The sequence below is a fragment of the Actinoalloteichus sp. AHMU CJ021 genome (genome assembly GCF_002895405.1).
Classification (GTDB): Bacteria; Actinomycetota; Actinomycetes; order Mycobacteriales; family Pseudonocardiaceae; genus Actinoalloteichus_B; species Actinoalloteichus_B caeruleus.
On record NZ_CP025990.1, the window covers coordinates 3222862 to 3278995 of the forward strand.

Below are 56134 nucleotides of genomic sequence, written 5' to 3' on the forward strand. Positions count from 1 at the left end.
GACCGGGCCCCGCGACGAGATCAGGGAACTGGCCGACACCTTCGACGACATGCTGGAGCGGCTCGACCGCGCCTTCGACGGTCAGCGCCGGTTCGTCGCGAACGCCTCCCACGAGCTGCGGACCCCGCTCGCGGTCAACCGCGCCCTGATCGAGTACGCCGTGAGCGACGCGGACGCCGACGAGCGGATGAGCGACCTGGGAGGACAGCTCCTGGAGGTGAACGCCCGCCAGGAACGGCTGATCGAGGGGCTGCTGATGCTCGCCCGCAGCGACCGGACGGTGGAGGACCCGCGTCCCGTGGATCTCGGCGAGGTGCTGTCCAGGGTGGCCGGCAGGGTCGAGGGCACGGCCGAACTCGCCGGGGTGCGGTTCACGGTGTCCCCCGCCGCCGCCCCGGTGCTCGGGGACCCGGTGCTGCTCGAACAGCTGGTGACCAACCTGGTCCACAACGGCATCCGCCACAACCACTCCGGCGGGTGGCTCGACGTCCGCACCGCCACCGTGGGCGCGGACGTCGAGCTGGTGGCCGGCAACAGCGGTCCCGTCGTGCGTGCCGAGGACCTGCCCCGGTTGTTCGAACCCTTCCGCCGGGGCCAGCCCGAACGCACCGACTCCCACCGGGGCGCGGGGATCGGGTTGTCCATCGTCCGCTCGGTCGCCCGCGCCCACCGGGGAACGGTCGACGCCTCTCCACGAAGGGGCGGCGGGCTGACGGTGCGGCTCAGGCTGCCGGCGGCCGGCGAGGGCCGAGGCCGTGGCTAGCTCGTGATGTCCTCGCCCTCCACCTCGCAGACCACGCCGTCGGCACTGGCCTCGACGGTGACCGAGCCGACCACCTCGGTCCCCTCCTCCGCCCCGTCGCCGCAGATCACCGCGTCCTCGGGTGCCTCGGGGAACTCGCAGTCGTCGCCGGTGACGACCTCGGGAGCGTCGTCGCCGGTCTGGGTGGCGCTGAAGCAGCCTGAGTCCGCCAGGTCGTCGACGTGTTCGATGTGGAACTCCTCCCCCGGCCGCTCCGTCCCGGTCGGCTCCGGCACTCCGTCGTCCGAGGCGCCGGCGAACGGGGCGATCAGGGCGGCCGCGCCCACGGCTGCCGCGCAGAGCGCCGCCGCGAGGCCGATCCGGTTCTGACGAGGAACCCGCATGGTGTTGTCCTTTCCGGTGGTGTCCGCACCGTGTCGCGGGAGCGACCGGTGGACCCATTCCACCGAGGTGGCGGTTTCACCACCGTTACCGTCGTCCGTGCCTTCCCGGCCCGGCTCCCGGCTGGCGGAGCGGTGGCCGGCGGAGCGCCCGGATCACCCAGGGCCGGGCCGCCCCTGCCCAGGGACGAGCTCCTGACCGCCTGGTCAGGAGCTCGCGATCCGTTCCGGCACCATCGGCAACGCGTTCGGCCGCAGCACCATCGTGGCCACCGGGCGCACCGGGTCCGGAGTGGGCCGCAGTCGCCACGCCGCGACGACGGTGGCGACCACCACCACCATCTCCGTCATCACGAAGTGCGCGCCGAGGCACTTGTGGGGCCCGGTGGCGAAGGGCGTGAAAGCGTGCTTCGGCGGGGCGGTCTCCCACCGGTCCGGGTCGAAACGCAGCGGGTCGGGGAACAGGGTGGGGTCGCGGTGTTGGGCGGTGATGCTGTAGAGGACCTCCGCGTCCGCCGGCAGCCAGTACCGCCCGAGCCGGACACCGTGCAGCGTGCGCCGGGTCAGGATCCAGTTCACGTGGTGGCGGCGGAGCGTTTCCTCCACCACCCTGCGGGTGTAGACGAGCCGGGGCAGATCCGCCGCCGTCACCGGTCGGCCGGCCAGCACCTCGTCCAGCTCCGCCCTGAGGCGGCGCTCCACCGTCGGGTGCCGCCCCAGCTCGTGGAAGAGCCACGACATGGTGCCGGCGGCCGTCTCACTGCCGGCCAACAACAGCGTCAGGACCTCGTCGTGCAGCTGCTCGGCCGTCATCCCGCGGTCGGTGCCCTCCTCCCGCGCGGACAGCAACGCGGCCATCAGATCGCCATCGTCCCCCGGCGTCCGCATCCGGTCGGCGACCAGGTCGCGAATGATCTCCTGGAGGAGCGCGCGCTCCGCGAGGAAGCGCCGGTTCGCCGGCGTCGGCAGTCGTTCGAGGGCGTCGGGCGCCAGGACGCGCCAGGCGACACCTCGCACGAAGGCGTCGGTGGCGAGGACGATCCTGGTCGCGGTCCGGTCGGTCAGGCTCGTCGAGAACAGCGCCCTGGCGACGACCACGGTCGTCAGGTGGTGCAACTGGTGGTCCAGTCGGATCGGGTGGTCGGGGCGCCACCGGGAGGTCATCCGCTCGGCCTCGCGGCGCATCAGCGCCACGTACGACTCCAGGCGGACGCGGTGGAACGCGGGGGCCATCAGCCGGCGCTGCCGGTGGTGGAAGTCCCCTTCGGAGGTCGCCACCCCGTTCCCCATGTACGGGCGCATGTTCTCGAAGAAGCGGCCCTTGCCGAAGCTGTCCGCCCGCACGGTGAACATCCGGTGCAGCAGCTCCGGGGAGTTCACCACGTAGGTGGGGTGCCGGCCGAGGCGGATCCGCACGATCTCCCCGCGCCCGCGCAACTCCTGGAGGAACGAGACCCGGCCCCGGACGAGCGCCGGCAGGTGCCCGACGAGTGGCAGTCCGCCCGGTGCGGTGGGCACGGTCCTGGGACGGTCGGTCTCCCTGTCCATCGTCCTTCCTCGTCCTCCTGGTGGTCGGGCTCCCGGGCCGGCCCTCGGCGCCGCTGGCCGTCGCCCGGTACGCCGGCGTGCCGGGCGGGGCGCGAGCCCGGAACGGCTGACGCCGCTGCCCGCCCATCGGCACGCTGTCCGCCCTGGCTGAAGCGGTTGAGGCGCCCGTACACCGCACCAGTCAGCCACGCCACCCGATCGTTCAACACCGCCGAGTGGCATCCGGCCATCCCTCCGATGTGGTCAACGGGGCCCGCGCGCCATTCCGCCACCCGTGCGCTGGCCCCGAGAAGTGGCCCCCGGCTGACGGGAGCGCGGACCGCGCGGTGCCATCGGGACGGGGAGTCGGAAGCGCCCGGCCACAATGGACTTCCCGTCCCCGCACGGCCTGCCGCCGATCGGGTGAGGGGCGGGCGAAGTCCGGGAGAAGCCCGGTGAGGGCGGGGGGAACGAGCCTAGACTGGGCACCTCCCCGAGGTGGTGATCGCATGTCGAACGCAGCCGAGCGCCGTGCCGAACCGGAGGGCCGGATGTCGACGCTCCGGGAACGGGCCACCGCCCGGGGCGCGGCCACCGGCGCGGCCGGCGGTCTCGCTCGGGGGGCCACCGAGTTCGCGCTCCAGGGCAGTGCGCACGAGCTCTCGGGCGGCGCGGTCGGGGGCGGCTGGGACTACCGGAACCTGACCAGCGGCACCGTCACCGGGTCCGTGAGCGGTGCCCAGGGCGGGATGGCCGACCGCACCAACGCGCTCGCGGAATCCACCGTCGCCCACCAGGAGCCGGAGCACTCGACGCCCAGGAACAACGTGAGCCACGGCCGCGAGGTGCTGGAGAACGGCCACCAGTGGCCGGTCGGCGCCCGGCCCCCCGAGGGCTGGCGGGACCCGTACACCAGCGGAGCGCGGGAACAGTTCGGCATCAGCGCCGGTACCGCGATCGGCCAGGCTGGGCGGTCCCGCCCCCAGGACCAGGACGACGAACCACCACTGCCCACCCCGGACCGCTGAGAGGAGTGACGTCCCGGCGGTCGGGCGCCCCGCGCTGCCCGAACCGCGGCGGGACGGGCGTGACGATGGACGGACTGATCCCGCGTTCGCTACCGGTCGGCTGCGCGAACGACGTGCGCGCCGAGCTCCGCGCCCGGTGGGCACGGCTGCGCCCGGCCCTGCGCTGGGCGCTGGTCCTGCTGCCGATGTCGGCGGTCGCGCTCCCGGTGGCCGGGTTGCTCGTGCTGGGCGGTTCCCCCGGGGGCCTCGTGCTCCCCGGGCTCGGCCTGCTCCCGGTGGTCCTGGTGCTGGCCAGGCTGCGGCGCCGTGGTCTGGCGACGCAGCCGCACGAGTGGGTACCGGCCGCGCTCCTGGCCGCCGGCGTCCCGGCGTCGATCGGCGCGCTCGCCCTGCTGGTGTTCGGGTGGTACCAGCCGAGGGCGGAGGTGGCGTTGGTCCTGGGCGTGGCCCTGTTCGGGTTGGCGGCGTTGGCCTGGGGAGTCGGCGACCACGCGTGCCGCCTGCTCTGGTCGGGCACCCCGAGGATCGTCGCCAGGAGCGGCTTCGAGCTCGGCTACCGGTTGCGGGTCCGGCGACGGCTCATCGCCCGGATCACCGTGTCGGAGGACCGGATTCGCTGGTTGGTCCAGATCACCAGCCGGCACACGACCCGCACGGTCCTCGACCGGGCGGTGCCGCTCGCGGACCTGCGTGACGTCCGGGTCGTCACCGTCGACCCGCCGCCGCGCGGCGGCGCGGGACAGGAGGTGGAGCCCGTCCCCGGACCCGGCGTGGAGTTGGTCACCGACCGGGCACGTCACGTCCTCCCGGTGCGCCGCGCGGAGGAACTCGCCCTGGTGCTCCGGGAACGCGCGGAGTGGTGCCGGTCCCTGCCCGTACCGGGAGGGCTCGCCGATCCGCCTACCCCGGCGTGGTGACGTGACGGCCTCGCCGCCCGGCGCGGACGCTACGGGGAACCCCGGATGCGAGACTGCGGGGCGGGCCATCACGCCGTCCGCCCAGCACGGCGACGAGCCTCCGCCGGGCGACCACCAACGGCCGATCACCCCCGGCCAGGAGGGACCGCGTGGTGGACGCACGAGGCCCGCCCGTGCCGAGGGACCAGCGACGTGAGGAGACGACAGGTGGGAGCCACGGACGAGGATCACCGCTGGCTCCGGCACGCCGTCGCCCTCGCCGGGAGGTGCCCGCCCTCGACGACGGCCTTCTCGGTCGGCGCCGTCGTGGTCGACTCCGCCGGCACACCACTCGCCGAGGGCTTCTCCCGGGAGGGGAACGATCCGCACGTGCACGCGGAGGAGGCGGCGCTGGCCAAGATCGGGCCCGACGACCCGCGACTGCCGGGTGCGACGGTGTACAGCTCCCTGGAGCCCTGCGCCGCCCGGCGCTCCCGACCCAGGACGTGCACCCAGCTGATCCTGTCCGCCGGGGTGCGGCGGGTGGTCTTCGCCTGGCGCGAACCGACGATCTTCGTCGACTGCGACGGTGCCGAGCGGTTGCGGGCGGCCGGGGTCTCGGTGGTGGAGGTCCCGGAGCTGGCCGAGTCGGCTCGCGCGGTCAACGGGCACCTGCTCGGCCCCCGCTGACCGGATCGCGCCGCCCCGGGGCCGCCCGAGGGAACCCGCGTCGACCGCCTGGCGGCTCCCCCTCCGCCGGGCGGGGGGTCGTGGCCCGGCGCGCGGCGCGAGGACCCCACGACGTCGCCGGTACCGGGTAGCGTCACGCGGGTGAGCGAGTCCTTCGACCCCGCAGGGGACTGGCCCGCCGACCCGGCGGATCGCGCCGCCGTGTGGCGCTACCTGTGCCGCTACCTCGGTGGCCTCGGCAGCAGCATCGCGCCGGAGGACGGCTGCCCGGCGGACGAGCTGGACGCCGCCGAGCGACGGCTGGGCCTGCCCCTGCCGGCGGCGCTCCGCGAGTTCTACGGGCTGCTCGGCCGCCGGACGGACGTGACGAGCGCGCAGGACACGCTGCTGCCGCCCGACAGGCTCCACGTGGACGAGCACGGGGGGCTGCTGGTCTTCCGCGAGGAGAACCAGGACACCGCCCGGTGGGGGGTCGCGGTCGACCAGCTGGCGGCGGCCGACCCGCCCGTCCTGCTCCAACACGAGTTGTCCGCCGGGAACGAGGACTTCCTGCCCTCGGTGTCCCTGGCGGCGGTGGAGCTGGTGCTCTCGGAGTCGCTGTTCGGCCCGGCGGGTGTCGTGGACAACCGGTACCTGGATGCCGACGACATCGAGCTCGTCGAGCGGTACTGCCGCCGACTCCCGATGCCGGAGTACCCGGTGTGGGCGGTCCCCGGCTCCGCCGTGCGGTGGTTCACCGCTCCTGACCTCGTGGTGCGGGACGACGGCCGGTCCTGGTTGTGGGTTCGCGCGCGCACCCCGGCGGCGTTGGCGGCGTTGCGCGAGGCCGTCCCCGGGGAGTGGATGGGAGCGGACTAGGCGGTCGGGGTGGTGTGGCCGGAGCGGGTCCCCGCGCGCGCGGCGGGTCGACGACGGGACGCCTCGCTCGCGGCACGGCCGGTGCCCGCGCCGCCGGGGACCCGTCCGACCGCTGCCCTACGGTGACGGGGTGACCCACCGTCCCTTCCTCCCGCCCGCCCGCCCCGCCGACCACCCGGAACCCGCGCGCTCCTCGGACAGACCGGCCGAACCCCCGGCCGCCGTCGAGCCACCGGAGGTGGGGGCCGACTACTCCTTCGCCCGGCTGCCCCGGGCGCGGTGGGAGCGGCGTGCCTTCGAGGACTGCGACTTCACGGAGGCCGACCTGCGGGAGCTGGTGACGGTCGGGTGCACGTTCACCCGGTGCGACTTCGGCGGCGCGGACCTCGGCGAGTCCCACCACACGGCCAGTGCCTTCCGGTCCTGCGTGTTCCGGCGCACCGTGCTGACCGGCGGCACCTTCGAGGGCTGCTCCCTGCTCGGGTCGAGCTTCGAGGGCGCGCGGCTGCGACCCCTGCGGCTCCGGGAGACGGACCTGACCCTGGCGGCCCTGCCGGGCGCGGACCTGCGGCGGGTCGTGCTGTCCGGCGTCCGCCTCCGGGAGGCGGACCTCTTCCAGGCGAACCTGAGCCACGCCGACCTCCGGGAGGCGGACCTCGGAGGAGCACGTCTCACCGAGGCGAACCTGTCCGAGGCCGACCTGCGTGGCGCGCTGATCGACCCGGCCGCGTTCCGGCAGGCGACGGTGGCAGGTGCCAGGGTGGACGCCGCGCAGGCCATCACCTTCGCGGCAGCCCACGGCCTGGTGGTCGACTAGGGGCCGGGCCCCGTCGCCACCGGGTCCGTCACGCCGGCGGAGCCGCCTCGGGCACCTCCGCCAGCGCGCCGTCATCCACCAGGTCGGTGATCGACCGGGGGAGGATGTACACCAGGCCGCCTCCGGGCTGTTCGAACCACGGCACGGCCACGCCGGTCAGCACCTGGAGCGGACGCAGCAGCCGGTAGGCGCGGTAGGAGCGGTTGACCCACTGCGGCGGCAACGAGCGCTGCTCGTACGGGGTCCCCGCGCTGTAGCTGACGTTGCCGTCCGGTTCGCCGAACCTGTCGATCTCCGTGCCCGCCTGGAGCATGAGGAGACGACGTTCCCGGAACAGGGTGAGCGGTGGCTCCCCCTTCAGGGGCCGGATGATGCTCTGCTGTTCCGAGCCCTGCCCACGAACGGCCTGCTGCCGCGCGGCCGACGGCTGGGCGTCGGCGGCCTGCCGCCGGGGTGGCTGACCGGCCGCCTCGTGGCCGCCGCCCACCGTGTCGTGCTGCGGGGCGCTCGGCTCGCGCTGGCCCGGGTCGTGCGCCCCGTCTGGGTGTTCCACGGGCGGCGTCGGACGCTGCGGCGCCGGCGGCGGTACCGACAGGGCGCTGGTGACCTGCCGGGCGGGGTCGGAATCCTCCGGGTCGTCCTGCCAGTGCCCGGCCGGCACCTCCTCCCGCTGCTCGGGACCCGGTTCCGGGTCCGGGGGAAGATCGCGCGACGGCGCCTCCTCGCCGCGCTGCGACTGGTTCAGCGGCAACCGGATCTGCCGGGGGCCGCCGCCGATGCCCAGGTCCAGCATGGGCGGACCGTCCTGCGGGTCGTAGTCGAAACGGTGTGGCCCCTCCTCGAAGGGGTCGCCGCCACTCGCCGGCGGAATCGCGACGCCACCGCCCGCGAACGGGTCGGGGAGGTTGCGGGGCGGTTCCTCGGCCTCCTCGTGCTGGTCGCGGCGGAAGTCCTCGTCCCCGTGGTGCGCCCGCCGGTCGTCCGGTTCGCCGACGGTGTCCTGGACGACCGGTCGGGGAGGCTCCTCGTGGTCGTGCGGGTGCGCCATCAGCAGCGCCCCCAGCAGGTACGCGCAGGCCTGGTTCACCTGACCGAAGTGGACCTCGTCGTACCGCTCACCGTGCTCCGACCAGAAGACCGACCAGGTCTCCTCCTCGCCGGCGACGTCCTCGCGGAGCAGGCACCAGACGTCCTCCTCGACGACGCCGACCCGGAAACCCTCCGGGTCGACCCCGAGGTCGCTCAGCCGCTGCCGCAGCTGCTCGATGCTCGCCTCGTCCTCGATCGCCGCCGCCTCGGCCTCGTCGTCCAGACCGTCCGCGTCGTAGTGCCGGTCGTCCCGGAACGGCTCAGAACCGTGGTCGCGCTCGTAGTCGTGCTGGTGTTCGTAACCCCCCGGGTCCTGGTAGGGCTGGCCGCCGTCGAAGCCGGGCTGCTCCTGGAACGCGCCGGCACCGCTCCCGTCCTGGTAGCCCGCCTGGTCGTCGGGGCGCGGCGAGGGGTCGTGGTCCTCGGCCGGCTGGTGGTGGACCGGGTCCTGGTAGGACTGCTCCGGGAAGGGCTGCTGGTCCTGGTAGGACTGTTCCGGGAATCCCGGGGTCTCCTCGTAGCGCTGGCCGTACCGCTCGTCCGGGTAGCCGGGGTCCCGGTACGCGGGTTCCTCGTCGAATTCCGAGTAGTACCCGCCCGACTCGGCGGGCGCCTCGACCGGCTGGTCCTCGATCCGCTCGTGCTGCTGACGCGCGCCCTCCGGGGTGGAGGGTCGCTGTCCTGGTCCGTCGTGGCCTTCCGGACCGGACGGGTCCGTCGCCGCCGGCAGGATGCCCGTGGCCGCGTCCTGGAGGTCGTCGCGGAACCCCCCGCCGTGGCCGAGGGGGAAGTCCGGGACGGGCTGCTGCTCGCGCTGGGCCGCCGCCCGCGTCTCCGGCATCCGCTGGTGCAGCAGCGCCGCGGCGGCCGCCAGCACGTCCTCACCGACCGGGGGGAGCTCGAACCGCTGGGAGCGCACGTGGTCCACCAACTCGGGCACCGGCGGGACACCGTGGCGGCGGAGGTGGTAGCCGACCGCCGCCGACCAGATCCACCGACCGTCGGTGTGCCAGCTCGCCGGTACGGTCGCCCGCCCGTCCGCCCCGAAGGGATCCGGGGTGGGGTTCCGGGTGTCCAGGACCACGGGGGCGTGGTCGAGGTAGGCGAGGAGGACCTCGCGGTCCGCCGGGTCCACGGCCGCCCTGTTGATCATCGGGCGGCCGTCCTCCCTGGTGCCGTCGAAGACACGGGCGACGGAGAAGCCCCCGTCCCCGGCCGCGTCGCCGGGCCGGTCGGGCTCCTGCGCTGACTCCGCGCGGCGGCCGTGCTGGTAGCCGTTGTTCTCGTGTTGGTACCCGTTGTTCGGTGGGCCACCGAAGCCGTTGTTCTGGTGCTGCTCCTCGGCCCTCGGCGCCGCCTGCCCACCGTCCATGGTGTACGAACGCAGTTCCTCGACCACCGAACCGGGCAGCAGGTCGGTCGCGTCCTCCCGGACGAGCTCCGCGGCCTGGGTGGGATCGCCGAGCTGGGGGACGCCACGCCGGGGAGCGTCCTCACCGGACGGACGTGACGAGGTGCCCAAGCGCTGCCGCAGCCAGTCCGGGATGTGTTCCTCGGCGCGGGGGAAGCGTTGGAGCTCCTCGCGGTACACCGCGTCGGGCAGCGGCGGGTCCCAGCCCGGCTCCTGGTTCAGGTTGACGTCGATCCGGTAGTTGGACGGCCGCTCCACCACGTAGAAGGCGGAGAGCCAGGTGCCGACACCTGGCCGGTACATGCCGTGCCGCAGCTGGTCGAACAGGGGAGCGCACTCGGCGGGCGGTTCCCAGCCCTGTGACTCGCCGTCGGGTCCGACGACCTCTCCGACCGTCTCGGCTCGTTGGCCGGCAGCGCGGTATTCCACCCGGATGCGCTGCCACCCGGGCGGAGCGGCGCCCAACACCGCGACGCCGATCTTTCGCGCGAGCGCTGCCTGATCTTCCGGACTGTTCGCCGTCGGACGGGACATAGCTACATCCTCTCTGACGGAGCCGGAGTCGTGGTCCGGGGTGGGCGGAAACAACGGCTGAGACTACGCCCACCTGGCGGGCCGAAAACACCGCTGTCGCTGGTAACCACGCGTGCTGTTCCGCATACAACGCTGCCGGTGACGAGGCTCGTCGGATCGGGCGAGGCCACCGCTCGATCGGGGTCGCCCGAACGGTGTGCGGTCGTGCAACAACATGAACCGTAACGAGCATGACCGGTGCTTTCGGACGGTTCGGGGCGCCGCCGAGGAATGGGGACGACCGCCCTCCCCACCGCGCGGCCAGCGATGTTCGCCGGTCGGCTCCTGCGGGCGGGCTCACCTGTGCGGGCGACTGACGACCCGGGTGCCCACCCTCCCGGCGGGCGGGACGGCCCGAAGGTGTTCGCGCAGAGCGCAGCGCGCGGAGCGGAGCGCGGGGCAGGAGCGGTGTTCCGAAGTCGGAGACCTGCCGCGTCCGTCCCGTGGTCCCCGGGCTCCCCGGTCGCCTTGACTCGGCTCGCGCGGACGAGGACCTGACCGGTGGCCGGAGACCACCTCGTAGCCCGGCCGCGCCCGCCCGCCGGAAAAGCCGATGTGCCGCGGTGGCGTCTGGTGCACGCTGGCCTGGTGCTCGCTCCCTACCGGCGACTCGCCGACGTGCCAGGTGTCCTCAGTCTGCTGCTCTGGTCGCTGCTGGGGCGGTTGTACCAACCGGGAGTCCCCATCGCGCTCACGTTCCTCGTCGCGGACTGGGCCGGTTCCTACCTGGTCGCCGGTCTCGTGACAGGAGCCCTCACGGCCGGCCAGGTGGTGGCGGGACCGCTGCGCGGTCGGGCCGCCGACCACGGTTCGGTTCCTCGACTGCTGCTGGTGACCGGGCTGGTGTACGCGGGCGGGCTGGCGGCGCTCTCGTGGTGGCCGGCGGACTGGTGGTACGCCGCCCCGCTCGTGGCGTTCGTCACCGGGTGCTTCATGCCGCCCGTGACCCAGGTGAGCAGGGCGGTGTGGGCCAGCATCCCCGAGCGGACCGCGCGGGAGGCCGCCTACGCCGTGGAGGCGACGCTCCAGGAACTGCTCTTCGTGGTCGCCCCGGTGCTGGCGGCGATGGTCGTCGCGGTCGTCAGCCCGATGGCGGCGGTGCTGCTCTGCGCCGCCCTCGCCCTGGTCGGGGTGGCGGGGTTCGCGTTCGCCGCGAGCCGGACGGAGCTCCTCTCGGCGCGCGCCTCGTTGACCCACCGGTCGGCGAGGGCGAGTGGTTCGGTGTTCCGGGTGCCCAGGCTCCGGGGTTCGCTCGTGATGGGGTTCGCCTTCGTCGCCTCCGTGATCGCGATCGACCTGCTCATCGTCGCATGGGCCCGGGATCGGGGCACGCCGGCCCTGGCGGGGTTGCTGGCCGCCGCGTGGGGGGCGGGTTCACTGGTGGGCGGGTTCGTGGCCGGGGGGCTCCGCGGCGAGCCCCGGCTGTGGCTGCGGATCGGCGCGGTCCTGGGTGGGCTGGCGGCGATCAGCCTGGTGCTGCCCCCCGTCCACCCCGATCCCTCCCCGTGGCTGCTGGCCGGGGTGCTGGTGGTCAGCGGGCTGGCGATCGCGCCAGCCCTGGCCGCGATGAACGGTCTGGTGGGGCGGATCGCCCCTGCCGGGAGGCAGGCCGAGGTGTTCGGCTGGTTCGCGGCCGCGACCACGGCGGGCGGAGCCCTGGCCAGTGTGGTCACCGGGTGGTTGCTCGACGCCGCCAACCCGTCGGTGACGGCGGCGGTCGCGGCGTCCTGGTGCCTCGTCGCGGTGTTACTCGCGCGACATCTGACCCGGCCGTCGCGGGAGGCCGGTCCGGACATGGCGCAGTATGAGCGGACGTGACGACTGAACCCCCCACCGCCGGGAACGGCCAGCCCTCTCGTCTCCTCGCGCTGGGCATCGCCGGCGCGGTGGTCGCCGGACTGGGCATGGCGGCCCAGTCGCGGGTCAACGGGGAACTGGCGGGCCGGCTGGGGAGCGGGGTCGCGGCGGCCGTGGTGTCCTTCGGGACCGGTCTCCTGCTCGTCGCCCTCTTCGCCCTGGCGTCTCCCACCGCGCGCCGGGGCCTGGGACGTGTGCTCGCGGCGCTGCGCTCCGGCGGCGGTTCGCCCGGTTCCTCGTCGTCCCGGCCTCGCGACACCACCGGTTCCGGTGCTCGGGCACCGTCACCAGCGGCCCCCGGCGAACCGAGGTTGCGGTGGTGGCACTGCCTCGGCGGGCTGTGCGGGGCCTTCCTGGTGCTCAGCCAGGGGCTGACCGTCGGGAGCGTGGGAGTTGCGGTGTTCACGGTCGCGGTGGTCGCCGGACAGGTCACCTCGGGGATGGTCGTGGACCGGCTGGGTGTCGGGCCGGGCGGGAAACGCCCGGTGACGTGGTTGCGGATGGTGGGCGCGGTGATCGCGCTGTGCGCCGTCGTGATCGCGATGTCCGGGGAGTTGAGCGACCCCTCCCGGCTCGGGCTGGCCGTGCTGCCCGCGCTGGCCGGCGTGGCCATCGCCTGGCAGCAGGCGGTGAACGGCCAGGTCGGCGTGGTGGCCCGGTCTCCGCTGCCGCCGACGCTGGTGAACTTCGTGGTCGGTCTGACTGGTCTGCTGGTCGCGTTGGCCGTTCTGCTCGTCCTCGGTGACCGGCCGGCCCCGTTGCCGGCCGAGCCCGTGCTCTACGTCGGCGGGCCGCTCGGCGTGCTCTTCATCGCGATCGGCGCGGTGGCGGTCCGCCACACCGGCGTGCTGGTGTTCGCGATGAGCGCGGTCGCCGGCCAGCTTTCCGGGGCCGTCCTGCTGGACCTGGTGTTGCCGGCCACGGACGGGCCGATGTCGGTGGCGACCCTGGCTGGCAGCGCGCTGACACTGCTCGGCGCGGTCCTGGCGGTGGTGCCCGGCCGAACCCGGCGGGGTCGGGGTCTGGAACGATAGGCCCGTGAGCGCCACGATCCTCGACGGCAAGGCCACCAGGAACACGATCTTCGCGGAGTTGCGGCAGCGGGTCGACGCGCTGCGCGCTCGCGGGGTGACACCGGGGCTCGCGACGGTCCTCGTCGGCGATGACCCCGGGTCGCACGCGTACGTCCGGGGCAAGCACCGGGACTGCGCGAAGGTGGGGATCGAGTCGATCCGCGTCGACCTCCCGGCCACGGCGAGCCAGGGCGAGGTCGAGGCGGCCGTCGACGAGCTGAACGCCGACCCGGCCTGCACGGGGTACCTCGTGCAGCTGCCGTTGCCGGGGCGGCTGGATGCCGGGACGGTGTTGGAGCGCATCGACCCCGCCAAGGACGCCGACGGCCTGCAGCCGGTCAACCTCGGCCGGTTGGTGCTCGGCGAGCCGGGGCCGCTGCCGTGCACCCCCCGGGGCATCGTCGAGTTGTTGCGCCGCTACGACGTGCCGCTCGCCGGGGCGAACGTGGCCGTGGTCGGCCGAGGGGTCACGGTCGGGCGCCCGCTGGGGCTGCTGTTGACCCGCCGCTCGGAGAACGCCACGGTCACCCTCTGCCACACCGGAACCCGGGACCTGGACGCGGAGCTGCGGCGCGCCGACGTGGTCGTGGCCGCCGCCGGCGTTCCCGGGCTGGTCCGGCCGGACAGCATCAAGCCGGGGGCGGCGGTCCTCGACGTCGGCATCACCCGCACGGCCGAGGGCCTGGTGGGTGACGTCGCGCCGGAGACGCGGGAGACCGCCGGGTACCTGGCGCCGATGCCGGGCGGGGTCGGTCCGATGACCAGGGCCATGCTGTTGCTGAACGTGGTGGAGGCCGCCGAGCGGGCGGCGGACCGCGCGTGAGCGGTCGCCCCAAGGGGCGGGCGACGGCGCCCCAGTTCTCCTTCCTGCTGGTGATCGCCGTGGTGGTGCTCGGCTTCGTCCGGGTGTTCATGGGGCACTGGCGGGAGGGGTCCGTGCTCTTGGGCGGCGCGCTCCTGCTGGCCGCCGGGCTGCGGGTCCTGTTGGCCGACGAGCAGGCCGGCCTGTTGAAGATCCGGGGTCGCGGGGTGGACGTGCTGCTCTACGGCCTGTTGGGCGGCATGGTGGTGCTGGTCGCCCTGACCATCGAGGGTGGCCCGCTGGGCTGACGCGGGAGCGCGGACCTCGACCCGCCCCGCCCCGCCGCGCCCCGCCCAGCCCCGCCCCGCCGCGCCGCGCCCCGCGGACCCTTCCACCGGGAGACGCCGAGCCCGGCATGGCCGGCCTCGCAGCCCATCCTCAGGTGCCCCGCTCCTGGTCGGCCACCAACACGATCTTCCCGTGCACGCCGCCCCGGCTCAGGATCCGCAACGCGTCGGCCGCCCGCGACATCGGGTGCCGGGAGTGGACCACCGGCGTGAGGGTGCCCGCCGCGAGCAGACCGAGCACGGTGCCCAGGTCCTCGCGGAACCTCCGCCCGGGACGCACGTAGTAGAGGGAGACCCGGCGCCGCCGGGTGAGCCGTGGTTCGCCGAGCGTGTTCCACCACAGCAACCCGCCGAGCATCCGCAGGTAGGGGCGCAGGGGCCCGCCCTCGTCGCGCAGCGTCGCCGCCGACCCGTAGCTGACGACCCGTCCGCCCGGCGCGAGCAGGGCGCGTGACCGGGCGACGCTCCGGGGCCCGAGGTGGTCGAACACGGCGTGGTAGCCGTGCGGTGCGTGGCGGCGGAGCCGTTCGGTGAGGTCGGGGGAGCGGTAGTCGACGGGAACGACGCCCTCGGCTCGGAGCGCTTCCTGGTTCGCCTCCGACGCGGTGCCCACGACCGTCGCGCCCGCCTGCCGGCACAGTTGGGCGAGCAGACCGCCCACGCCGCCGGTCGCCCCGTGCACGAGCACCGTCTGGCCCGGACCCACCGGTGCGCTCCGATGCGCCAGCTGCCAGGCGGTCACGCCGTTGGTCACCAGGGCGACGGCGTCTCCCGAGTCCACCCCGGCGGGAACCGGGACGACCTCGGAGGCCGGGAGCACCACCTCGTCCGCCCAGGCCCCGGTGCGGGGCATGGCCGCGACCCTGTCGCCCGGCGCGAGGCCGGCGACCTCCGGCCCCACGGCGGTGATCCGGCCGACCAGGTCGTAACCGGGCACGAAGGGGAAGCGGGGTTGCATCGGGTAGCGGCCGCGCAGCATCTGCACTTCGGCGAAGGCGACTCCGCTCGCCTCCACCCGGATGCGCACCTCGCCCGTGCCGGGCCCGGGCACCTCCCGCTCGCGGGCGACCAGACGTTCCGGGCCGCCGAGCCCGCTCAGTTCCATCTGCCTGACCATGCTGCCTCACATTAGCTATTGCTTGTTACGTTCGTTAGAACCTGTAACCAAAGAATGCGCCAGTTACCCTGGGGCTGTCAAGCGCGGGTCGCCGCGCCCGTCATCGGCAGTAGTGAGGAGACCCGTCGTGCCCGAGGCCGCGAGCCCGTCGTCCCGACGCCCGCCCCGTGCCCGCTACCGGGAACTGACCCTGCGGGAGATCAAGGACCTGGCGTGGGAGCAGGTCGCGGAGGGCGGCGGAGCGGCGCTCTCGCTGAACTCGATCGCCCGCCGGATGGGCCTGACAGGCCCCGCCCTGTACCGGTACTTCGCCAACCGCGACGCCCTGCTGACCGAGCTGGTGCGCGAGGGCTACCGGGGGCTGGCCGAGGCCGTCGACGCGGCCGTGCCCGGGGCGGGCGAGGCCGACCCCGAACTCCGCCTGCGCGCCTTCGTCCACGCGCTCTGGACGTGGAGCGCGGAGATGCCGCACCGGTACCTGCTCCTGTTCGGGACGCCGGTGCCCGGGTACGCGGCCCCCGAGGACACCTTCGAGCAGGCGTTCCGCCCGATGGCCGTGCTGTTCGACGTCCTGGCGGAGCTCCCGCCCGGCCCGGCCGAGACGAGGGCGGTCAGCGGCGGACCGCTCCGGGACCAGCTCGCCGGCTGGGTGGACGCCCGCGGGGGCGAGCCCCTCCCGCCGGAGGTGGCCCTGCGGGCGGTCCGGTGCTGGGCACGACTCCACGGCCTCATCAGCCTCGCGCTGGTCGGGCAGTTCACCGCCACCGGAGTGGACCCCGAGGAGGTGCTGCGGGTGGAACTCGACGCCCTGCTCGCCGGCCACTGAGGACTCGGTGGCACCCTCGTGCGCCAGCGGCACTCCGGCGGCGCGGAGGTCGGACGAGGCGTTCCCCCGTGCGGCGGTGGACCCCCACTCCCGGTGGAGACCCTGCTCACCACCGGGGGTTCCGCCGCCCGCCGGCTTGGTAATCTCCCAGCGCGCCGGCCCCTGCCGGCGCGCGGTCCCGGTGCCGTGGCCGTCGCCGAACAGGTGATTCCGGGTTGGCTCACGACGAACGTGACGTCGCCGTGCCCGCCCAGCGTCGCGCCCGGGGAACCCACCCAAGACGCGGATCGGGAGGACCCCCCAAGTGGCACGTTCCGGTAAGGTCGCCGTCGTCGGCGCCGGCTTCTACGGCTCCACCACGGCCCAGCGGTTGGCCGAGTACGACATCTTCGAGACCGTGGTGCTCACCGACATCCTGGAAGGCAAGCCCGAGGGGCTCGCCCTGGACATGAACCAGTCCCGGGCCGTCGAGGGTTTCGAGACCAGGGTCGTCGGGCAGACCACCGGCCCCAAGGGCGAGGGCTACGAGGCCATCGCCGGCGCCGAGATCGTGATCATCACGGCCGGTCTTCCCCGCAAGCCGGGCATGAACCGGATGGACCTCATCGAGACCAACGCCAAGATCGTCCGGCAGGTCTCGGAGAACGTCGCCAAGCACGCGCCCGAGGCCGTCGTCATCGTCGTCTCCAACCCGTTGGACGAGATGACCGCCCTCGCCCAGATCGCCACCGAGTTCCCGAAGAACCGGGTGCTCGGCCAGGCCGGCATCCTCGACACCGCGCGGTTCACGAACTTCGTGGCCGAGGAGCTGGACGTGCCGGTGGGTTCCGTGACCACCCTGACGCTGGGCTCGCACGGCGACACCATGGTGCCGGTGCCCTCCGCGTCCTCGGTCGACGGGACGCCCCTGACCGAGGCGCTGCCGGCCGAGAAGGTGGAGGAACTGGTCACCCGCACCCGCAACGGTGGCGCGGAGGTGGTCGCGCTGCTCAAGACCGGGTCCGCCTACTACGCTCCCTCGGCCGCCGCCGCCCGGATGGCCAAGGCGGTGCACGAGGACTCCGGTGAGGTCCTGCCGGTGTGCGCGTGGGTCGACGGTGAGTACGGGATCTCCGGCGTCTACCTGGGCGTGACCGCCGAGCTGGGCAGGGAGGGCGTGCGCAAGGTGGTCGAGCGCGACCTCACCGACACCGAGCTCGCCGCGCTGAAGGAGGCCGCCGAGGCCGTCCGCGCGAAGCAGGCCGACGTCCAGAGCCTCTGAACACGCTCTCGGGGTCGCTCGATCGGCCCCGAGCGGGGAAGGTCGGCGTCGTCCTCCTGGGGGCGACGCCGACGTGCTCGGTGCCGCCGTGGCCACGGCCCGCCAGCCGGCGAAGACCGCGGCCCGGGTCAGCCGTGCTCGGGCATGGGGGGCTCGACGAGGCAGTCCGCCCCCGGGAACATCAGGGCCTCGCTCCCGTCGGGGAACCGGACCAGGTAGGGCGGTTCGCCCTCCGGGCCGCGCACCTCGACGATCTCGCCGGTGCGGTCCTGCTGGCCCACGGTCCTGCTGTGCATGTGCAGCCGGTCGCCTACATCCGCTCGCATCGCTGGTCACCTCCGCCATCCAGGCTACGGAAGTGACCGGCGCGACGCAGGCCGGTGGCGAGGGGATCGGGACGACCACCCCTCGCCAGGCCGCGAACCACCGACCGAACCACGGTGGGCACGGGTCAGAGACAGGCGTCCCGCAGCACCTGGACCTGGTTCTCGACGGTCTCGACGGTGTCCGACCCCACGCCGTTCTCCGCCAGGTTGGCCGCCGAGTCGCTCATCTCCCGCAGCGCGTTGGCCACGTCCTCGTCGGTGGTCTCGGCCGCCAGGGTCGCCAGCTCCTCGGCGCGCTCCCGTGCCTGCTGAGCGGTCTCCTCCGGATTCGAGACCGCGTTGCCGACCGACTCGAAGAAACCGACGATGCCCAGCGCCTCGGCGCAGGTGGTCGCCTTGTTGATCTGCTGTTGGCCCTGCTCCAGTTGTTCACGCCCCTGGTCGATGGCGTTGCTCAGCTCCTGTTGGGCTTCCTGGACCTCTCCGCAGCCCACCAGCAGCGCGCCGAGCGCCAGGGCGCTCACGCCCACGCCCACCGCGCGCCGGGCCCTGCCGGCCGACGACCTCACGCTCAACCTCATGTGCGTTTCCTCCGCCCTCGGTTCGGGCCGGACTCGCGGCCCGTAGCGCACGTTACCGAGGGTGACGCGAAGTTGTCGTGGGCTCCGGCCGGCAGGACCGCCCTGGGCAGCGGGTTCGGCTGTCAGCTGAACCGGACGTCCGAGCAGGCGTAGAAGGCGTTCCCGGTGTCAGCGATGTCCCACACCGCCAGGATGACGTGGTGACCGCTCTTGTTCGGCAGGGTTCCGCTGTGCGCGAAGACCGACGGCGGCCGCTGGCCGCCGTAGTCGAGGCTGAGGAACGGCGCCGGCTCCAGCTGGGCCCGGCTCAGCGGCTGGTTCGGGTTCCAGCCGTCGCGCGTCACGAAGTACCGCCACGAGCTGGTGGCGTGCGAGACGCTGATCTGCCACCGGAACTCGTGGTTCGCTCCGCTGGTGAGCGGGGTCGTCGGCCACCCCGCCCCTCGTGGGTCGTCGAGCTGGGAGAACCGGCCGTTGCCGCCGGCGCAGATGGTGCCGTCCGCCGGGCCCGAGGCGGGGAACCCCTTCGGACCCTCAACGCTTTGGGGCTCCCACTGGATCTCGCCGCAGCCGGTGACGGCGCCGGACGCACAGTGGTCCTGGCGGCTGGCGGGGTTCTGGGTCCAGCCATGGCCCTGCGCGGTTCCGGCGAACGCGGTGACGCCGAGGAGGGGGAGAAGACCAAGCAGTGCCGCTCCGGCCGCACGCCGGATTCGTTGAGTGAACATGTGGTGAGCACTCCCTTCGACAGGTGCTGGCATTCCGCACGCTACGGAGGAAAATTCCCCACCAACAGATCCGATCCGAGGAAAGATTGCGCTGTTCGGGTGGTCGTCGCTGGTGTCTCCCCGTATTGGGAAAAAGGGTGGCGGAACACTTCCGGTCGCGCTCGGCCGGTTGTTCGTCGCGGCCTCAAACGAAGGGTTCGTCGAACGGATCGACGAACTGGTGGGACGGAAATGTGCCCGCCACCAGCACCGATGGTCGAGCGGTGCCGCTAGCGGTTCAGGATCCCCAACTCGGCGAGCCACGGGGCCGCCCCCGTTCGGTAGAGGACGATGGCCGAGAGAATGGTCGCGGCGACCGTGAGCAGTGGCAGTACGACGACCATTTCCACCTTGCTCCCGGTGCTCATTCGGAAGGCCTTGGGTAACCGGACCGGATACCAGGTCTTCCATTTGATGGGCACCGGCCAGAACATCGAACAGCCCTGCTGGGTGATCGCGTCCCCCAGGTAGTGCGCCGTGCAGCCCAGGATCACCGCGACGCCGAACACCGCCGGGTTGTGCGGTTCGGTGCCGGCCCAGGCCCAGCAGAGCACGGTCAGCACCAACGAGGCCACCGTGATCAGGGTGGCGTCCCGGCGGGGGCACCACTGGTGCATGATCCCCCGGATCGCCAACCCGGCGAAGACGAACATCAGGACGGCGAGGGCCCCGCCGTCGCTGGCCTGGACGACGGCCGTCGTCACGACCCCCATCAGCAGGGCGAACACGAGGGTGTGGGTCAGCCCCCGGTGGCCGCCGTCCCGGTTGGAGTCCTTCTTCGTCTTGGTGACCTTGTAGACCCAGCCGCTGATGGTGTTCACGGCGGCCGAGACGCCCCTGCTGGCCGAGCCGAAGGTGCGGGCCACCGTCGAGTTGGGGTGGTCGATGTCGGGGAGGAGCGCGGCTCCCGAGGCCAGGGTGGCCCCGACCACCCAGGTCTTCGGGGACAGCTGGCCTATGCTGTGCGTGTTGGCCAGGGCCGTCACCGCTGCCCAGGTGGCCAGCCCGCTGATGGCGTGTGTCGGCCCCGTCGCCATGTGCCCTCCCGAAGATCACCCGATCTTGGGAGGTTAGAGGGTCCGCGAGACACGCCCGGCACGGGTCGTCGGCACCGGGTGTCGTCGACGTGGAGCGGGCGGCGAGCCGTCAGACCGAACCGTGATTCGTGGACGACGCCCTGTCCAGCACCGCACGTATACCAGTACGCTTGTACCGCTTGGACGGTACGCGGTGACACGGGAGAGGAGCGCTCCGGCGCCATGAGCAGCAAGATCAAGGTAGAGGGCAAGGTCGTCGAGCTCGACGGCGACGAGATGACCAGGATCATCTGGCAGTTCATCAAGGACAAGCTCGTCCACCCCTACCTGGACGTCGACCTTGAGTACTACGACCTGGGCATCGAGAGCCGGGACGCCACCGACGACCAGATCACGGTCGACGCGGCCAACGCGATCAACAAGCACGGGGTGGGCGTCAAGTGCGCCACCATCACGCCGGACGAGGCGCGGGTCGAGGAGTTCGGCCTGAAGAAGATGTGGCGGAGCCCGAACGGCACCATCCGCAACATCCTCGGTGGCGTCGTCTTCCGCGAGCCGATCATCATCTCGAACATCCCCCGGCTGGTGCCGGGCTGGACGCAGCCGATCATCATCGGCCGGCACGCCCACGGCGACCAGTACAAGGCCAGTGACTTCAAGGTCCCCGGCCCGGGCACCGTCACCATCACCTACACCCCGGAGGGTGAGGGCGAGCCGATCGAGCTGGAGGTCGCGAACTTCCCGGAGGGCGGCGGCGTCGCCCTCGGCATGTACAACTACCGGAAGTCGATCGAGGACTTCGCTCGCGCGTCCTTCTCCTACGGCCTGCAGCGCGGCTACCCGGTCTACATGTCGACCAAGAACACCATCCTCAAGGCCTACGACGGCATGTTCAAGGACGTGTTCGCCGAGATCTTCGAGAAGGAGTTCAAGGCCGAGTTCGACGCCAAGGGCCTCACCTACGAGCACCGCCTCATCGACGACATGGTGGCCGCCGCCATGAAGTGGGAGGGCGGCTACGTGTGGGCCTGCAAGAACTACGACGGTGACGTGCAGTCCGACACGGTGGCGCAGGGCTTCGGCTCCCTCGGTCTGATGACCTCCGTGCTGATGAGCCCCGACGGGCGCACCGTCGAGGCCGAGGCCGCCCACGGCACGGTGACCCGGCACTACCGGCAGCACCAGCAGGGCAAGCCCACCTCCACGAACCCGATCGCCTCGATCTTCGCCTGGACCCGGGGCCTGGCCCACCGGGGCAAGCTGGACAACACCCCCGAGGTCGTCGGCTTCGCGCAGACGCTGGAGAAGGTCGTCATCGAGACCGTCGAGAGCGGCAAGATGACCAAGGACCTCGCCCTCCTGGTCGGCGGCGACACGCCGTTCCAGACCACCGAGGAGTTCCTGGCGACCCTGGACGAGAACCTGGCCAGGAAGGTCGCCGCCTGACCGAGGGCACGACGCCCCCTCCGGCACGGCACCCGAGTCGGCCCCCGAACCCCCACGGGTTCGGGGGCCGACGGCGTTCCCGCTCCTCCAGGACGGCCACGCACGCCGCGCCCGCCCCCGCGCACCCGCCCGGCGTCCGAGCCGTGGACCCCCGAACGAGTGGATTCGGCGGGAGTGGGTCGGTAGTGGCCGCCGAGGTGACCCAACCTGGAACCGCGGTTCTCTGACGGGCGACCTGGTGGATCGGGGGATGGTCGAGGTGGTGTCGAAGCGGGTGTGGGCTCTGGTGGGAGCGACGGTCCTCGGGGTCGGTGTCATCGTCATGGACCAGAGCGGGGACGGGGCGGCCCACCAGGAACGCCGGCTGCGGCCCCTGTTCGGCAGCCCCTGCGAGTACGAGGTGGTGGCCGGTCACTCCCCGGTCCGAGCGGGGCCGGCGCACGACGAGCCCACCATCGGTGGCCTCGACCGGGGAGTGGTGACCGGCACCCAGGAGACGGTGGAGAACGGCTTCCGCAAGCTGGGCAACGGCCGGTGGATCGACGACGGAGACCTGCGGCACGTCTCCGGGGAGCTGTGCCGCTGACCCCCGCGCCGGTCACCCCACTGGTGCCGGCCGCGCGCCCGGGTGTGACATACCCCCTGGTCGGGGGCCCTCCGCCCGGCGACCTACCGTGGCGTCCGATCGGTGTTCAGCGACGTCCTCGACTCGCGACCGGACGCGCGCACAGCGCTACGGCACGGCCCGGCCGCCGAACCGCACGGACGAGCGCCACCAGTTCGCGGCCGCGCCGCGTGCGCCGCCGGTCCCCGCTCGACGACGGCAGCCGCGGGTGACGGTCACGGGTTGACGCGCTGGTTCGGCTCGACGCACGGTCGAGGCGGATGCTGGCCGGTGAGCGAGCGGATCGCTCGGGCCCAGCACGCGGACAGAGGGCCGGGCGCACCGGCGGGCGACGGAGCCACCTCCGCGTCCTGGAGGGTTCGTCGCGACCTCGGGCTCCGGCCGATCAGAGGCCGAGTGACCACCGGAGCTGGCTGTCCGGCGCGTCGAGCCACACGTCGTGCGTGCCATCCTGTTGAACCGTGAGCCCGTACCGGTCCGAGGTCGGCTTGCCAGCGTCGAGCCACCAGGAGTACGCCGCGTCCACTTCGTCCCACAGTCGGCGGGGGCCACGCTGCCGGACCTCGAACGCGTCGGCACCACGCACCATCGCTACCCGTGCCCACGACCGAGAACCCGCGTCGTGGAACTCGATCATCCGGTGGTCGTCGTCCAGGTCTTCCACGGTGAGATAGCAACTCGGCACCCGGAGCCCGATCGTGAGGGCCGCACGAGGGAACGCGGTCACCTCGAACAGTTCACGTCCGCCGAGTGTGGTCACGCTCCTGTCCGCCTCGCGTGCCTCGTCATCGGTGGGGTCGAGGTAGACCCGTCGCTGGTGGCGAACACGCATGAACGCCAGGCTCACACCCAACCGGCCGGCCGCCGAGCCGTCCTCGTGGACTTCCAGCCGGGTCAGCGCGTCATCCCCGTAGTCGGTACCCCACGGGCTCACGATCACGCCGCCTGGCCGTGTCTGGTCGATCCACGATCGAGGGATCCTCCGGACCGAAGCCGTGCAGATCACGCGGTCGTACGGGGCACCGGGTGGGTACCCCTCGGTGCCGTCCGCCGTCGCCACGACGGGGCGATGGCCAGCACGAGTCAGCGCACGGCGTGCGGTGTCGGCGAGGACAGGGTCCACCTCGACCGACACCACGTGCCCGCCCTTCCCGACGCGCTCGGACAGCAGAGCGGCGTTCCAGCCGGTACCGGTCCCGATCTCCAGGACCCGGTGGCCCTCGCGCACGTCGAGATGGTCGAGCATGGCGGCGACCAGCGACGGTTGACTGCACGAGCTGGACGGCTGGAGACCGACCTCGCCGGGCCGCGTCTGACCGTCATCTACCTGAGTGACAACCGGTTCGTCCTGCTCGACCAGAGCACGCCAGCGGGTTTCGTCGTCCTCGCGGGTCACCGAGGTGAAGCCGTCCGAGGTGGGGTCCTCGACCCACACCACGGCCGGGATGAACCGCTCACGTGGCACGGGCAACCGTTCGCGCCATTCGGTCACGGTCACCTACTCCTTGTCGTCGCCGTCGTGCTTGTTGCCGTCATCCTTCTCCCCCCAGTTCTCCCACTTGTCCGGCTGCGGTTCGCCCTGTCCATCTCGGTCCGCGTCGCGTTTGCCCATCTCGGCTCCTCCTGTCGCTGAATGATCGCCGCTTCAGACTGCCGGAACGCGGTATCGCCGTGGAAGACATCAGGCCGGAGCGAGTTATGCGACAACGCGACTACGCGAGAACGCGACTATGCGAGAACACGACTATGCGAGAACACGACTGGAACCTTGCCCAGATCGACGCCGTGAGCGGCCTCGACGCGCCGAACACCAGCCGGCTGGAGGCAGGGCACCGACGGAGACCTGCGGCACGTCTCCGGGGAGCTGTGCCGCTGACCCCCGCGCCGGTCACCCCACTGGTGCCGGCCGCGCGCCCGGGTGTGACATACCCCCTGGTTGGGGGCCCTCCGCCCGCCTCGGGTGGCTTGTAGTCTCGCGGAGTGCTGACGGTATCCACGGTCAACGTCAACGGTCTCCGCGCCGCCGCCAAGAAGGGCTACCAGGAGTGGCTGGCCACGACCTCGGCGGACGTGATCTGCCTCCAGGAGGTGCGGGCGAACCCGGAGGACCTGCCGGCGGCGATCCGCACACCCGAGGGCTGGCACACCGTGCACGCCGAGTCCGACCAGAAGGGGCGGGCCGGTGTGTCACTGCTCAGCCGCCAGGCACCGGAGGCGGTGCGCGTCGGCTTCGGTGACAGCGAGTTCGACCGGTCGGGCCGTTACGTGGAGATCGAGTTCCCCGGTCTCGTCGTCGCCAGTCTCTACCTGCCCAGCGGTGAGGTGGGCACCCCTCGGCAGGACGAGAAGGAACGGTTCATGGAGTCCTTCTACGCCTACCTGGTGGAGCGGCGGGAGAAGAGTGAGGCCAGTGGTCAGGAGGTGCTGGTGTGCGGTGACTGGAACATCGCGCACCAGGAGATCGACCTGAAGAACTGGAAGGCCAACCGGAAGGCGGCGGGGTTCCTCCCCGAGGAGCGGGCCTGGCTCGGCCGGGTGTTCGACGAGGCCGGGTACGTGGACGTCCACCGGCGGTCGCACCCGGAGGGGCCCGGCCCGTACACCTGGTGGTCCTACCGGGGGCGGGCCTTCGACAACGACTCCGGGTGGCGCATCGACTACCAGGTGGCCACCCCGGGCCTCGCGGAGCGGGCCACCTCCGCCGTCGTGGAGCGGGCGGCCAGCCACGTCGAACGCTGGAGCGACCACGCCCCCGTCACCATCACCTACGACTGGTCGGTCGACTGACGGGCATCCCGCGCGGGTACGGCCTGGCCGTACCCGCCGTTGGTCGGGACGGGCCGCCGTCGACCTCCCCCACACCGGTCCCGCCGGCTCGACGAGCCCTCGGTCACCGCAGGAGCAGGACCACGAGCGAGGCCACCGCGAAGCCGAGGAACAGGGCGGGGAAGGCGATGTTGTGGAGGACACGGGCGCGGACGTGGGCCACGATCGCGCCCAGGTAGAACAGCACCAGCCCGGTGGCAGCCGCCACCCCGAGCCACCCCAGGCCGAGGAGGCCGAGGACCAGGCCGAGCGCGCCTGCGGCCTTCAGGGTCGCCAGGGCCGGCAGCCACCGCTCCGGGACCCCGACCTCCGCCGAGTTCGCGAGGACGAACCGGGCACGAGCGAAGTCGGCGACGGCGATCCCCAGGTTGAGCGCGACCGTGATCGCGACGACCAGCACGCCCAGCGCCGCCGTCACCTCCCCACCTCGGTCCGCCCCGCGACCCGGTAGAGGCCCGGCGTGGCGGTGGCGATCCTCGACACCTGACGCGCGTACGCGGCGGCGTCCGGGTCGTTCTGGGTCGCGGCGGCGTCCTCGGCGGCTCGCCAGCTCGTGTGGTTGATCACCCGTCGGCCGTCGACGCTGGCGTAGAGCACCGTCGAGAGGAACCCGGGACGATGCCGGATCACCTGCTCCACGGCCTCGGTGAGCAGCGCCACCAGTTCCTCCTGCCGCTCGGGTTCGACCTCCAGGACGTTGACGAACGTCACGGTGTCCTCGGACATGTCCCTGCCCCTTCCCGGGTCCCGGCCGGTCCGGTACCCACCACCCCGGGATGACGAGGCGGGGGCGCCGATCGTCAGGGCCGGGCACGGTTCGCCTGGAGGGCCTGACACTGGTGGCCCCCGTCTCGTCAGGGGAGAGTGGGGAAGGCGCTGTGGCGGGAACGGGAGGTGAGCGGTGTGCCGGGCGACGAACGAGGGCCGCTGATGGCCGCCGCGTACCGCATGCTCGGGTCGGTCTCCGACGCGGAGGACGCGGTCCAGGAGGCCTACGCGCGTTGGTACGCCCTCGACGACGACCGCCGCCGCGAGGTCCGGGTCCCGGCCGCGTGGCTGATGACCACCGTGAGCCGGATCTGCCTGGACACGTTGCGGTCGGCCAGGGTGCGGCGGGAGCGGGCGGTCGGTGAGTGGCTTCCCGAGCCGGTGCCGGGGAGCCCGGCCTGGACCAGCTGCGGCGCGAACGGTGTCCCGGACGACCCGGCCGAGAAGGCGGCGCTCGTGGGGTCGCTCGACCTGGCCGTGCTCGTGGTCATGGAGACGATGAGCCCGGCCGAGCGGGTGGCCTTCGTCCTCCACGACGTCTTCTCCTACCGGTACGAGGAGATCTCCCCGGTGTTGGGCCGCACGCCCCACGCCTGCCGCCAGTTGGCCTTCGAGGCCCGTCGCAAGGCACGGGCGGCCCGCCCGGGGCACGCCGACCTCGGCGGGCGGGTGCCGGTGGAGGCGCGCACCGCCTTCCGCCGCGCCTGGGAGGCGGGTGATCTCACCGCCCTCGTCCGCCAGCTCGCCCCCGAGGTGCGGGCGGTCGTCGACGGTGGCGGTCTCGTCAGCGCACCGGCCGAGCCGGTGCGCGGGGCGTGGGAGGTCGCCGGCACCTTGCTCGCGGTTCGCGGTCGTCAACCCGACCTGGTGATCGACGAGGGGGAGGTCAACGGGAGCCCCGGTCTGGTCACGCGGGACGCCGACGGCACGGTGCTCGCGGTCGTCGCACTCGGAGTGGCGGCCGGAGTCGTCCACCGGGTGTGGGTGGTGCGCGACCCGAGGAAACTGCTCCGTTGGAATGGCGTCGGTGCGGGGAGCGGTGCCTGAACCGGCCCCGGGGAAGGGCCGACCCCGGGGCGGGTCGGCCGGCCGTCCTCACCGCCGGATGGCCGTCCGCCGTCGGGCCGGTCGGGGCGCGGCGCCGCTCACCCGCGGTCGCCCTCCCGGGTAGGTCGAGGGCTCACAGCAGGCCGCTGGCCAGCAGGAAGATCGCCGTGCCGTGCGCGAGCACGGCGGGGGTGAGCCCCCGGCGGAGCCGCAGGTACGCGCAGATCAGCCCCTCCAGGAGGGTGAAGACCAGCAGCGGCCACCCGACGTCGGTGACGGTCGAGGCGAGGAAGGCGTGGCAGGTGGCGAAGAGGACGCCGGAGAGCACCGCCGACCGCGTGGGGCTGAAGGTCCGCTCGAGTCGCCCCTGGAGGAAGCCCCGGAACAGCACCTCCTCGGCGAGGTTGCCGGCGAGGGCCAGGAAGAGCAGCGCGGGGAGGAGCGTGGCGGCTACCTGGCCGCCGCGCTCCTCCAGGGGCCACGCGAGGGAGAGCAGCAGGACGGGCGCGGCGGCCAGCACCCCACCACCGAGTCCCAGGGCCACGGTGCTGGGGCGGAGGTCGCCCCAGCGGACCAGCGAGCGGAGGTCGGGTGCCCAGCGCAGGACGGACCCGGTGATGAGCAGCGTCGACGCGCCGAACACCAGCAGGACCGCGGCGTCGTCGGTGAACCGGAGCCAGGGGACGGTGCCACCGACGACGCCGAAGGTCCAGAAACCGGCCGGGGTCATGGCGTCCCGGATGAGTACGAAGCCGAGGATGAGCAGCACGATCCGCAGCAGCGGGTCACGGTCGCCCCGGGTCAGCCAGAAGCACAGGACCACCAGCAGCAGGCCGGGACCGATCCGCGCGCCGTAACCCAGGAATTCGAGCAGCACGACGAAGTTCTCCTCAGAAATGGTGTGAAAGCGCCGGTCAGGGCGCTGGAAGCCAAGAATATGAGCTATGCTCAGGTTTTGGTACTCGCATTGGAGGAGCCGTGTACGCAGCCCGGAAACGGCCTCGCCAGCAGCGGTCGCGGCACACGGTCGAGGTGATCCTCGAAGCCGCCGCTCAGCTTTTCCAACGGAACGGGTTCAACGCGACCAGCACGAACCACGTCGCGGACCGGGCGGGTGTCTCGATCGGCTCCGTCTACCAGTACTTCCCCAACAAGGACGCCCTGCTGGTCGCCCTGGCCGAGAGACACCTCGACGCCGCGCTACGCGGGTTGGGGAGCGTCTTCGACGAGATCAGGAGGGCGGACCTGGGCCTGGAGGCCGCCCTTCGCGTGTTGGTCGGCGCGGTGGCCTCGGCGCACCGGGACCGCCCCGAGCTGCACCAGTTGCTCTTCGACCAGGCTCCGCGCGTTCCCGAGCTGGTGGCACGGCTCCGGGACGGCGAGCGCCACCTCGCGGCGCTGCTCGCCGCCGAGCTGCGGCGGATGGGACGCGGTGGCCCCGACGCCGAGGTCAACGCCCTCCTCGCGGTCCAGGGGATCGAGGCGCAGCTGCACGGCGCCTACCTCCACCCACCCGCCGGCGTCGACAGGGAGGCCGTCGTCGAGGCGGTCACGGTCCTGTGGTGCCGGGCACTGGGTGAACCGCTGGTGCCCGATCACGCCGCCGGAGGGCACGAACACCTCGAACGCCGCCACGCCCCGGGCGCGGATCACCAGGTGTGATCAACTCGGTGGTGCGCGTGACGCCCCGCTCGCCTAGGCTTCGGGGCTCACCCGGCGGTGGGAGGTTCAGCGCATGTCCGAGATCGACGTGGATCGACCCAACCCCGCTCGGATCTACGACTACCTGCTCGGTGGATCGCACAGCTTCGCCGTCGACCGGCGGTTCGCCGAGGAGATGGTGCGGGTCGACCCGATCGTCCGCCCGGCGGCCCGGGCCAACCGCGAGTTCCTCCGCCGCGCGGTGCGCGCGGTCCAGGGGTTGGGGATCAGGCAGTTCCTCGACCTGGGGGCGGGGCTCCCGACGATGGGCAACGTGCACGAGATCGCGCAACGGGAGGACCCGGGCGCCCGGGTGTTGTACGTCGACAACGACCCGGTGGCCGTGGCGCACTCCCGCAACATCATCGAACGCGAGCACATCTCCCACGTCAGCGCCGAACAGGCCGACGCGCGCGACGTCGACGCCGTGCTCGACCTCGCCAGGCGGGACCTCGACCTGAGCCAGCCCGTGGCGGTCCTCATGGTGGCCCTGCTGCACTTCGTGCCGGACGATGACCACCCGGTCGACCTGGTGGAGCGCTACCGCGACGCGGTGGTCCCCGGTTCGGCCCTGGCGCTCACCCACGTCACCAGGGACGGTCAGGGCGAGCACGTCACGGAGGTCTACGAGGCGTACCGGTCCCGCGCCACCTCCCGGCTGGTCGACCGGTCCCGTGACCAGGTGGCGGAGTTGCTGGCGGGCTGGGAACCGCTCGACCCGGGCATCAGCTGGGCGCCGTCGTGGCGGCCTGACGGACCCGCCGGTCCGTTCGCGGGTGAGCCCTCCGCCAGCGGCATCTACGCGGCCGTCGGAGTGCGCCCCGCGTAGCGCTCGGCGGGCCGGGCCTGGTGTCGCGACGACGAGGACGTGACCGAAGGTCATCGGAGATTGCCGTCGAGGGTCACCCGTTCACGCCGAATGCCGTCCCTTCCGGGGAAGTGCGTCAGGTGACGGATACTCGCACGGATCCTTCAACAGAGTGAATTAGTCCCTCGGGTTGGTGAAATCAACCGCCGAACGGGTGGCGTATGGTCGCTGCTCCGAATCGCACTGTGCGTCGGAACAGGTCCACTTCTGGAGGAAGACCGTGCGACAGCCATCCCGAATCGTGGGTGTCTCCCTCGCCGCCGCGCTGGTCGTGGCGGGCTGCGGCGGAGCGGAGGAGGACACCGAGTCCGCCACCGGGAACCCGGAGCCCCAGGTGAGCGCGGAGCAGCGGCCCGGGGAGCCCGAGGTCGCGGAGACCAGCGAGGAGCGGGACGCGGACGACGCCCCGGCCGCCGACGGCGAGTGGGAGTCCATCGTCGAGGACAACGTGGTGGCGACCCTGGTGGTGGACGGTGACACCGTGAACACCACCGGCCCGCTGTCCTGCCCCGGAACCCTGGACGACTCGGAGGAGGGCCTCCGGATCGTGCTCGAGTGCGAGACGCCCGACCGCCACCGTGACGCCGGCACGATCGAGATGCACCCCGACGGCGACCGACTCGTCATCCAGTGGGACGGGGAGGCCTGGGGAGGGATGATCGACAGCTTCGTGCGGATCGGCTGAGCCCGCTCGTCGGGGTCCCGCCGGTCGCGCTCGACGCGAGGGACCGGGCCTTGGCCGCCAGCGATTCGGCCTCACCCGATGCGCGGCGGCATCCCCGCGCGTCCCGGTCAGCGTGGCGGATCCCGCCGGCGCCTCCCCGCCACATCCGCGCCCTTGACCTCCACATTGGTCGAGGTCCTAGTGTCGCGATCATGCCTGGAACGAGGGAGACCGTGACGGCGACCGACAACGCCACCGACCCCGAGGGGGACACGGCGGCCATCCGCCGCATCATCGAGGAGAGCGAGACCGCCTACAACACCAACGACGCCGAACTGATGGTCGCGCACTTCGCCGAGAACGCGACCATCACCACGGCCACCGGAACCCGTGTCACGGGCCGCCAGGCGATCCTGGACCACACCCGGGCCGCGCTCACCGGGTTCCTGCGCGACCAGTACGTGCGCTACGAGGTCACCGACGTCACCTTCCCAGGGCCTGGCCTCGCCCTGGCGCACAAGTCGGCTCGCGCCGCCACCGCCGGCGGGGAACTGATCGACCGGGAACCCTCCATGGTCGCGACCTACGTCCTCGTCCGCGAGGGAGGTCGGTGGTGGGTGACGGCCCGGCTGAACACCCTCGTCGCCACCTGGGGGTAGCCGACCCCGGGCGCCGCGCACGACGAGCGCGGTGCCCGGCGCCCCTCCGCCCGAGCCCTCCCGAGGTGCGGCGTCTCGGAGAAAGGCGCGAGAGCGCTCGACATCCGCTCGCCGCGTGGCAGGATGGGCCGCGTTGACGGGAAGGGGTGCCTTCCGGTTGACGGGACCCAGCCACTAGCCTGTGTGGAGTCTTGAGCCCACCGAATGTTCGATACGGCTCTGCTTTCCGCGAACGTTCGGTAGTTCTCCGCACACTCGTCTGCCTCTCGTCCACCCTTATGGACCAGAGGGCCAGCAGGGAGGCGCAATTGTGAGCACGGCGCGTGTGGTGTCGCGGACGGCGACCGCCCTGGTCGCTGCCCTGTTATGGATGCTGGCGGGCATCACGCTGTCCGCCCAGGCGACCACGGCGGAACCGCGTGACGCGGCACCGGTCGACGCGGACGTGAACCTCGGGATGGCGTTCGGGGGCCCCGTCGGGACCATCGCGATCGGGATCGGAATCCTGGGCTTCGTGCTCGGGCTGGTCCGCCACCGGCGCAAGTCCGCCGTCGCCGGCAACCAGCCCTGACGGCCTGGGCCGTCACCTCGGCCCGCCCATCGCCGCACGTCGGATAGCCTCCCCCCGGACAGCGGGGAGGACGGCGGACGGTGGGGCGAAGAGCGAACCGGCCCGGTCGAGAGGGCGGACCGGGCGACGACGCACCAGGTGGCCGGCGGGGGCCGGGGGACCGCGACGAGCGGGAGGAACCGGCCGCCAGCGGTCGACGAGGAAGCGGTGACCAGGAGTTCGACCCGCTGGACCGGGTGTTCCGGCTCGTCGGCAGGTTCCACCGACTCCGGCGGCGGCACTACTGGCTCGATCACCTCGTGGTGGCGGCCGAACGCTACCGGGACAGCAACGGCAACCACTACGCCGCGGCGATCACCTACTACAGCGTGCTCGCCATCGTTCCTCTCCTGCTCCTCTCCTTCACCGTCGCCGGCTGGGTGCTGGCGCCGTTCCCCGCCGCGCTCAACCAGTTCGAGCGCATCCTGCTCGACGCGGTGCCAGCCGACCTGATCGGCGGTGCGTTGGAGGTCGCGGTGAACGCCGCCTCCAACCGCAGCTCAACGGTGGGTGTGCTCAGCCTCCTCGCCGCCGTCTACTCGGGTCTCGGGTGGATGAGCAACCTGCGCGACGCGTTGACCGCCCAGTGGGGGCCACTGCGCGGTGCCCGGAGGTCGTTCTGGCGTACCAAGCTGCTGGACCTGGCGGTGCTCGCGAGCCTGGGCGCCGCCGTCGTGCTCTCCTTCGCGATGGTGCTCGTCGGGCGCGACGTCGCGGTCACCGTGTTGCGGGCCTTCAACCTCCACGAGTTCGGTGCGCTGTGGCCGGTCGCGTTGGCGGTGCTGTCGGTGGCCCTGTCGATGTCCGCCACCTTCCTCGTCTTCCTGTGGGTGATCTCCCGGCTCCCCCGGAAGACGGTCGCGCTGCGGACCGCCGTGCTCGGAGCCCTGGCCGGGTCGGTCGGCATGGAGCTGCTCCGCCACGCCGTGGCGCTGTACCTGAAGGTCGTGTCCAACTCCCCGAACGCGGCGGTGTTCGGCTCGCTGTTCGGACTGCTGATCTTCTGCTACCTGATGTCGCGGTACCTGCTGTTGATCACTGCCTGGACGGCGACGGCCAGGGAGAACGCAGAGCCCGTTGCGCTGCCACCCCCAGGGCCAGCGGTGATCCGCCCCGTGGTGCGGGTCTCGCATGGTCTCGGTACCGCCGTGCTCACCGGAGTCGTCGGGGTGGCGGTGGCGGTCGCGCTGAACTGGCGACGCCGGACCGACCGCCGGTAGCGGGAGGGCGAGCGGGCACCTGCCTGGGAGCGGCGAGGCCGAGGCCCGCGCGGTCTGGTTCCGGGGCGTGTGTTCGGACGCCACCCGGTGGCCGTTGCCCTCGGGGCCACCGGGACGGTGCTGGTCGTCCGCCTGGCCTGGGTCGGTTCGGCCGCTCAGTACCACATCCCGGGTTGCCACTGGACGCACTCCGGCCGGCGGCCCGTCTGGAAGTACTCGGTGACGGCCCGGCGCACCTTCTCGATCGGTAGTGATGCCGACGGTGGGAAGAACAGCGGAACGGACGGGTCGAAGTCGACGGGTTCACCGTCGAACGGCGTGGGGTTCAGGCTGTCCCACGGGCCTGGATCGTTGGTCGGCACCGGGCCGACCCAATTGAGGGCGCCCACTCCTCGGGCGGGATCGGTAAACACCCGCAACTGCCAGTCGGGTCCACGCCCGTCGTCGCTGACTCGGTGGCTCCACACGTAGAGAAGGCTGGCCCAGGCGGGATGGGGCTCATCCACGACCAGCCGTACGAGCGCGTCCCGTTCGGCAGGAGTTGTCGCATACCGCCAGTCATTGTCGACGACGGCGCTCACGATGTTCACTTCGCTTTCCCTTCGATGACAGTTGGCCGCGTCCTGCCCGGTTCCCACACGGTCATGGAAAAACCGACCGGCGAGATCGCTGCGACAGCCTGTATACAGCCCCAATCACCGTCACGGACCTGTGGTTAATCACTACAACCGAGTGAGTGACGCCTGATTCCGCCTGACGTATCGCAAGCTTGACCTCGACGTGGGTCTCGGCGTCGGCGGTCGCGCGATCGCGCGGCGGATGTTCGGGGAGCGGGTCGGGTGGCGAGGATGAGGCCTGCCAGGTCTGACTCCAGCCCGCACCCGGACGCCGTTTGTTCGCCACTTCCCTCGGGGCCGCCAGGACGTCGCCGGTCGTCGGTTTCTGGCGCCCAGTGACTTCGGTCGGACTCAGAACCGATCCCCCGGCTGCCACCGCACGCACTCCGGCCGGAGACCTGTGCACAAGTGTTCCGCAACCGCCCGGCGCACATCCTCAATCGGCAACGCCGCCGACGGCGGGAAGTAGGACGGGACGGAACCGTCGAAGAGGATTGGCTGCGCCTGCGGGTCGGCGAACGGGTTGAAGGTGTCCCACGGCCCCAGCTCGTCGCTCGGGACTGGTCCGATCCAGTTCATGGCACCTATTCCCCGGGCCGGATCGGTGGACACCCGGAGCTGCCAGTCGGGCCCCCGCACGTCGTCAGCGACTCGGTGGTCGCAGACGTAGAGGAGGCTGGCCCAGTCGGGATGGGGTTCGTCCACGACCAGCCGTGCGAGAGTGGCACGCTCCGCAGAAGTCGTTGCGTATTGCCAGTCGTTGTCCACGACGGCGCTCACCACGTTCACTGTGCTTTCCCTTCGATGACGGTTGGCTTCGTCCTGCCCGGTTCCCACAATGTCATGGAGAATCCGACAGGCAGGATCGCTGCTACAGCCTGTATACAACCCCAATTACCCCGGCAGACCCTGTGATTGATCACTACGACCGTGTGGGTGACCCCTGACTCCGCTTGGCGCACAGCGAGCTTCGTCTCGACGTGGCGCGCCACGTCGACGATGGCCAGGTCGCGTAGCCGGTGCTTCGGGAATATGTCGCTGGTGGCGAGGATGAGGCCCGCCAGGTCCGATTCCGGCCCACGCCCGGACACCATCCGGTCGTCCCCGCCTTCGCCACCACCCAGGATGATCCCGGTTGTCTGCCCCCGGTCCCCGGGACGTTCCGGCAACTGGTCTCGGGCCCAGGCCACCCAGGCGGCGCCTGTCCCCGGGGCCGCTTCCCACGGGGTGTTCGACGGGTGCGGCAGCGGACGGCCCCGGGGTGGTTCGTCGGCCGGGGCGGGGTCGTGGGTGCCGTGCACCACCCCGCCGGCTGGGCCAGGGGCCTGGTCAGATCCCGAAGCCGCCCTGAAACGTGGCCATCAGCCGCACCCACTGCTCGCGTAACTGCTGCTGCTGGTTCGCGGCCATCGTGATCGACTGGCGGATCTGCTCCAGCTGCGCCAGGACCTCGGCGTGCCGGGCGGTGCCGTTGAGCACCGCCAGGTGCCCGGCGACCTCGTCCATCCGGCCCTGTTCCTGGCTGAGCCCGTAGGGCTCCAGCAGGGTGGTCGCGGCCTGTAAGCCTCCGATGATCTGCTGCATGTCCACGGCGGTTCTCCTGTTCAGGTGAGGGTGTCGACGGCGGCGGCGGAGGCGGCCTGGCCGATCAGCTCCCCGGCCCGCTGCGGGTGGGTGAGCGTCAGACCACGGTCGTGGGGTGGGCGCCAGAGCACGGGAAGCACCCACGTCAGCGGCGGGGCACCGGCGGAGGTCAGGGTGAGGACCTTCCCGCCCAGTCGGGACAAGCTCGTCACCATCAGGGACGCCACGATCCCGGGGCCGGTGGTGATGGCCGTGGCCACCGCGTCGGCGTCGGGCACCAGGAGCGCCCCGGCCACCCGCCGGGCCTGCACGCACGGCAGACCGACCGGTTCGGCGGGGGCGTGTTCGGGACGCAACACCACGCCGAGCCGGCTCGCCTCCACCCGCAGCGGCACCGGCCGGTACTGGGCCGGCCACCACACCACCACCTCGCCCACCGCGTTCCCGGGCATGACGACGTCGGGTGGTGGGCCGCTCATCGAAGGCCCCCACCGAGGAAGGGGCGGACCCGGCGGGCTCGGTGGGGCAGGGCGTAGCGGCGGATGCGGGAGGCGGGCCGTGCGTCCACCCGGGGGAGCAGCAGGGTGACGGCCTGGGTGACCGAGTCGGTGATCGTGGCGGTGGGGATCACGGTCACCGCCTCGGCTGGCACTGGTCGGCGGCCTGGTCCAGCAGGCGGGCCAGGGACCGGGCCGGGCCGGGGCCCAGCATCAACGGCCAGTACGCGGCGACCTGGGAGGCCGATCGCAGCGTCAGCCTCGCCCCCGAGGCCAGGGCCCCGGGCATGGCGGTGGGTGCGACGGACAGCGTTCGGGTCGTGGGTCCGATGTGCGCGGGGACCGCCAGGCGTCGCCGGGTTCGTAGGGCGGCGGCCACCTGCCGCACGCCCGAGGGCAGCACCAGGAACCTGGTTCCGCTGCCGACGAGGGCGACGGCGGAGCGCTCGACGGTGAGGGTGAGGGCGAGCGTGGTGAGCCGGCCGGTCGGGTCGACGGCGGGGACGGTGGCCGACCACTGGCGGCTGGTCCGTCGGGCCGGGGCGGTCACCTCCTCGGCTCCGTCCACAGCGGCAGCACACCGGCGAAAGCGGGGAGGGTGGGGGTGGTGGCGGAAGCGTCGAACGCCACCACCCCCGCCGGCCCGCGCCGGGGCGCATCGGTTGTGCGGGCCGGCTGCCGGGTGGGGGCGGCGGAAGTGTCGGGGGACTTCGCCGCCCCCGGTCGTCCCCCGGTTCGAGCGCGCGGGGTGGGGGACGACGGTGGGGGTGGTGTGGCGGCGGGCTGCCCTCCCGCCACCACACCGGGCCGGCCCCCAGGAGGAGGTGGGGCCAGCCGCTGGAAGGGGACGGCGCCGGGGGACGCCGTCCCCGGCCGGGCACACCTCGGGGAGTCGGGCGACGTGTCCGGCCTGTCCTGAGCTCGCAGGGCGAGGAGTTCCGCGACCGACACGCGGCGCGCGGGCGGTGGCGCGGGCGACGGATCGGGTATGGGGCCCGGACTGGTTCGGCGGTCGACGACGCACGCCGCCGTCCAGAACGCGCCTCCGACCAGCGCGCAGATCCCCACGAGCACGAGCCCGTCCACCCCTACCTCCAGTGATTGCATGATCGCTGTCGGTGATCAATGGTCTTAGGGTTAATGCACGTTCTGACAGTGCGGTCAAGGCCGCAAACAAACCCTCAATTCCGTCGAACACCCCCCATGAATGGCTATGATCAGAGGGCCCGGGAGTCGTGGAGGCACCATGACCAAGGGGACGCCGACTCCGAACCTCGCGCTGGATCGCGCGCTGCGGCACCTCGGATGGACGCTCGCGGTGGCGGCGGAACGCGTCAACGAAGCATACGAGGAAAAAACCGGGAGTCCTGGTGCCTACGACGCGGAGTCCATTCGGAGACTTCTGAGGGGGAAGGTCACGTGGCCGCACCCTGACTATCGGGCCGCGCTCCGAAGCGTGTTCCGGGTCCGTTCCGACAGTGACATCGGGTTCTACAGCACGCGTCGCCGGACCACGGCGAAGCTGAGGGGGGAAAGGGAGAAGGAGGAGGACGTGCGTCGAATAGATTTCCTGCGCGGACTTGCGGCGGTCACCGGTAGCGCGCTGACCGGAGGGAGCCTCGCGGCGACCCTGGATGACGCGGCTCGGACCACCGCCACCGCACCACAGGTCATCGGCAAGGAACACGTAGCACAGGTCAGGGACGCCACCGCGCTCCTCCGCTCCAGTGACCACGCGGGCACCCCCCTCTCCTTGCAGGCGATGGCGGGTCAGCTGCGCTGGGCCGTTGAACTCCTGGACGCCTCGGCGTCCCACCAGGACCGGGTCGACCTGCACGCCGAGGTGGGGAACCTGGCCGAGGTGGTCGGTTGGGCCTACTTCGACCAAGGGCACCACCACAGTGCGGACAGGTACTTCCGCATTGGCCTGCACTGCGCTGATGTCGCGGGGAGTTGGTGGCTCAGGTCCGAGATCCTGTCGGACATGGCCCGGCAAGCCATCTACATCGGGCAGCCCGACGAAGCGCTCACCCTGCTGGGCGCGGCACGAGTTCGCGAGGACAGGATCTCACCCCTGCGCCGCGCCAACCTGTCGGCAGTGCAGGCGCGCGCACACGGGGCGCTCGGGAACGCCGAGGAGTGCCTGCGTTCCGTCAAGCAAGCCGAGGACCATTTCAATCAGCACGACAGAGAATCTGACGACAAGGATGATCCGAACTTCGGTGAATACGCGACCTACTACAGCGCGGCGCAGCTGCACGGCGACACGGCGGGCGGGCTGTCCAGAATCGCGGCCAGGGGTGTGCACTTCACTGAGACGTGCCGGCGACTGCGGTTCGCGGTCGATCACTACCCAGCCGAATACTTCCGGTCCGCGCTGTCCAGCCAATCGAGGCTGGTCGCCCTGCTGCTGCGGCACGGCGACCAGGACGAGGCTGCCGCTGTTGGGATGCAGGTGCTGGGGCAGGTGCGAGGTATTCCGTCCCGGCGCCTGCGGGACAAAATCGCCGAGATCCGCGCCGCCGCGCGGGGCAACTACCGTCCAGTGGCTGAACTTCGACAGAAGGCCACCAACGTCCTCCACCGCGCCTGATGGGAGCAAGCATGAACACGGACACCCCCGCGCGCGACGCGGTCGCCGAGCTCGTCGCGGGGGCGGGAGCCGTCGTGTCCCCGGCCGTTGATGCGTTCGTGCGGGCGAGGGCCGAGGATCCGCACTCCGTCGTGCGCACCGTCCTCGCCAGGCTGTCCGGTGGGATGCGCGCGGAGGGGGCGCCGGCCTACGGCCTCGGCTCCGCTCGGCTGACCGTTCTCGACGTCCTGGACCGACAGGTGACCGTGGTGGTCACCGCCGACTAGCGCCGGCCGGCCCTTCCCGAGCGCCCCCATCGAGCCCCCGCGCCCCGGGGCTCCGACCGGTCCTCGCGACCCCCGGATCCTGCCGGAGGTCGCGGGGACCAACCATGCCGTCATTCCTGACCGACGTCGTCGGCGTCCGGCGGGCGGCGGGCGTGATCAGCGGGAGCGGCGAACCTGGGTGAGACTGTCCGGATGAGCCAGGAGCACCGGAGCCCGGCCCAGCGGGCCGGCGACGTCGGACGGAACGCCCAGTCGACCCTGGGCCGGATCCGCGACCGGCACCCCGGGCTCGACCGGTTGATGCGGGCGGGCACCCGGTACTCCGAACACCACGGCGACCACTACGCGGCGGCCATCACCTACTTCAGCGTCCTCGCGTTGGTGCCGCTGCTGATGGTCGCGTTCGCGGTGGCCGGGTTCGTGCTCTTCAACAACCAGCAGCTGTTGGACCAGGCGCGGACGGCGATCACCGAGGCCGCCCCAACCCCGGACCTCAGCTCCACGTTGAACGAGGTCGTCACCCAGGCCATCGACCAGCGCACCGTCGTCGGCATCCTCGGGCTGCTCACCGCCCTCTACTCCGGTCTTGGCTGGATGACGAACCTCCGCAACGCGTTGACCGCGCAGTGGAACCAGAGCTTCGAGCAGCCGCCGTTCGTCACCCGCCTGGTCCGCGACCTGCTCGCGTTGGTCGGCCTCGGGTTGGCCCTGGTCGTCAGCATTGGCCTGACCGTCGTCGGCTCGGCGTTCGCCAGCGAGATCCTCGACCTGTTCGGGGTGGAGCGGACGGCGGCGGCACGGGCTTCGCTGTGGGTGGTGAGCCTGCTGCTCGTCCTCGCCGCGAACTGGTTGGTGTTCACCTGGGTACTGGCGAAGCTGCCCCGGAAACCCGTCACCCTGCGCTCCGCGATGTGGGGTGGGCTGGTGGCGGCGGTGGGGATCGAGCTGCTCAAGCAGCTCGGCGGCGTCTACCTCCAGTCGGTGGCGCGGTCCCCGGCCGGCGCCGCCTTCGGTTCGGTGCTCGGTCTCCTCGTCCTCATCTACCTCGTGGCGCGGTTCCTGCTGTTCGTCGCGGCCTGGACAGCCTCGGCCACGGAGAACCTGGCGCACACCGACGCCGCCGGCCACCAGCCGCCGGCGCCGCCGGTGTCGACCGAGCTGCCGGTGGCCCTGAGCCGCACCGACGACCGGACCGGCCTGGGAGGGAACCGGCTGGCGGCCGGGATGTTCGGGGTCGGGGTGTTGACCGGTCTCGGGGCCGGCAGGTGGTGGCGACGCCGAGGCTGACGAGACCGACGGGGCTGAGGCTCCCCACACCGGGGTGACGGCCTGACGGGGGCGGCGTGCGGCGTGCTGCCAGCGCTCGGGTGGCTCCTGTCGCGTCTGCCGGCGGAGACGGGGCGAACGCGGACGGCGGCAGGGCCGGCGCGACGTCGCTCCGCCGGCGGTGGTGCCCGGCGTCAGCCCTGTTGCGGGGGGTTCTGGTTCGGGGGCGGCCACAGCCAGTCCTCGGTGGCCTTCGCGGCCTCCTCCCGCTGCTTGGCGGCCCGGCGGGCGGCGGCCTTCCGGCGCGCCGCGCGGTCCCGCAACGTCAGCACGGTGAAGAACAGCACCACGACGCCGGCGAGGATCGTCAGGGGAAGCCCGAAGCTGCCGAACATCGAGGTGTCCCCGGCCCGGTCGGCCAGCCTGGGCTGGTCCTGTGCCGTGACCGGCTCGTCGGCGTCCCCACCGGCTGCGGAGGCGTCGCCGCTCTCACCGGCCTCGGCCGCGTCATCGGCCTCGGGCGGCGAGGTGTCCAGGGTGCCCACCCCGGACTCCGCCGGCAGGGCGAAACCGTAGTCGAGCAGCGATGCCGCCTGCTGCCACAACGGGGTGACGGGCTCCCCCCGCAGCAGCACCACGCCGAGGCGACGTCCGTCGCGTTCGGCCGCCCCGGCGAAGGTGTAGCGGGCGTCGTCGGTGAAGCTGTCGCGGCCTCCCAGCGCCCCCGGGTAGTTGGCCAGCAGGTCGCTGTCGTTGACCAGCGGCCCGAGCGCCCCGCCCGGCAGCGGCAGCTCGGGGCTGCTGAACGCGCTCAGGTAGTCCTCGTTGCCCAGGGCCTCGCGCAGGAACAGCGTCACGTCGTAGGCCGACGTGCTGATACCGGGGGCCTCCAGGCCGGAGGGGGTGGTGGCCCTGGTGTCCAGGGCGCCCAGCTCCTCGGCGACCGCGTTCATCCGGTCCAGGGTGGCGGGGATCCCCCCGAGCTGGCGGGCCAACGCGTTGGCGGCGTCGTTCCCGGAGGCCATCACCAGGCCGTTGACCACCTGGCGGGTGGTGTACTCGGTGTTGGCGGCGATGCCCATCGCCGCGCCACCCTGAGCCACGTCCTCGGGGGTCCCGACGACGATGTCCTCCATGCCGAGGTCCCGAAGCGCGACCAACGCGGTCAGGATCTTCATCGTCGCCGCGGGCCGGTGCCGGCCGTGCGGGTCCCGGGCCGCCAGCACCTCGCCGGAGCCCAGGTCGGCGACCACCCAGGACGCCGCCGTCACGTCGGCGGGGGCCGGGGGAGCGCCCTCGGGCAGCACCTCGCCGCACTCGCCGAGCCGTTCACCGCCGACCGGTTCGTCCGGAACGGCCAGGGGTGGGGGAGGACCCTCCCCCGGCGCGAGACCCTCGGTGTCACTCGGCGCGGCGGGTGGGCTCTCCCGCACCGGGCACTCGGTCCCGTTCTGGTCCTGGGTGAGAGCCGCGGGTTGCCACGACGGGGATGCCACCGCGGTGCCTGTCACCAGTCCGAGTGGGGCCAGCAGAGCGGCACCCACGCCGATGGACAGAGCCGCGGCGAAGCGACGACGAGCCGGCATAGACACGCTTCTCAGGCTAGCCACCCCACTCTGCGTGATCGCACCGGCCACCGGAGCTGTCAAGGTTTCAATCGCCTTCGCTGGCATGGGGGAACGTCCTCGGCGTTCGGGGACGGCAGCCCGGGGCCTGCCACCACCACGGGTTGGGCGGCCGACGCGACGGCACGTCGGCGGCACGGGAAGGGGGAGGGGAGCGACGGAGACGAGCGGGAAGGCGGGAACGGGCCGCGCCCCGAGCCGGGCGGCGGGGGCGGGGCGCTCACCGGGATCGCCGAGGGCGCTCGGCGGTGGGAGGAGCGCCGGGACCGAGGACGGCCGCCGGCGCGACCCCGTCCGGGCCGGCGGAGGCCGGCCCGGACGAGGGTAAGGAGGGGGTCAGACCCTGCGGAAGAGCAGGGCCCGCTTGACCTCCTGGATCGCCTGCGTGACCTGGATGCCTCGCGGGCAGGCGTCCGTGCAGTTGAACGTCGTGCGGCACCGCCACACACCCTCGTTGTCGTTGAGGATGTCCAGCCGCTCCTCGGCGCCCTCGTCCCGGCTGTCGAAGATGAACCGGTGGGCGTTGACGATCGCCGCCGGGCCGAAGTAGGAACCCTCGGTCCAGAACACCGGGCAGGACGTCGTGCACGCGGCGCACAGGATGCACTTGGTGGTGTCGTCGAACCGGGCGCGGTCCGCCGAGGACTGGAGGCGCTCCCGCGTCGGCTCGTTGCCGGTGGTGACCAGGTAGGGCTTCACCGCCCGGTAGGCCTCGAAGAACGGCTCCATGTCGACGATCAGGTCCTTCTCCACGGGAAGGCCCTTGATCGGCTCGATGCTGATGGTGGTGTGCTTCCCGCCGCCCGCCAGCAGGTCCTTGATCAGCACCTTGCAGGCGAGCCGGTTGATGCCGTTGATCCGCATCGCGTCGGACCCGCAGATGCCGTGGGCGCAGGAACGGCGGAACGCCAGCGTGCCGTCCAGGTACCACTTGACGTGGTGCAGCAGGTTCAGCACGCGGTCGGTCGGCAGGGCCGGTACGTCGAAGGACTCCCAGTAGGGCTCGTCCGCGTCGCCCTCCGGGTTGTACCGGCGGATCTTCACGGTGACGACGACGGAGCCCTCCGGGGCGGGGGGCGGCGCGGCCGGGTCGTTCCGCGAGTCGTCGGTGCCCGGCTTCTCTGTGGTGGGTGCGGACATCAGTACTTGCGCTCCATCGGCTGGTAGCGGGTGATCACAACCGGCTTGTAGTCGAGCCGGATGTCGGCGGTCAGACCACCGAAGCCCGTCTTCTTCGTGGTGTCGTCGTCCGAGATCTGCTTGTACGCCATGGTGTGCCGCAGGAAGTTGACGTCGTCCCGGGTCGTGTAGTCCTCGCGGGCGTGGCCGCCCCTGGACTCCTTCCGGTTGATCGCGCCCAGCACCAGCACCTCGGCGAGCTCCAGCAGGAAGCCGAGTTCGACGGCCTCCAGCAGGTCGGTGTTGTACCGCTTGCCGTGGTCCTGGATGGCCACCCGGTCGAAGCGTTCCTTGAGCGCCTGCACGTCGTGCAGCGCCTGCTTCAGGGTGTCCTCGGTGCGGTAGACGGAGGCGTTGGCGTCCATCGTCTGCTGGAGCTCGGTGCGGATGTTCGCCACCCGCTCGCCGCCGGTGGAGGCGTTCAGCTTGTCCACCATCGCCACCACCGGGACCTCCGGGGCCTCGGGCAGGTCGACGAAGTCGTGCGCCTTCGCGTACTCGGCCGCGGCGATCCCGGCCCGCCGGCCGAAGACGTTGATGTCCAACAGCGAGTTGGTGCCCAGCCGGTTGGCGCCGTGCACCGACACGCAGGCGCACTCGCCGGCGGCGTACAGGCCCGGGACCACGTTCTCGGCGTCCCGCAGCACCTCACCCTTGATGTTGGTGGGGATGCCGCCCATGGCGTAGTGGGCGGTCGGGTACACCGGGACCGGCTCCTCCACCGGGTCGATGCCCAGGTAGGTGCGGGAGAACTCGGTGATGTCCGGCAGCTTCGCGTCCAGCACCTCCGCCCCGAGGTGGGTGAGGTCCAGCAGCACGTAGTCCTTGTGCGGCCCGCAGCCCCGGCCCTCGCGGACCTCGGTGGCCATCGCCCTGGCCACCATGTCCCTGGGCGCGAGGTCCTTGATGGTGGGCGCGTACCGCTCCATGAAGCGTTCACCGGAGTCGTTCCGCAGGATGCCGCCCTCGCCCCTGGCGCCCTCGGTCAGGAGGATGCCCAGGCCGGCCAGGCCGGTCGGGTGGAACTGGTAGAACTCCATGTCCTCCAGCGGCAGGCCCTTGCGGAAGACGATGGCCATGCCATCACCCGTGAGGGTGTGGGCGTTCGAGGTGGTCTTGAAGACCTTGCCGAAGCCGCCGGTGGCGAAGACGACGGCCTTCGCCTGGAACACGTGGATCTCGCCGGTGGCCAGCTCCAGCGCGACGGCGCCAGTGCAGACGGGGCCGTCGGCGGTCTCGGTGAGGCAGATGTCCAGCACGTAGAACTCGTTGAAGAACTCCACCTCGTGCTTGATGCAGTTCTGGTAGAGCGTCTGGAGGATCATGTGGCCGGTGCGGTCGGCCGCGTAGCAGGCCCGGCGCACCGCGGCCTCACCGTGGTTGCGGGTGTGGCCGCCGAACCGGCGCTGGTCGATCTTGCCCTCGGGGGTGCGGTTGAACGGCAGCCCCATCTTCTCCAGGTCGAGGACCGCGTCGATGGCCTCCTTGGCCATGATCTCGGCGGCGTCCTGGTCGACGAGGTAGTCACCACCCTTGACGGTGTCGAAGGTGTGCCATTCCCAGTTGTCTTCCTCGACGTTGGCCAGCGCGGCGCACATCCCGCCCTGGGCGGCGCCGGTGTGGGACCGAGTGGGATAGAGCTTGGTGAGCACCGCGGTACGCGCCTGCTGACCGGACTCGATCGCCGCTCGCATCCCGGCGCCGCCGGCGCCGACGATCACCACGTCGTACTTGTGGAACTGCATGAGCGTCTCTCCGTCTTCACTGCGCCGACCCCGGGTGGTCGCCCACCCGGGGTCGCCCGCACTTCTCGCGTCGGACGGCGCCTACCGCGTCGCCGTCGGGGGACCCGGGGGACCGGCGTCAGTTACCGATGTTGGGGTCGAAGGTGAACAGCACGAAGGTCCCGACGGCGATCGTGACGATCATCGAGACGTAGAGCAGCATCTTCAACCAGAAGCGGGTCTGGTCCTTGCGCGCGTAGTCGTTGATGACGGTGCGCAGGCCGTTGCCGCCGTGGAGACCGGCCAGCCACAGCATGGTCAGGTCCCAGAACTGCCAGAACGGCGAGGCCCACCGACCGGCGACGAACGCGAAGTTGATGCGCTGCACGCCGTCGTCCAGGAACAGCATGATGAGCAGGTGGCCCAGCACCAGGAAGACCAGCAGCAGGCCGGACAGGCGCATGAACAACCAGCTGTACAGCTCGAAGTTGCTGCGCCGCGCCGCCGGGCGCTGCGGGGAACGGGGCTTGTCCACCGAGAAGGGGGCGTCGGTCACGGACATGGTCAGCTACCCCCGAACAGGTCAGCGAAGCCCTTGACGAGCAGGTAGTAGGAGCCGGGGATCATCACGACCAGCCAGATCGCGAGGATCGTCCACAGCATCGGCTTCTGGTACTTGGTGCCCTTCGACCAGAAGTCCACGAGCATCACCCGGATGCCGTTCAGGGCGTGGTAGAGCACGGCACCGACGAGGCCCAGCTCGAAGAGCACCATCACCGGGTGCTTGTAGGTCTCGATCACGACGTCGTACGCGTTCGGCGAGACCCGCACCAGTGCGGTGTCCAGCACGTGGACGAACAGGAAGAAGAAGACGAGCACACCGGTGATCCGGTGGGCTACCCACGACCACATCCCCGGGTCGCCCCGGTACAGGGTGCCGCCAAGCCGGGCGTTCCCCGCCCGGTCCGCGGCACCAGCCGAGTGGGCGGTGGTGCTGGCCATGATCGACGGCCTCCAACATCGCTGGTGGGAAGGGACTCGTAACGTCGCGGGAAACTCGCCTCGAGCATCACGAAGCCTTGACTCGCCGGATGTTAGTCCTGGGCAATCACTCCGGCACAGCCGACGGTGCCTGGTTGTGACTGACCGAACATGCCGTGGTGCGCGGGTGGGCGGTGGCCAACCGGCCGGTGGTGGTGATCTGGGGGTCGCCTCACCTCGGCGAACCGGCGTGGCGGGACCCCGAGGGTGGTCGCGGTGCGTGAGGGGTCCTGGTTGTCAACCGCGAACCGTGTGCCTCCCGCGATGCGGACCCAACGATTCGGTTAAGGGCCCGTGAACGGCTACCGACCATGCGCTACCGACAGGTACGGTTCGGCGTCCGCAGAGACCTCTGTGCTGCTCAGCATGACTGAGTTGGAAGGAGTGCAACCATGCGTCGACCGCGTGGTGCCGCGCTGGCAATCGCCCTGACCGGGGTGTTGGCGGTGGTCGGGTGTGCCAAGGACGGCGGCGGCACGTCGACGTCCGGTGAGGGCGGCGGTGGCGAGGGCGCCGCCGGCTGCCAGCTGGCCGACCCGCCCCCCGTCCCGGACGAGGTCGAGGTCAGCACACCGGAGACGGCCGACGTCGACGGCAGCGAGCTGCGCGTCGGTCTGGCCTACGACATCGGTGGCCGGGGTGACGCCTCGTTCAACGACGCCGCCGCCGCCGGTCTCGACCGGGCCGAGGAGGAGTTCGGCCTTGGCGACGTCCGCGAGCTGACGGCCGAGGCCAACGAGTCCGAGGACGCCAAGGTGTCCCGCCTGCGCCAGCTGGCCGACGAGGGCTTCAGCCCGATCATCGGGGTCGGCTTCGCCTACGCCGACGCCTTCGAGACCGTCGCCGCCGACTACCCCGACACCGACTTCGCGCTGGTCGACGCGGCCGTGGAGGGTGCGGACAACATCACCCCGCTGCTGTTCGCCGAGCACGAGGGCTCCTTCCTCGCCGGTGTGGCCGCCGCCTACAAGACGGACAACTGCCACATCGGCTTCGTCGGGGGCGTGGAGACGCCGCTGATCCAGAAGTTCGAGGCCGGCTTCCTCGAGGGTGCCCGGGCGGCCGCCCCGGACATCCAGATCGAGAACACCTACCTGACCCCGGCCGGTGACATCACGGGCTTCCAGGACCCGGCCAAGGGCAACGAGGCGACCCGCGCGCAGCTCGACGCCGGTGCCGACGTCGTGTACCACGCCGCCGGTGCCTCCGGGAAGGGCGTGTTCGAGGCCGCCAAGGCGGGTGACGCGCTCGCGATCGGCGTCGACTCCGACCAGTACAACCAGGAGACGGTGGCGGAGTCGAGGGACGTCATCATCACCTCGATGCTCAAGCGCGTCGACGTGGCGGTGTTCAACTACCTCGCCGCGGTCGCGGAGGAGGACCTCGCGGACTTCCCCGAGGTCTTCGACCTGAGCGTCGACGGCGTGGACTACTCCACCTCGGGGGGGATGGTCGACGACATCGCCGACGTCCTCGACGGTTACAAGGCCCAGATCATCGAGGGTGAGATCGAGGTCCCGTCCTCGCCGACCGGCTGAGCCGGTCCACCACCCGCCGCTCCCAGGCAACGCACCGGGCACCTCGCGACCAGCGCGGGGTGCCCGGTGTCGGATCCGGGCAAGGGGCACCCACGACGGGCGGGCGCGTGTCCCGCACACTCGAAGGGCGGCGCGGCCACCCACGCCCGCCGCCACGGTCGTCGGCCGGTCGAGACGCGGCCGAGAGCCACACACGACAAGGAAGGGCGGGATGACCAGTCCTGTTCCCGAGGAAGGCACCGGTCACGACGCCGGGGTGCCCTCCGACACAGCCGCCGTGCCCGCGGTGAGGCTGTCCGGGATCACCAAGCGGTTCCCCGGCGTCGTCGCCAACTCGGACGTGCACCTGGGGGTGCGGGCCGGCGAGGTGCACGCGCTCTGCGGGGAGAACGGCGCGGGCAAGTCGACCCTGATGAAGATCCTCTACGGCATGCAGCAACCGGACGAGGGCACGATCGAGGTCGAGGGGCGGGAGGTGGTCTTCCGCTCGCCGGCCGACGCGATCGACGCGGGCGTGGGCATGGTGCACCAGCACTTCATGCTGGCCGACAACCTCACGGTCCTGGAGAACGTGCTCCTGGGCGCGGAGAAGCTGCACGGCATCGGCCGGCGGGCCAGGGCGAGGGTGTCGGAACTGGCCAGGCGGGCCGGCCTCACCGTCGACCTCTCCCTGCTCGTCGAGGAGCTCGGGGTCGCCGACCGGCAGCGCGTCGAGATCCTCAAGGTGCTCTACCGGGGTGCCCGCATCGTCATCCTCGACGAGCCGACGGCCGTGCTGGTCCCGCAGGAGGTCGACGAGCTGTTCGCGACCCTGCGCGAGATGCGGGCCGACGGTTACACCTTCCTCTTCATCTCCCACAAGCTGGACGAGGTGCGGGCGATCGCCGACGCCGTCACCGTGATCCGGCGGGGCACCACGGTCGGCACCGCCGACCCGAGGACGGTCACCTCGCGGCAGCTCGCCGAGATGATGGTGGGCAGCGAGCTCCCCAGCCCGGAGACGCGCGTGTCCTCGGTCACCGACGTCGAGGTGCTGCGCGTCGAGGGCCTGACCCTGCGGAGCGAGGGCAGCGAGCGGCCCCTGCTCGACTCGATCGACCTCACCGTCCGGGCGGGGGAGATCGTGGGCATCGCCGGGGTCGAGGGCAACGGCCAGGTCGAACTCGTCGAGGCCGTCATGGGGATGCGCCGGGCCCACGCCGGCACCGTCCGGTTGTCGGGGGTCGACCTCACCAGCAAGGGCACGATGGCCCGGCGTGAGGCGGGCATCGGGTACGTCCCGGAGGACCGCACCCGGCACGGCCTGCTCCTCGACGAACCGCTGTGGTCCAACCGCATCCTCGGCTTCCAGAGCCGCCGCCCGGTCTCCAGCGGCGCGTGGCTCAGCATCGAGGGAGCCAGGACGGACACCACCCGCATCGTCGAACAGTTCGACGTCCGCACCCCGGGCATCGACGTGGCCGCCGGGGCGCTCTCCGGCGGGAACCAGCAGAAGCTGATCGTCGGACGGGAACTGTCCGGCGACCCCGTCCTGCTCATCGCCTCTCACCCCACCCGAGGGGTGGACGTCGGCGCGCAGGCGGGCATCTGGGAACACATCAAGACCGCGAGGGCCAACGGTCTCGCGGTGCTGCTCGTCTCCGCTGACCTCGACGAGCTGATCGGGCTGTCGGACACGATCAAGGTCATCTACGGCGGGCGGCTGGTCGCGGACGCCGACCCCCGGTCCGTCACCCCGGAGGACCTGGGCGCGGCCATGACCGGCGCCGGGGAGGTCGGCTCCGAGGATGCGGCGGACCGCGCCGGGAGCCCGGCGGCGGACCAGCCGACCCCCGGCACCGACGACGGCGGCACCGACGACGGGGGCACCGACGACGGCGGGACCGACCGGTCGACACGAGGCGGGGATCGGTGATGGGGTCGATACGAGCGAAACTGCTGCCGCCGGCACTGGCGATCGCCTTCGCCGTGCTGCTGTGCGCGGTGACCCTGCTGTTCTCCGGGAGCAGCCCGCTGGAGGCGCTGGGCGCCATGGTGGGCAGCCTCGGCCGGGGCACGACCGCCGTGGACGTGGTCAACACCGCCACCTCGTACTACATCGTCGCCCTCGCGGCGGCCCTCGGGTTCCAGATGAACCTGCTGAACATCGGCATCGAGGGCCAGTACCGGCTCGCGGCCTGCGTCGCCGCGATCGTGGGTGGCGCGGTCACGCTGCCCTTCGGGCTGGGCGTGGTCGTCACCATGCTCGCGGCGGCCGCCACCGGAGCCGCGTGGGTGGGCATCGCCGCGTTGCTCAAGGTGTACCGGGGCGTGTCCGAGGTGATCTCCACGATCATGCTGAACGCGCTGTCGTTCGGCGTGATCGCCTACCTGATCAGCTCGGACATGTTCGGCGAGCTGCGCGGGAACAACATCGGCACGCCCTACCTGCCCGAATCCAGCCGCGTCCCCGGCTTCTCCTTCGGCTCGTCGGGGACCGTGTTCGGCATGGTGCTGGTGGCCGCCGCCCTCGGCGTCGGGTACTGGGTGTTGATGAACCGGACCAGGTTCGGCTTCGAGCTGCGCGCCTCCGGGAAGTCGCCGACGGCGGCGGCCGCGGGCGGCGTCAACGCCAAGAAGATGATCCTGGTGACCCTGCTGATCTCCGGTGCGGTCGCCGGCCTCGCCGGGCTGCCCGAACTGCTCGGCCGGGACCACACCTTCAGCCTGAACTTCCCCGCCGGCTACGGGTTCACCGGGTTGGCGGTGGCGCTGCTCGGGCGGAACAACCCCGTCGGCATCGCCTTCGGCGCGCTGCTGTGGGCCTTCCTGGACAAGAGCAGGCTCGCCCTCGACAACGTGGGCGTGCCCAGCGAGATCGTGACCATCATGCAGGGCTCGATCGTCCTGTCGGTCGTCGTGGCGTACGAGCTGGTCCGCCGCGTCGAGCTGCGGGCCGAGCAGCGGCGGGTCGGCGGGCAGAACCCGCCCGGCTCCGGTGAGCCGCGGCCCGTGTCGGCAGGAGGTGCCGTATGACCCTCGGCGCTACGTCACAGGACCCGAACACCTCGGCGGGGCCGGTGACCGAGAAGGCACCGCGGTCCCGGCGTCGCATCCCCGGTTGGCTCATGGGAGCCCTCTGGGTCGCGGTGGTCATGGTCCTGCTCTCGACCACGTCCTTCCTCACCGGGCTCCCGCAGCTCACCTCGTCCAGCACCATCGAGTCGGCGGCGCGGTTCGCGCTGCCGATCCTGCTGGCCGCCCTGGGCGGGCTGTGGGCGGAACGGGCCGGCATCATCAACATCGGCCTCGAAGGCATGATGATCTTCGGGACCTGGGGTGCGGCCTTCGCCGGCTACTACTGGGGCCCGTGGGCCGGCCTGTTGGCCGCCGCCCTGTTCGGCGCGGTCGGCGGCCTGCTGCACGCCGTGGCCACCGTCACCTTCGGGGTGAACCACATCGTCTCCGGTGTGGCGATCAACCTGTTGGGCCTCGGCGTCACCAAGTACCTGTCGAGCCTGATCTTCTACCCGCTGTCCGGGAACCCGCGCGAGTCGCCGCCGGTGCCGAAGTTCGACACCTACTCGGCGCAGCCGCTGGCCGGGTGGCTGGGCGAGTTGGAGGCGATGCAGCGGGTCGGGATCTCCGACGTGGCCGGCATCCTGCGCGGCCTCGTGATCGGCGTCTCCCCGCTGGCCATGATCGGCATCCTGCTGGTGCCGGTGAGCTACCTGGTGCTGTGGCGGAGCCGGTTCGGGCTCCGGCTGCGATCCTGCGGTGAGAACCCGAAGGCCGCCGAGTCGCTCGGCGTCAACGTGTACCTGTACAAGTACTCGGCCGTGATCATGTCCGGCGCGCTGGCCGGCATCGGTGGCGCCGCCCTGGTCCTCAACCCGGGGCAGCCCGGCTACTCGGAGAACCAGGTGAACGGCCGGGGCTACATCGGCCTCGCGGCGATGATCTTCGGCAACTGGCGGCCGGGTGGTCTGCTCGGTGGTTCCGCGCTGTTCGGCTACGCCGACGGCCTCCGGCTGCGGCAGGGCGAGACGACCGTGCACGCCCTGCTGTACGGAGCGGCGCTGCTGGTGCTGGTCCTCGCCGTCGTGCACCTCGTGCGGGGCCGTTGGACGAACGGGGCCACCGCCCTCGGGGGAGCGGTCGCGCTCTACGCGGTGTACTGGTTCACCGACGGCATCCCCCGGGAGCTGTTGGCCTACGCGCCGCACCTGGTGACGCTGGTGGTGCTCGCCGTCGCCGCCCAGAAACTGCGGGGACCGGCGGCCAACGGGCTCCAGTACAGCCGGGAGACCGGTGGTCGCCGGAAACGGGGAGGGAAGGAACCCGGGGCCCTGGTGGGCGCCGGCGGGCCCGGGGCGCCGCCACCACCCCCCGGTGGTCGGGCGGGCCCCGACGAGGCGGAACCCCCAGGCCGGGGTGGGGCCGCGCCGCCAACGGGCGGTTGATCCGGTCGCTCCCGCACGACGCGGGAGCGAGGACCGGAGCGGACGAGGACACGCGCTGATCGTGGGAAGAGGAGCCAACGAGATGACGACGGCGACGGCCGGGACCGAGGTCGACTGGGACGCCCTGCGCGAGGCCGCGGTCCGGGCCGCCCAGACCGCCTACTGCCCCTACTCGGGACTCCAGGTGGGGGCGGCGGCGGTCTGCTCGGACGGGCGGGTGGTCACCGGGTGCAACGTCGAGAACGCCTCCTACGGGGTCGGTCTCTGCGCCGAGTGCACCATGGCCGGTCAGCTCCAGCTCACCGGCGGTGGCCGGTTCGTCGCCGTCGCCTGCCGCTCCGGAGCCGGTGAGCTGCTCATGCCCTGCGGTCGTTGCCGCCAGGTGCTCTACGAACTCGGTGGACCCGAGTGCCTGGTGGACACCCCGGACGGGGTGCTGCCGATGACGCGGGTGCTGCCGGCGGCCTTCGGGCCGGCGGACCTGCCCGCCTGACGCGCCGCGCCGGAACGAACGGTGAGCCAGAGCGAGGAGACGAGATGACCTCAGCGTTGAGCGCCGTGGACGTGATCCGCGTGAAGCGGGACGGCGGCGAACTGACCGACGAGCAGATCGACTGGGTGGTCGACGCCTACAACGCGGGTGCCGTCGCCGAGGAACAGATGGCGGCTCTCGCGATGGCGATCCTGCTGAACGGGATGACGGACCGGGAGACCGGTCGCTGGACGCGGGCGATCGTGCGCTCGGGGGAGCGGCTGGACCTGACCGAGGTCGACCGGCCGACCGTCGACAAGCACTCCACGGGGGGTGTGGGCGACAAGATCACCCTGCCGCTGGCCCCGCTGGTGGCGACCTGCGGGGCGGCCGTCCCCCAGCTCTCCGGCCGCGGCCTCGGCCACACCGGAGGCACCCTGGACAAGCTGGAGTCCATCCCCGGGTGGCGGGCGCGTCTCACCACCGCCGAGATCGTCGCGCAGCTGAACTCCGTCGGCGCGGTCGTCTGCGCGCCCACCGAGGGGCTGGCGCCAGCCGACCGCAAGCTGTACGCGCTGCGCGACGTCACCGGGACCGTCGAGTCCATCCCCCTGATCGCCGGGTCGATCATGGGGAAGAAGGTCGCGGAGGGCGCGGACGGCCTCGTGCTCGATGTCAAGGTCGGCTCCGGCGCCTTCATGAAGAACGAGGACAGGGCGAGGGAGCTCGCCGCCACCCTGGTGTCCATCGGTGAGAGCCACGGCATGGCGGTGAGCGCCCTGCTGACCGACATGTCCACCCCGCTGGGGGCCACCGTGGGCAACGCCCTGGAGGTCGCCGAGGCGGTGGACGTGCTGCGCGGTGGTGGCCCCGCCGACGTCGTCGAGCTGACGGTGGCACTGGCCACCGAGATGCTGCGGCTGGCCGGCATCGACCCCACCGGTGCCACCGATCCCGCCGCCGTGCTCTCCTCCGGCGCCGCCTACGAGACGTGGTGCCGGATGATCCGCGCGCAGGGAGGGGACCCGGAGGCCCCCCTGCCGACCGCCGCGCACACCCGGACCGTCACGGCCGCGGAGGACGGTGTCCTGACGGCCGTGGACGCCTACCAGGTCGGGATGGCCGCCTGGCGGCTCGGCGCCGGCCGGGCCAGGAAGGAGGACGCCGTGCGGTTCGGTGCCGGTGTCCGCCTGTTGGCCAGGCCAGGCGATCGCGTCCGCCGGGGCGACCCGCTGTTCGAGCTGAGCACCGACACCCCGGAGGCGTTCCCCGGTGCGGTGGCCGAGCTGGCCAGCGCGGTGCGCACCGGGGAGACGGCGGTCGAGGCGCACCCCCTTGTGCTGGATGTGGTGCGCGGAGGATGAGTCCGCTCCAGCGGTCGCCTCGCCCCGCCGCCCCCCGGGTGGCCCTCCCGGGTCAGCCCTGGTCTCGGCTGACCCGGCCCCGGTCGCGCTCGGCGCTGAGCCGGCGCAACAGGACCTCGAAGGGGCCTCGTCGTCCGGCCCTGCGCAGCAGGTCGGCGACGAGGAGCCCGAGCACCCACACCCCGAGCCCGACCAGCACGGACGTCGCGACGTCGATGTGCTGCCCGAGGTTGAACGTGGTCGGGTTGAACAGGGCGAACCAGACGACGGACTGGAGCAGGTAACAGGTCATGGACCGTTCGCCCGAGGCCCTGAGCGCGGTGACGAGCGGTCCGCCTCGGTCACCGAGGCGGACGGCGAGCAGGGCGATCAGCGCCGCGTAACCCAGTCCACCCGCGACGCCGGCCGTCGAGTGCAGCGCGAAGGCGGCGGTGGACACGAGGGTGGAGGTGTCGGTCCACAGCAGCGAGTGGATCAGCGCCAGGGGAAGGCCGCCGACGACGGCGATGGTGATACCGCCGATGGCCGTGGCCCGCAGCAGGCCGAGGGAGCGCTCCGGGTGTTCCAGCAGCTGTCGGCGGGCCGCCCAGATCCCCACGAGGAACGGGGACAGCGACGTCACCGCGAAGAGCAGCGTGCTGACGGGCCAGCTCGCGAGCCGGATCGCCGCGTCGGTCAACGGGTCCACCGTCTCCATGGCGGCCGCACCGGAACCGGTGGCGGCCATCGCCCCGACGAAGGCCACCGAGTAGAGCGTGGAGCACACCACCAGGCACACGCCGGCCAGACGGATCAGCGCACGGTCACTCCACCGCAGGGCGCCGACGAAGACGAGGGCGAGCAGGCCGTAGGTGGCGAGGATGTCGCCGGGGAACAGCAGGACCGCGTGGAACAGCCCGAACAGGACCATCCACCACCCCCGGCGCCGGAGGAACCGGCGGACCCTCGGCCAGTCCCACCCGCTCACCGCCCGGTTGGCCGCGACGCGGGCGAGCCCGTAGCCGAAGAGCGCCGCGAACATCGGGTAGCCACGGCTGTCGGCGAACAGGGTGAGGACGGCGGCGGCGATCCGGTCGAGGACGTCCCCGTGCGTCGGGTATCCGCCGGCGAAGTGGCTGTCCCCGCCGACCAGCATGTGAGCGTGGACCAACGCGATCACGGCCAGCATCACGCCTCGGGCGAGGTCGGGCGCGAGGGACCTCGCGTGCGGCGTGTTCGCCGAGGGTGGGGACCCGGACGAACGACCTGAGGTGGCGGGAACGGACACGACGGACTCCCCGGTGGTCGTGAAGGATGTCGGGCGGAGCCGGATGCCGGCCCCGGGAAGATACGGAAGCGTATCTAAAAATCACCTTAGGGTACGGTCGCGTATCCAAGCAAGGAGGGGTGCCGTGGGGGACCAGGTGGACCGGGAGGGGACGGCGCGAACCCGCCGGCGGGGCGCGGCCCTCGTCGCCGCGATCCACGCGGCCGCGTTGGCGGAACTCGCCGAGGTCGGGCTCGGTCGCATGAGCATGGAGGGAGTGGCCCGCCGCGCCGGTGCCGCGAAGACCTCGCTCTACCGGCGCTGGAACTCCCCGCACGAGCTGCTGCTGGACGCCATCCAGGTCACCTACCCGCAGGAGGAGGTGTCACCGGCCACGAACGACCTCCGAGGCGACCTCATCCGCGCGCTGCGCCAGCTGCGGGAGTGGATGAACACCGACCAGGCCCAGGCGGTGTCCGCGATCATGATCGAACGGGACCGGTACCCCGACCTCGTCGCGGCCCTGTTCGACCGGGTGTTCGACCCCGCCGGCGGCCGGGTGACCCGGGTCGTGCTGCGGCACTACGCCGACCGAGGAGCCATCGACGCCGAGCGCCTGACCCCGGTCGTGACCGACATCGGGGAGGCCCTGGTGTTCAAGTTCGCCAGCGACACCGGGCGGTTTCCCACCGACGAGCAGCTGGCCGACATCGTCGACCAGGCCATCCTGCCGGCCGTCGGGATCACATCCGGCTGGTCCGGGGAGGAGACCCGACCGCCTCACGCCTCCGAGACCGGGCCTCGCTGATCGACGCCGCTCCGGAGTTCCGCCTCCGGAGCGAGAACGAGCCTGGATCGGGCACCCACTGGCACCCCGGCACCCACGGGCACCGGGGAGGGCAGCGCCGCGCGCTCAACGCCCGTGGTCCTCCCCGAGCACGGGCGGTGCGACAGCCCTGCCGTCCCCGAAGAGGTCGTCGGTCTCCTGGAGGTAGGACGGCCGCGAGTGCTCCTGGCCCTCGGCGCGCTGTCCGCCCCGGCCCGCACCGCCACCACCCACCGGACCACCGGTGCCCCCACCCGGTCCTCCCGCCCCGGGGCGGCCACCGCCCGTCCCGCCGGTCACTCCTCCCACCGCGGAACCACCACCGGGGCCGACACCACCGCCGGGCGGGCCGAACCCGCCAGCGGGCCCCGAGCCGCCGGTGGTCCCGAACCCTCCGGCAGGTCCGAACCCTCCGACCGGTCCGCTGCCGGGCAGGACGTTCGGCCCGGGTGGCACACCGCCACCGGGCGAACCGCCCGCCCGGACCCAGTCCGACGTCACCAGCGGCGGCGACAGGACGGGAGGGCTGGGCGGTGATCCGAGGTTGTCAGGCACACCGGTCGGAACCGGTGGGGACGGGGGCACGGGGAAGCCGTTCCCGTTTCGCCAACCGCCGCTACCCCCTTCTCCGCCGCCGATGCCACCACCACCGGCGGTCCGGCCGTCTTCGCTCACGCCACGCCGGTCGGCGCCCCTGTGCTGGTGGTCGCCAGCACCGTGCGGACTCCTCACCGGGGCCGACGGCACCGGCGGAGGTGGGTACCGGTCCTGGCGGACCGGTACTCGGTGCGAGTCCGCCGTTCCCGTGGCCTCCCGGGCCTCCGTCGCCCCGTTGCCGAACTCGGGTGGGGGAACGAACGAGGGCATCGAGGCGTCGACCTCGCGCAGGGCCGACTCCAACTCGACACTGACATCGACGGCCCGTGCATGTGCCTCGGTGGAGGCCGCGTGGGCGGCGCGGGCCTCCTCGCCCATCCTGAGCGCCTCCAGCGGGCTGAAGGCAGCGACGACCTCACGCAGGAAACCTGGCTCGTCGTACTCCACGGGATCCGGCATCGCGTCCCGAGCCCGCACCGCGATCTCGCTCTGCGCTCGCACCGAGTCACCGATGCGGCTCATGGTCTCGCTGGTCCTCCCCGACCATTGCCCGAGCGAGTCGAGGACGGCACGGGCGGAGTCGGCGGCCTCGCCCTCCCACACGATGTCGCGGGTGGCCGACATCGCCCGCAGTACGTCGTGGACCTCCTTCATGGCGGAGCGCATCTCGTACCAGCCCTCGGCGATGTCCGCACAACCGGCTGGATCGTTGTTCTCGCGCACCCAGCGGCGCAGGGTGGCGTGGTCCACGGCCGCGTAGTTGTGGGGACAGCCGAAGGTGGGGGCGCGGGAGGGGG

58 protein-coding genes (2 of these 58 running past the window's edge) are annotated in these 56134 nt (G+C 72.1%); 32 read left to right on the forward strand and 26 right to left on the reverse strand.

Annotated elements, in window-relative coordinates; all coding sequences use genetic code 11:
- A protein-coding gene (locus C1701_RS13845) for a sensor histidine kinase (protein ID WP_051314113.1) crosses the window boundary here: on the forward strand, positions 1 to 763 show its 3' portion. It extends 470 nt beyond the left edge of the window; the window shows 763 of its 1233 coding nt (coding positions 471-1233); its start codon lies beyond the left edge, outside the window; its stop codon occupies positions 761 to 763.
- On the opposite strand, the gene C1701_RS13850 is transcribed toward C1701_RS13845, so the two are convergent.
- Both C1701_RS13850 and C1701_RS13855 read right to left on the reverse strand, forming a co-directional pair.
- A complete protein-coding gene (locus C1701_RS13850) occupies positions 760 to 1146 on the reverse strand; it encodes a hypothetical protein (RefSeq protein ID WP_155886197.1) in 387 nt (128 codons plus the stop codon). The two genes, C1701_RS13845 and C1701_RS13850, sit on opposite strands and share 4 nt — an antisense overlap.
- Positions 1147 to 1350: 204 nt before the next feature.
- A complete protein-coding gene (locus tag C1701_RS13855) occupies positions 1351 to 2691 on the reverse strand; it encodes a cytochrome P450 (protein WP_026419442.1) in 1341 nt (446 codons plus the stop codon).
- 488 nt (positions 2692 to 3179) lie between these two features.
- Between C1701_RS13855 and C1701_RS27380 the strand changes: the two genes are divergently transcribed.
- From C1701_RS27380 to C1701_RS13885, 5 genes are all read left to right on the forward strand, one after another.
- Positions 3180 to 3698 carry a hypothetical protein gene (locus tag C1701_RS27380; RefSeq protein ID WP_026419441.1) on the forward strand — a complete coding sequence of 173 codons (519 nt, stop codon included), beginning with the start codon at positions 3180 to 3182 and terminating at the stop codon, positions 3696 to 3698.
- A gap of 65 nt (positions 3699 to 3763) precedes the next feature.
- Positions 3764 to 4615, forward strand: a complete 852-nt coding sequence (locus C1701_RS13870; RefSeq protein ID WP_030226451.1) for a hypothetical protein — start codon at positions 3764 to 3766, stop codon at positions 4613 to 4615.
- A gap of 207 nt (positions 4616 to 4822) precedes the next feature.
- Positions 4823 to 5284 carry a dCMP deaminase gene (locus tag C1701_RS13875; protein ID WP_337662265.1) on the forward strand — a complete coding sequence of 154 codons (462 nt, stop codon included), beginning with the start codon at positions 4823 to 4825 and terminating at the stop codon, positions 5282 to 5284.
- Between the two features lie 141 nt (positions 5285 to 5425).
- On the forward strand, positions 5426 to 6142 hold the full coding sequence (locus C1701_RS27385) for a hypothetical protein (RefSeq protein WP_337662266.1): 717 nt from the start codon (positions 5426 to 5428) through the stop codon (positions 6140 to 6142).
- 130 nt (positions 6143 to 6272) lie between these two features.
- Entirely contained in the window at positions 6273 to 6959 is a 687-nt protein-coding gene (locus C1701_RS13885; protein WP_081715579.1) for a pentapeptide repeat-containing protein, read from the forward strand.
- A gap of 28 nt (positions 6960 to 6987) precedes the next feature.
- On the opposite strand, the gene C1701_RS13890 is transcribed toward C1701_RS13885, so the two are convergent.
- A complete protein-coding gene (locus C1701_RS13890) occupies positions 6988 to 9993 on the reverse strand; it encodes a TNT domain-containing protein (protein WP_026419436.1) in 3006 nt (1001 codons plus the stop codon).
- 627 nt (positions 9994 to 10620) lie between these two features.
- On the opposite strand from C1701_RS13890, the gene C1701_RS13895 reads away from it, so the two are divergent.
- The 4 genes from C1701_RS13895 to C1701_RS13910 are packed head-to-tail and all read left to right on the forward strand — an operon-like array spanning position 10621 to position 14072.
- Positions 10621 to 11850, forward strand: a complete 1230-nt coding sequence (locus C1701_RS13895) for an MFS transporter (RefSeq protein WP_081715578.1) — start codon at positions 10621 to 10623, stop codon at positions 11848 to 11850.
- A complete protein-coding gene (locus C1701_RS13900) occupies positions 11847 to 12923 on the forward strand; it encodes a DMT family transporter (protein WP_016696838.1) in 1077 nt (358 codons plus the stop codon). Before C1701_RS13895 ends, C1701_RS13900 begins: the two co-directional genes overlap by 4 nt.
- Before the next feature lie 4 nt (positions 12924 to 12927).
- Positions 12928 to 13785, forward strand: a complete 858-nt coding sequence (locus C1701_RS13905; protein ID WP_026419434.1) for a bifunctional methylenetetrahydrofolate dehydrogenase/methenyltetrahydrofolate cyclohydrolase — start codon at positions 12928 to 12930, stop codon at positions 13783 to 13785.
- The gene (locus C1701_RS13910) at positions 13782 to 14072 is read left to right on the forward strand and encodes a DUF3017 domain-containing protein (protein WP_016696836.1); all 291 of its coding nucleotides are present in this window, start codon (positions 13782 to 13784) and stop codon (positions 14070 to 14072) included. The genes C1701_RS13905 and C1701_RS13910 overlap by 4 nt, the downstream gene beginning before the upstream one ends.
- A gap of 130 nt (positions 14073 to 14202) precedes the next feature.
- On the opposite strand, the gene C1701_RS13915 is transcribed toward C1701_RS13910, so the two are convergent.
- Positions 14203 to 15228, reverse strand: coding sequence for a medium chain dehydrogenase/reductase family protein (locus C1701_RS13915; RefSeq protein ID WP_103056005.1), 1026 nt, complete (start codon positions 15226 to 15228; stop codon positions 14203 to 14205).
- 127 nt (positions 15229 to 15355) lie between these two features.
- Here C1701_RS13915 and C1701_RS13920 point away from each other — a divergent pair, with 127 nt between their 5' ends.
- Together C1701_RS13920 and mdh are read left to right on the forward strand one after the other, a co-directional pair.
- The gene (locus C1701_RS13920; protein ID WP_337662267.1) at positions 15356 to 16054 is read left to right on the forward strand and encodes a TetR/AcrR family transcriptional regulator; all 699 of its coding nucleotides are present in this window, start codon (positions 15356 to 15358) and stop codon (positions 16052 to 16054) included.
- A gap of 304 nt (positions 16055 to 16358) precedes the next feature.
- Positions 16359 to 17315 (forward strand): malate dehydrogenase, encoded by a 957-nt coding sequence (gene mdh, locus C1701_RS13925; protein WP_026419431.1) that lies wholly within the window; start codon positions 16359 to 16361, stop codon positions 17313 to 17315.
- A gap of 128 nt (positions 17316 to 17443) precedes the next feature.
- On the opposite strand, the gene C1701_RS13930 is transcribed toward mdh, so the two are convergent.
- The 4 genes from C1701_RS13930 to C1701_RS13945 form a co-directional block, all read right to left on the reverse strand.
- Complete coding sequence (locus C1701_RS13930) at positions 17444 to 17641, reverse strand: DUF1918 domain-containing protein (RefSeq protein ID WP_026419430.1); 198 nt, start codon at positions 17639 to 17641, stop codon at positions 17444 to 17446.
- Between the two features lie 125 nt (positions 17642 to 17766).
- On the reverse strand, positions 17767 to 18222 hold the full coding sequence (locus tag C1701_RS13935) for a hypothetical protein (RefSeq protein ID WP_103056007.1): 456 nt from the start codon (positions 18220 to 18222) through the stop codon (positions 17767 to 17769).
- Between the two features lie 122 nt (positions 18223 to 18344).
- Positions 18345 to 18950, reverse strand: coding sequence for a lytic polysaccharide monooxygenase auxiliary activity family 9 protein (locus tag C1701_RS13940; RefSeq protein WP_211237561.1), 606 nt, complete (start codon positions 18948 to 18950; stop codon positions 18345 to 18347).
- 269 nt (positions 18951 to 19219) lie between these two features.
- Entirely contained in the window at positions 19220 to 20026 is an 807-nt protein-coding gene (locus C1701_RS13945) for a metal-dependent hydrolase (protein WP_026419428.1), read from the reverse strand.
- Positions 20027 to 20248: 222 nt separating this feature from the next.
- Between C1701_RS13945 and C1701_RS13950 the strand changes: the two genes are divergently transcribed.
- Both C1701_RS13950 and C1701_RS13955 read left to right on the forward strand, forming a co-directional pair.
- Entirely contained in the window at positions 20249 to 21472 is a 1224-nt protein-coding gene (locus C1701_RS13950; protein WP_026419427.1) for an NADP-dependent isocitrate dehydrogenase, read from the forward strand.
- Between the two features lie 250 nt (positions 21473 to 21722).
- Positions 21723 to 22058, forward strand: a complete 336-nt coding sequence (locus C1701_RS13955) for a hypothetical protein (protein WP_103056008.1) — start codon at positions 21723 to 21725, stop codon at positions 22056 to 22058.
- 424 nt (positions 22059 to 22482) lie between these two features.
- Here C1701_RS13955 and C1701_RS13960 read toward each other — a convergent pair whose 3' ends face one another.
- On the reverse strand, positions 22483 to 23589 hold the full coding sequence (locus tag C1701_RS13960; RefSeq protein WP_156038792.1) for a methyltransferase domain-containing protein: 1107 nt from the start codon (positions 23587 to 23589) through the stop codon (positions 22483 to 22485).
- A gap of 488 nt (positions 23590 to 24077) precedes the next feature.
- Between C1701_RS13960 and C1701_RS13965 the strand changes: the two genes are divergently transcribed.
- Complete coding sequence (locus C1701_RS13965) at positions 24078 to 24884, forward strand: exodeoxyribonuclease III (RefSeq protein ID WP_030104399.1); 807 nt, start codon at positions 24078 to 24080, stop codon at positions 24882 to 24884.
- A 103-nt stretch (positions 24885 to 24987) separates the two neighbouring features.
- On the opposite strand, the gene C1701_RS13970 is transcribed toward C1701_RS13965, so the two are convergent.
- Complete coding sequence (locus C1701_RS13970) at positions 24988 to 25341, reverse strand: DoxX family protein (protein ID WP_026419423.1); 354 nt, start codon at positions 25339 to 25341, stop codon at positions 24988 to 24990.
- Entirely contained in the window at positions 25338 to 25649 is a 312-nt protein-coding gene (locus C1701_RS13975) for an antibiotic biosynthesis monooxygenase (RefSeq protein ID WP_026419422.1), read from the reverse strand. The genes C1701_RS13970 and C1701_RS13975 overlap by 4 nt, the downstream gene beginning before the upstream one ends.
- Before the next feature lie 168 nt (positions 25650 to 25817).
- Between C1701_RS13975 and C1701_RS13980 the strand changes: the two genes are divergently transcribed.
- Positions 25818 to 26738, forward strand: a complete 921-nt coding sequence (locus tag C1701_RS13980) for a sigma factor (RefSeq protein ID WP_245588856.1) — start codon at positions 25818 to 25820, stop codon at positions 26736 to 26738.
- 133 nt (positions 26739 to 26871) lie between these two features.
- Here the strand turns inward: C1701_RS13980 and C1701_RS13985 are convergent, their stop codons facing one another.
- Complete coding sequence (locus tag C1701_RS13985; protein WP_026419420.1) at positions 26872 to 27615, reverse strand: CPBP family intramembrane glutamic endopeptidase; 744 nt, start codon at positions 27613 to 27615, stop codon at positions 26872 to 26874.
- Positions 27616 to 27716: 101 nt separating this feature from the next.
- Between C1701_RS13985 and C1701_RS13990 the strand changes: the two genes are divergently transcribed.
- The 6 genes from C1701_RS13990 to C1701_RS14015 all read left to right on the forward strand — a co-directional run bounded on the left by C1701_RS13990 (position 27717) and on the right by C1701_RS14015 (position 32460).
- Positions 27717 to 28400 (forward strand): TetR/AcrR family transcriptional regulator, encoded by a 684-nt coding sequence (locus C1701_RS13990; protein ID WP_103056009.1) that lies wholly within the window; start codon positions 27717 to 27719, stop codon positions 28398 to 28400.
- Between the two features lie 73 nt (positions 28401 to 28473).
- Positions 28474 to 29268, forward strand: coding sequence for an SAM-dependent methyltransferase (locus C1701_RS13995; RefSeq protein ID WP_026419419.1), 795 nt, complete (start codon positions 28474 to 28476; stop codon positions 29266 to 29268).
- Positions 29269 to 29527: 259 nt separating this feature from the next.
- The gene (locus tag C1701_RS14000) at positions 29528 to 29992 is read left to right on the forward strand and encodes a hypothetical protein (RefSeq protein ID WP_337662268.1); all 465 of its coding nucleotides are present in this window, start codon (positions 29528 to 29530) and stop codon (positions 29990 to 29992) included.
- Positions 29993 to 30183: 191 nt separating this feature from the next.
- The gene (locus C1701_RS14005; RefSeq protein WP_035292489.1) at positions 30184 to 30630 is read left to right on the forward strand and encodes an SgcJ/EcaC family oxidoreductase; all 447 of its coding nucleotides are present in this window, start codon (positions 30184 to 30186) and stop codon (positions 30628 to 30630) included.
- 310 nt (positions 30631 to 30940) lie between these two features.
- Positions 30941 to 31201, forward strand: a complete 261-nt coding sequence (locus C1701_RS14010; protein ID WP_030104393.1) for a hypothetical protein — start codon at positions 30941 to 30943, stop codon at positions 31199 to 31201.
- A gap of 80 nt (positions 31202 to 31281) precedes the next feature.
- A complete protein-coding gene (locus tag C1701_RS14015) occupies positions 31282 to 32460 on the forward strand; it encodes a YhjD/YihY/BrkB family envelope integrity protein (protein WP_051314110.1) in 1179 nt (392 codons plus the stop codon).
- Positions 32461 to 32615: 155 nt separating this feature from the next.
- Here C1701_RS14015 and C1701_RS14020 read toward each other — a convergent pair whose 3' ends face one another.
- The 7 genes from C1701_RS14020 to C1701_RS14045 form a co-directional block, all read right to left on the reverse strand.
- Positions 32616 to 33050, reverse strand: a complete 435-nt coding sequence (locus tag C1701_RS14020) for an Imm1 family immunity protein (protein WP_337662269.1) — start codon at positions 33048 to 33050, stop codon at positions 32616 to 32618.
- A gap of 378 nt (positions 33051 to 33428) precedes the next feature.
- Positions 33429 to 33857: an Imm1 family immunity protein gene (locus C1701_RS14025; RefSeq protein ID WP_162147319.1), complete on the reverse strand. Its 429-nt coding sequence runs from the start codon at positions 33855 to 33857 to the stop codon at positions 33429 to 33431.
- Between the two features lie 5 nt (positions 33858 to 33862).
- On the reverse strand, positions 33863 to 34381 hold the full coding sequence (locus tag C1701_RS28130) for a DddA-like double-stranded DNA deaminase toxin (protein WP_103056013.1): 519 nt from the start codon (positions 34379 to 34381) through the stop codon (positions 33863 to 33865).
- A 25-nt stretch (positions 34382 to 34406) separates the two neighbouring features.
- Complete coding sequence (locus tag C1701_RS14035) at positions 34407 to 34667, reverse strand: hypothetical protein (protein ID WP_103056014.1); 261 nt, start codon at positions 34665 to 34667, stop codon at positions 34407 to 34409.
- Between the two features lie 14 nt (positions 34668 to 34681).
- Entirely contained in the window at positions 34682 to 35140 is a 459-nt protein-coding gene (locus C1701_RS14040; RefSeq protein ID WP_026419413.1) for a hypothetical protein, read from the reverse strand.
- Entirely contained in the window at positions 35137 to 35292 is a 156-nt protein-coding gene (locus tag C1701_RS27390) for a hypothetical protein (protein WP_155886195.1), read from the reverse strand. The genes C1701_RS14040 and C1701_RS27390 overlap by 4 nt, the downstream gene beginning before the upstream one ends.
- Before the next feature lie 2 nt (positions 35293 to 35294).
- Positions 35295 to 35726 (reverse strand): hypothetical protein, encoded by a 432-nt coding sequence (locus C1701_RS14045; protein WP_026419412.1) that lies wholly within the window; start codon positions 35724 to 35726, stop codon positions 35295 to 35297.
- 678 nt (positions 35727 to 36404) lie between these two features.
- Here C1701_RS14045 and C1701_RS14050 point away from each other — a divergent pair.
- The 3 genes from C1701_RS14050 (at position 36405) to yhjD (ending at position 39304) form a co-directional block, all read left to right on the forward strand.
- Positions 36405 to 37751 carry a hypothetical protein gene (locus C1701_RS14050; RefSeq protein ID WP_103056015.1) on the forward strand — a complete coding sequence of 449 codons (1347 nt, stop codon included), beginning with the start codon at positions 36405 to 36407 and terminating at the stop codon, positions 37749 to 37751.
- Positions 37752 to 37762: 11 nt separating this feature from the next.
- A complete protein-coding gene (locus C1701_RS14055; protein ID WP_026419410.1) occupies positions 37763 to 38017 on the forward strand; it encodes a hypothetical protein in 255 nt (84 codons plus the stop codon).
- Between the two features lie 192 nt (positions 38018 to 38209).
- The gene (yhjD, locus tag C1701_RS14060) at positions 38210 to 39304 is read left to right on the forward strand and encodes an inner membrane protein YhjD (RefSeq protein ID WP_026419409.1); all 1095 of its coding nucleotides are present in this window, start codon (positions 38210 to 38212) and stop codon (positions 39302 to 39304) included.
- Positions 39305 to 39477: 173 nt separating this feature from the next.
- On the opposite strand, the gene C1701_RS14065 is transcribed toward yhjD, so the two are convergent.
- The 5 genes from C1701_RS14065 to sdhC form a co-directional block, all read right to left on the reverse strand.
- The gene (locus tag C1701_RS14065; protein ID WP_103056016.1) at positions 39478 to 40869 is read right to left on the reverse strand and encodes a D-alanyl-D-alanine carboxypeptidase family protein; all 1392 of its coding nucleotides are present in this window, start codon (positions 40867 to 40869) and stop codon (positions 39478 to 39480) included.
- 375 nt (positions 40870 to 41244) lie between these two features.
- Positions 41245 to 42048, reverse strand: coding sequence for a succinate dehydrogenase iron-sulfur subunit (locus C1701_RS14070; protein WP_026419408.1), 804 nt, complete (start codon positions 42046 to 42048; stop codon positions 41245 to 41247).
- The gene (gene sdhA, locus C1701_RS14075) at positions 42048 to 43832 is read right to left on the reverse strand and encodes a succinate dehydrogenase flavoprotein subunit (RefSeq protein WP_026419407.1); all 1785 of its coding nucleotides are present in this window, start codon (positions 43830 to 43832) and stop codon (positions 42048 to 42050) included. Before sdhA ends, C1701_RS14070 begins: the two co-directional genes overlap by 1 nt.
- 118 nt (positions 43833 to 43950) lie before the next feature.
- Positions 43951 to 44373 carry a succinate dehydrogenase hydrophobic membrane anchor subunit gene (locus C1701_RS14080; RefSeq protein ID WP_026419406.1) on the reverse strand — a complete coding sequence of 141 codons (423 nt, stop codon included), beginning with the start codon at positions 44371 to 44373 and terminating at the stop codon, positions 43951 to 43953.
- A 2-nt stretch (positions 44374 to 44375) separates the two neighbouring features.
- Positions 44376 to 44813, reverse strand: coding sequence for a succinate dehydrogenase, cytochrome b556 subunit (gene sdhC, locus C1701_RS14085; protein ID WP_016698112.1), 438 nt, complete (start codon positions 44811 to 44813; stop codon positions 44376 to 44378).
- A 431-nt stretch (positions 44814 to 45244) separates the two neighbouring features.
- Between sdhC and C1701_RS14090 the strand changes: the two genes are divergently transcribed.
- The 6 genes from C1701_RS14090 (at position 45245) to C1701_RS14115 (ending at position 52668) form a co-directional block, all read left to right on the forward strand.
- Entirely contained in the window at positions 45245 to 46390 is a 1146-nt protein-coding gene (locus C1701_RS14090) for a BMP family lipoprotein (protein WP_026419405.1), read from the forward strand.
- 211 nt (positions 46391 to 46601) lie between these two features.
- A complete protein-coding gene (locus C1701_RS14095; RefSeq protein WP_337662270.1) occupies positions 46602 to 48305 on the forward strand; it encodes an ABC transporter ATP-binding protein in 1704 nt (567 codons plus the stop codon).
- Entirely contained in the window at positions 48305 to 49405 is a 1101-nt protein-coding gene (locus tag C1701_RS14100; protein ID WP_026419403.1) for an ABC transporter permease, read from the forward strand. Before C1701_RS14095 ends, C1701_RS14100 begins: the two co-directional genes overlap by 1 nt.
- A complete protein-coding gene (locus C1701_RS14105; protein WP_026419402.1) occupies positions 49402 to 50832 on the forward strand; it encodes an ABC transporter permease in 1431 nt (476 codons plus the stop codon). Before C1701_RS14100 ends, C1701_RS14105 begins: the two co-directional genes overlap by 4 nt.
- Before the next feature lie 82 nt (positions 50833 to 50914).
- The gene (locus C1701_RS14110) at positions 50915 to 51325 is read left to right on the forward strand and encodes a cytidine deaminase (RefSeq protein ID WP_026419401.1); all 411 of its coding nucleotides are present in this window, start codon (positions 50915 to 50917) and stop codon (positions 51323 to 51325) included.
- Between the two features lie 44 nt (positions 51326 to 51369).
- Positions 51370 to 52668: a thymidine phosphorylase gene (locus C1701_RS14115; protein ID WP_030227589.1), complete on the forward strand. Its 1299-nt coding sequence runs from the start codon at positions 51370 to 51372 to the stop codon at positions 52666 to 52668.
- Between the two features lie 52 nt (positions 52669 to 52720).
- Here the strand turns inward: C1701_RS14115 and C1701_RS14120 are convergent, their stop codons facing one another.
- Complete coding sequence (locus tag C1701_RS14120; RefSeq protein ID WP_030227592.1) at positions 52721 to 53935, reverse strand: DUF418 domain-containing protein; 1215 nt, start codon at positions 53933 to 53935, stop codon at positions 52721 to 52723.
- 124 nt (positions 53936 to 54059) lie between these two features.
- Between C1701_RS14120 and C1701_RS14125 the strand changes: the two genes are divergently transcribed.
- Positions 54060 to 54722: a TetR/AcrR family transcriptional regulator gene (locus C1701_RS14125; protein ID WP_026419398.1), complete on the forward strand. Its 663-nt coding sequence runs from the start codon at positions 54060 to 54062 to the stop codon at positions 54720 to 54722.
- A 105-nt stretch (positions 54723 to 54827) separates the two neighbouring features.
- Here the strand turns inward: C1701_RS14125 and C1701_RS14130 are convergent, their stop codons facing one another.
- A protein-coding gene (locus C1701_RS14130; protein WP_103056017.1) for a hypothetical protein crosses the window boundary here: on the reverse strand, positions 54828 to 56134 show its 3' portion. 34 nt of this gene lie beyond the right edge of the window; 1307 of the gene's 1341 nt are visible here — the last part of the coding sequence; its start codon lies beyond the right edge, outside the window — the gene reads right to left on this strand; it ends in the stop codon at positions 54828 to 54830.

Bases quoted from the DNA above. Each gene is read 5' to 3' on its own strand.
- C1701_RS14080 (WP_026419406.1), bottom strand. From the start codon at position 44,373: ATGTCCGTGACCGACGCCCCCTTCTCGGTGGACAAGCCCCGTTCCCCG.
- yhjD (WP_026419409.1), top strand. From the start codon at position 38,210: ATGAGCCAGGAGCACCGGAGCCCGGCCCAGCGGGCCGGCGACGTCGGA.
- C1701_RS27380 (WP_026419441.1), top strand. From the start codon at position 3,180: ATGTCGAACGCAGCCGAGCGCCGTGCCGAACCGGAGGGCCGGATGTCG.
- C1701_RS13955 (WP_103056008.1), top strand. From the start codon at position 21,723: ATGGTCGAGGTGGTGTCGAAGCGGGTGTGGGCTCTGGTGGGAGCGACG.
- C1701_RS13950 (WP_026419427.1), top strand. From the start codon at position 20,249: ATGAGCAGCAAGATCAAGGTAGAGGGCAAGGTCGTCGAGCTCGACGGC.
- C1701_RS14100 (WP_026419403.1), top strand. From the start codon at position 48,305: ATGGGGTCGATACGAGCGAAACTGCTGCCGCCGGCACTGGCGATCGCC.
- C1701_RS14055 (WP_026419410.1), top strand. From the start codon at position 37,763: ATGAACACGGACACCCCCGCGCGCGACGCGGTCGCCGAGCTCGTCGCG.
- C1701_RS13975 (WP_026419422.1), bottom strand. From the start codon at position 25,649: ATGTCCGAGGACACCGTGACGTTCGTCAACGTCCTGGAGGTCGAACCC.
- C1701_RS13940 (WP_211237561.1), bottom strand. From the start codon at position 18,950: ATGTTCACTCAACGAATCCGGCGTGCGGCCGGAGCGGCACTGCTTGGT.
- C1701_RS14005 (WP_035292489.1), top strand. From the start codon at position 30,184: ATGCCTGGAACGAGGGAGACCGTGACGGCGACCGACAACGCCACCGAC.
- C1701_RS13890 (WP_026419436.1), bottom strand. From the start codon at position 9,993: ATGTCCCGTCCGACGGCGAACAGTCCGGAAGATCAGGCAGCGCTCGCG.
- C1701_RS13995 (WP_026419419.1), top strand. From the start codon at position 28,474: ATGTCCGAGATCGACGTGGATCGACCCAACCCCGCTCGGATCTACGAC.
- C1701_RS14090 (WP_026419405.1), top strand. From the start codon at position 45,245: ATGCGTCGACCGCGTGGTGCCGCGCTGGCAATCGCCCTGACCGGGGTG.
- C1701_RS14070 (WP_026419408.1), bottom strand. From the start codon at position 42,048: ATGTCCGCACCCACCACAGAGAAGCCGGGCACCGACGACTCGCGGAAC.
- C1701_RS14065 (WP_103056016.1), bottom strand. From the start codon at position 40,869: ATGCCGGCTCGTCGTCGCTTCGCCGCGGCTCTGTCCATCGGCGTGGGT.
- C1701_RS14095 (WP_337662270.1), top strand. From the start codon at position 46,602: ATGACCAGTCCTGTTCCCGAGGAAGGCACCGGTCACGACGCCGGGGTG.
- C1701_RS13945 (WP_026419428.1), bottom strand. From the start codon at position 20,026: ATGGCGACGGGGCCGACACACGCCATCAGCGGGCTGGCCACCTGGGCA.
- C1701_RS13930 (WP_026419430.1), bottom strand. From the start codon at position 17,641: ATGCGAGCGGATGTAGGCGACCGGCTGCACATGCACAGCAGGACCGTG.
- sdhA (WP_026419407.1), bottom strand. From the start codon at position 43,832: ATGCAGTTCCACAAGTACGACGTGGTGATCGTCGGCGCCGGCGGCGCC.
- C1701_RS14040 (WP_026419413.1), bottom strand. From the start codon at position 35,140: ATGAGCGGCCCACCACCCGACGTCGTCATGCCCGGGAACGCGGTGGGC.
- C1701_RS14050 (WP_103056015.1), top strand. From the start codon at position 36,405: ATGACCAAGGGGACGCCGACTCCGAACCTCGCGCTGGATCGCGCGCTG.
- sdhC (WP_016698112.1), bottom strand. From the start codon at position 44,813: ATGGCCAGCACCACCGCCCACTCGGCTGGTGCCGCGGACCGGGCGGGG.
- C1701_RS14110 (WP_026419401.1), top strand. From the start codon at position 50,915: ATGACGACGGCGACGGCCGGGACCGAGGTCGACTGGGACGCCCTGCGC.
- C1701_RS13850 (WP_155886197.1), bottom strand. From the start codon at position 1,146: ATGCGGGTTCCTCGTCAGAACCGGATCGGCCTCGCGGCGGCGCTCTGC.
- C1701_RS13870 (WP_030226451.1), top strand. From the start codon at position 3,764: ATGGACGGACTGATCCCGCGTTCGCTACCGGTCGGCTGCGCGAACGAC.
- C1701_RS14115 (WP_030227589.1), top strand. From the start codon at position 51,370: ATGACCTCAGCGTTGAGCGCCGTGGACGTGATCCGCGTGAAGCGGGAC.
- C1701_RS13915 (WP_103056005.1), bottom strand. From the start codon at position 15,228: ATGGTCAGGCAGATGGAACTGAGCGGGCTCGGCGGCCCGGAACGTCTG.
- C1701_RS13935 (WP_103056007.1), bottom strand. From the start codon at position 18,222: ATGAGGTTGAGCGTGAGGTCGTCGGCCGGCAGGGCCCGGCGCGCGGTG.
- C1701_RS13855 (WP_026419442.1), bottom strand. From the start codon at position 2,691: ATGGACAGGGAGACCGACCGTCCCAGGACCGTGCCCACCGCACCGGGC.
- C1701_RS14105 (WP_026419402.1), top strand. From the start codon at position 49,402: ATGACCCTCGGCGCTACGTCACAGGACCCGAACACCTCGGCGGGGCCG.